This is a genomic window from Pseudoclavibacter sp. JSM 162008 (assembly GCF_041366455.1).
In the GTDB taxonomy this organism is placed as follows: domain Bacteria; phylum Actinomycetota; class Actinomycetes; order Actinomycetales; family Microbacteriaceae; genus Pseudoclavibacter.
Map to the genome: position 1 here is coordinate 226,609 of NZ_JBEWYX010000002.1, position 57,671 is coordinate 284,279.

46 protein-coding genes (2 of these 46 only partly in view) are annotated in these 57,671 nt (G+C 69.0%); 14 read left to right on the forward strand and 32 right to left on the reverse strand.

The features are described 5' to 3' along the window. Together ABVF28_RS02530 and ABVF28_RS02535 are read left to right on the forward strand one after the other, a co-directional pair. Positions 1-474 carry the 3' portion of a dihydrofolate reductase family protein gene (locus ABVF28_RS02530; protein ID WP_179557450.1) on the forward strand. The gene continues 117 nt to the left of window position 1, outside the view, so 474 of the gene's 591 nt are visible here — the last part of the coding sequence; its start codon lies off the left edge, out of view; the stop codon is at positions 472-474. 72 nt (positions 475-546) lie between these two features. After that, complete coding sequence (locus ABVF28_RS02535; RefSeq protein WP_371029367.1) at positions 547-834, forward strand: DUF2277 domain-containing protein; 288 nt, start codon at positions 547-549, stop codon at positions 832-834. 9 nt (positions 835-843) lie between these two features. Here ABVF28_RS02535 and dinB read toward each other — a convergent pair whose 3' ends face one another. Continuing rightward, complete coding sequence (dinB, locus tag ABVF28_RS02540) at positions 844-2,139, reverse strand: DNA polymerase IV (RefSeq protein ID WP_371029368.1); 1,296 nt, start codon at positions 2,137-2,139, stop codon at positions 844-846. Between the two features lie 82 nt (positions 2,140-2,221). Here dinB and ABVF28_RS02545 point away from each other — a divergent pair, with 82 nt between their 5' ends. Continuing rightward, the gene (locus tag ABVF28_RS02545) at positions 2,222-3,976 is read left to right on the forward strand and encodes a long-chain-fatty-acid--CoA ligase (RefSeq protein ID WP_371029369.1); all 1,755 of its coding nucleotides are present in this window, start codon (positions 2,222-2,224) and stop codon (positions 3,974-3,976) included. Positions 3,977-4,045: 69 nt separating this feature from the next. On the opposite strand, the gene ABVF28_RS02550 is transcribed toward ABVF28_RS02545, so the two are convergent. From ABVF28_RS02550 to mnmA, 8 genes are all read right to left on the reverse strand, one after another. Next, on the reverse strand, positions 4,046-5,458 hold the full coding sequence (locus ABVF28_RS02550) for a hypothetical protein (RefSeq protein WP_371029370.1): 1,413 nt from the start codon (positions 5,456-5,458) through the stop codon (positions 4,046-4,048). A gap of 108 nt (positions 5,459-5,566) precedes the next feature. Next, a complete protein-coding gene (gatB, locus tag ABVF28_RS02555) occupies positions 5,567-7,081 on the reverse strand; it encodes an Asp-tRNA(Asn)/Glu-tRNA(Gln) amidotransferase subunit GatB (RefSeq protein WP_371029371.1) in 1,515 nt (504 codons plus the stop codon). Next, positions 7,081-8,607, reverse strand: a complete 1,527-nt coding sequence (gatA, locus tag ABVF28_RS02560; protein WP_104311368.1) for an Asp-tRNA(Asn)/Glu-tRNA(Gln) amidotransferase subunit GatA — start codon at positions 8,605-8,607, stop codon at positions 7,081-7,083. Before gatA ends, gatB begins: the two co-directional genes overlap by 1 nt. Next, entirely contained in the window at positions 8,604-8,903 is a 300-nt protein-coding gene (gene gatC / locus ABVF28_RS02565) for an Asp-tRNA(Asn)/Glu-tRNA(Gln) amidotransferase subunit GatC (protein WP_104311367.1), read from the reverse strand. Before gatC ends, gatA begins: the two co-directional genes overlap by 4 nt. Positions 8,904-8,978: 75 nt before the next feature. After that, a complete protein-coding gene (locus tag ABVF28_RS02570; protein WP_371029372.1) occupies positions 8,979-11,186 on the reverse strand; it encodes a DUF6882 domain-containing protein in 2,208 nt (735 codons plus the stop codon). Positions 11,187-11,304: 118 nt separating this feature from the next. Next, a complete protein-coding gene (gene ligA / locus ABVF28_RS02575; RefSeq protein WP_371029373.1) occupies positions 11,305-13,683 on the reverse strand; it encodes an NAD-dependent DNA ligase LigA in 2,379 nt (792 codons plus the stop codon). Next, positions 13,680-14,156, reverse strand: coding sequence for a hypothetical protein (locus tag ABVF28_RS02580; RefSeq protein ID WP_371029374.1), 477 nt, complete (start codon positions 14,154-14,156; stop codon positions 13,680-13,682). Before ABVF28_RS02580 ends, ligA begins: the two co-directional genes overlap by 4 nt. Further along, positions 14,153-15,331: a tRNA 2-thiouridine(34) synthase MnmA gene (gene mnmA, locus ABVF28_RS02585; RefSeq protein ID WP_371029411.1), complete on the reverse strand. Its 1,179-nt coding sequence runs from the start codon at positions 15,329-15,331 to the stop codon at positions 14,153-14,155. Before mnmA ends, ABVF28_RS02580 begins: the two co-directional genes overlap by 4 nt. A gap of 129 nt (positions 15,332-15,460) precedes the next feature. On the opposite strand from mnmA, the gene ABVF28_RS02590 reads away from it, so the two are divergent. After that, on the forward strand, positions 15,461-16,312 hold the full coding sequence (locus tag ABVF28_RS02590; RefSeq protein WP_371029375.1) for a DUF2690 domain-containing protein: 852 nt from the start codon (positions 15,461-15,463) through the stop codon (positions 16,310-16,312). A 31-nt stretch (positions 16,313-16,343) separates the two neighbouring features. On the opposite strand, the gene ABVF28_RS02595 is transcribed toward ABVF28_RS02590, so the two are convergent. Both ABVF28_RS02595 and ABVF28_RS02600 read right to left on the reverse strand, forming a co-directional pair. Next, positions 16,344-17,978 carry an MDR family MFS transporter gene (locus tag ABVF28_RS02595; RefSeq protein ID WP_371029376.1) on the reverse strand — a complete coding sequence of 545 codons (1,635 nt, stop codon included), beginning with the start codon at positions 17,976-17,978 and terminating at the stop codon, positions 16,344-16,346. After that, complete coding sequence (locus ABVF28_RS02600; RefSeq protein WP_371029377.1) at positions 17,975-18,589, reverse strand: TetR family transcriptional regulator; 615 nt, start codon at positions 18,587-18,589, stop codon at positions 17,975-17,977. The genes ABVF28_RS02595 and ABVF28_RS02600 overlap by 4 nt, the downstream gene beginning before the upstream one ends. Positions 18,590-18,665: 76 nt before the next feature. On the opposite strand from ABVF28_RS02600, the gene ABVF28_RS02605 reads away from it, so the two are divergent. Continuing rightward, the gene (locus ABVF28_RS02605; RefSeq protein ID WP_371029378.1) at positions 18,666-19,934 is read left to right on the forward strand and encodes an MFS transporter; all 1,269 of its coding nucleotides are present in this window, start codon (positions 18,666-18,668) and stop codon (positions 19,932-19,934) included. A 25-nt stretch (positions 19,935-19,959) separates the two neighbouring features. Here the strand turns inward: ABVF28_RS02605 and ABVF28_RS02610 are convergent, their stop codons facing one another. Together ABVF28_RS02610 and ABVF28_RS02615 are read right to left on the reverse strand one after the other, a co-directional pair. Beyond that, positions 19,960-21,831, reverse strand: coding sequence for an ABC transporter ATP-binding protein (locus ABVF28_RS02610; RefSeq protein ID WP_371029412.1), 1,872 nt, complete (start codon positions 21,829-21,831; stop codon positions 19,960-19,962). An 86-nt stretch (positions 21,832-21,917) separates the two neighbouring features. Next, positions 21,918-23,129: a cysteine desulfurase family protein gene (locus ABVF28_RS02615; protein WP_371029379.1), complete on the reverse strand. Its 1,212-nt coding sequence runs from the start codon at positions 23,127-23,129 to the stop codon at positions 21,918-21,920. 137 nt (positions 23,130-23,266) lie between these two features. Between ABVF28_RS02615 and glgX the strand changes: the two genes are divergently transcribed. From glgX to glgB, 3 genes are all read left to right on the forward strand, one after another. Then, positions 23,267-25,399 (forward strand): glycogen debranching protein GlgX, encoded by a 2,133-nt coding sequence (gene glgX / locus ABVF28_RS02620; protein WP_258068055.1) that lies wholly within the window; start codon positions 23,267-23,269, stop codon positions 25,397-25,399. Between the two features lie 366 nt (positions 25,400-25,765). After that, the gene (locus ABVF28_RS02625) at positions 25,766-27,760 is read left to right on the forward strand and encodes an alpha-1,4-glucan--maltose-1-phosphate maltosyltransferase (RefSeq protein WP_179557603.1); all 1,995 of its coding nucleotides are present in this window, start codon (positions 25,766-25,768) and stop codon (positions 27,758-27,760) included. A gap of 57 nt (positions 27,761-27,817) precedes the next feature. After that, complete coding sequence (glgB, locus tag ABVF28_RS02630; protein WP_371029380.1) at positions 27,818-30,022, forward strand: 1,4-alpha-glucan branching protein GlgB; 2,205 nt, start codon at positions 27,818-27,820, stop codon at positions 30,020-30,022. A 77-nt stretch (positions 30,023-30,099) separates the two neighbouring features. Here glgB and ABVF28_RS02635 read toward each other — a convergent pair whose 3' ends face one another. Both ABVF28_RS02635 and ABVF28_RS02640 read right to left on the reverse strand, forming a co-directional pair. After that, on the reverse strand, positions 30,100-31,080 hold the full coding sequence (locus tag ABVF28_RS02635) for a tetratricopeptide repeat protein (protein ID WP_371029381.1): 981 nt from the start codon (positions 31,078-31,080) through the stop codon (positions 30,100-30,102). Next, positions 31,073-33,478: a hypothetical protein gene (locus ABVF28_RS02640; RefSeq protein WP_371029382.1), complete on the reverse strand. Its 2,406-nt coding sequence runs from the start codon at positions 33,476-33,478 to the stop codon at positions 31,073-31,075. Before ABVF28_RS02640 ends, ABVF28_RS02635 begins: the two co-directional genes overlap by 8 nt. Before the next feature lie 333 nt (positions 33,479-33,811). Between ABVF28_RS02640 and ABVF28_RS02645 the strand changes: the two genes are divergently transcribed. The 3 genes from ABVF28_RS02645 to ABVF28_RS02655 all read left to right on the forward strand — a co-directional run bounded on the left by ABVF28_RS02645 (position 33,812) and on the right by ABVF28_RS02655 (position 37,499). Next, positions 33,812-35,281 (forward strand): DivIVA domain-containing protein, encoded by a 1,470-nt coding sequence (locus ABVF28_RS02645; RefSeq protein ID WP_371029383.1) that lies wholly within the window; start codon positions 33,812-33,814, stop codon positions 35,279-35,281. Between the two features lie 85 nt (positions 35,282-35,366). Continuing rightward, complete coding sequence (locus tag ABVF28_RS02650; protein WP_104311352.1) at positions 35,367-36,413, forward strand: AI-2E family transporter; 1,047 nt, start codon at positions 35,367-35,369, stop codon at positions 36,411-36,413. A 63-nt stretch (positions 36,414-36,476) separates the two neighbouring features. Beyond that, positions 36,477-37,499, forward strand: a complete 1,023-nt coding sequence (locus tag ABVF28_RS02655) for a putative zinc-binding metallopeptidase (protein WP_371029384.1) — start codon at positions 36,477-36,479, stop codon at positions 37,497-37,499. On the opposite strand, the gene ABVF28_RS02660 is transcribed toward ABVF28_RS02655, so the two are convergent. The 11 genes from ABVF28_RS02660 to rpsB form a co-directional block, all read right to left on the reverse strand. After that, complete coding sequence (locus tag ABVF28_RS02660; protein WP_371029413.1) at positions 37,471-38,205, reverse strand: alpha/beta hydrolase; 735 nt, start codon at positions 38,203-38,205, stop codon at positions 37,471-37,473. The two genes, ABVF28_RS02655 and ABVF28_RS02660, sit on opposite strands and share 29 nt — an antisense overlap. 20 nt (positions 38,206-38,225) lie before the next feature. Next, a complete protein-coding gene (locus ABVF28_RS02665) occupies positions 38,226-38,582 on the reverse strand; it encodes a hypothetical protein (protein WP_371029385.1) in 357 nt (118 codons plus the stop codon). A gap of 104 nt (positions 38,583-38,686) precedes the next feature. After that, positions 38,687-39,445 (reverse strand): lytic transglycosylase domain-containing protein, encoded by a 759-nt coding sequence (locus ABVF28_RS02670; RefSeq protein WP_371029386.1) that lies wholly within the window; start codon positions 39,443-39,445, stop codon positions 38,687-38,689. Between the two features lie 139 nt (positions 39,446-39,584). Continuing rightward, positions 39,585-40,238 (reverse strand): transglycosylase family protein, encoded by a 654-nt coding sequence (locus tag ABVF28_RS02675; protein ID WP_371029387.1) that lies wholly within the window; start codon positions 40,236-40,238, stop codon positions 39,585-39,587. Positions 40,239-40,319: 81 nt separating this feature from the next. Beyond that, positions 40,320-40,928: a hypothetical protein gene (locus ABVF28_RS02680; protein WP_371029388.1), complete on the reverse strand. Its 609-nt coding sequence runs from the start codon at positions 40,926-40,928 to the stop codon at positions 40,320-40,322. A gap of 94 nt (positions 40,929-41,022) precedes the next feature. Next, entirely contained in the window at positions 41,023-41,583 is a 561-nt protein-coding gene (locus ABVF28_RS02685; RefSeq protein ID WP_244296327.1) for a DivIVA domain-containing protein, read from the reverse strand. Positions 41,584-41,638: 55 nt separating this feature from the next. Continuing rightward, the gene (locus tag ABVF28_RS02690; protein WP_371029389.1) at positions 41,639-42,670 is read right to left on the reverse strand and encodes a phosphatidate cytidylyltransferase; all 1,032 of its coding nucleotides are present in this window, start codon (positions 42,668-42,670) and stop codon (positions 41,639-41,641) included. Between the two features lie 159 nt (positions 42,671-42,829). Beyond that, positions 42,830-43,384, reverse strand: coding sequence for a ribosome recycling factor (gene frr, locus ABVF28_RS02695; RefSeq protein ID WP_104253187.1), 555 nt, complete (start codon positions 43,382-43,384; stop codon positions 42,830-42,832). A gap of 122 nt (positions 43,385-43,506) precedes the next feature. After that, a complete protein-coding gene (gene pyrH, locus ABVF28_RS02700) occupies positions 43,507-44,232 on the reverse strand; it encodes a UMP kinase (protein ID WP_104253188.1) in 726 nt (241 codons plus the stop codon). 151 nt (positions 44,233-44,383) lie between these two features. Further along, entirely contained in the window at positions 44,384-45,214 is an 831-nt protein-coding gene (gene tsf, locus ABVF28_RS02705; protein WP_371029390.1) for a translation elongation factor Ts, read from the reverse strand. Between the two features lie 27 nt (positions 45,215-45,241). Next, positions 45,242-46,132 carry a 30S ribosomal protein S2 gene (gene rpsB / locus ABVF28_RS02710; RefSeq protein WP_371029391.1) on the reverse strand — a complete coding sequence of 297 codons (891 nt, stop codon included), beginning with the start codon at positions 46,130-46,132 and terminating at the stop codon, positions 45,242-45,244. Positions 46,133-46,441: 309 nt separating this feature from the next. Here rpsB and ABVF28_RS02715 point away from each other — a divergent pair, with 309 nt between their 5' ends. Continuing rightward, complete coding sequence (locus ABVF28_RS02715) at positions 46,442-46,984, forward strand: murein hydrolase activator EnvC (RefSeq protein WP_371029392.1); 543 nt, start codon at positions 46,442-46,444, stop codon at positions 46,982-46,984. A gap of 154 nt (positions 46,985-47,138) precedes the next feature. Continuing rightward, complete coding sequence (locus ABVF28_RS02720; protein WP_371029393.1) at positions 47,139-48,569, forward strand: hypothetical protein; 1,431 nt, start codon at positions 47,139-47,141, stop codon at positions 48,567-48,569. 436 nt (positions 48,570-49,005) lie between these two features. On the opposite strand, the gene ABVF28_RS02725 is transcribed toward ABVF28_RS02720, so the two are convergent. Then, complete coding sequence (locus ABVF28_RS02725) at positions 49,006-49,911, reverse strand: tyrosine recombinase XerC (RefSeq protein WP_371029394.1); 906 nt, start codon at positions 49,909-49,911, stop codon at positions 49,006-49,008. A 52-nt stretch (positions 49,912-49,963) separates the two neighbouring features. Continuing rightward, positions 49,964-52,105 carry an MMPL family transporter gene (locus ABVF28_RS02730; protein ID WP_371029395.1) on the reverse strand — a complete coding sequence of 714 codons (2,142 nt, stop codon included), beginning with the start codon at positions 52,103-52,105 and terminating at the stop codon, positions 49,964-49,966. A gap of 65 nt (positions 52,106-52,170) precedes the next feature. On the opposite strand from ABVF28_RS02730, the gene ABVF28_RS02735 reads away from it, so the two are divergent. After that, complete coding sequence (locus ABVF28_RS02735) at positions 52,171-52,641, forward strand: MarR family winged helix-turn-helix transcriptional regulator (protein ID WP_179557426.1); 471 nt, start codon at positions 52,171-52,173, stop codon at positions 52,639-52,641. A 41-nt stretch (positions 52,642-52,682) separates the two neighbouring features. Here the strand turns inward: ABVF28_RS02735 and dprA are convergent, their stop codons facing one another. From dprA to ABVF28_RS02755, 4 genes are all read right to left on the reverse strand, one after another. Further along, a complete protein-coding gene (gene dprA, locus ABVF28_RS02740; RefSeq protein ID WP_371029396.1) occupies positions 52,683-54,005 on the reverse strand; it encodes a DNA-processing protein DprA in 1,323 nt (440 codons plus the stop codon). A gap of 6 nt (positions 54,006-54,011) precedes the next feature. Next, complete coding sequence (locus ABVF28_RS02745; protein WP_371029397.1) at positions 54,012-55,655, reverse strand: YifB family Mg chelatase-like AAA ATPase; 1,644 nt, start codon at positions 55,653-55,655, stop codon at positions 54,012-54,014. Next, on the reverse strand, positions 55,652-56,011 hold the full coding sequence (locus ABVF28_RS02750) for a YraN family protein (protein ID WP_371029398.1): 360 nt from the start codon (positions 56,009-56,011) through the stop codon (positions 55,652-55,654). The genes ABVF28_RS02745 and ABVF28_RS02750 overlap by 4 nt, the downstream gene beginning before the upstream one ends. Before the next feature lie 225 nt (positions 56,012-56,236). After that, positions 56,237-57,671, reverse strand: the 3' portion of a protein-coding gene (locus tag ABVF28_RS02755; protein WP_371029399.1) for a RecQ family ATP-dependent DNA helicase. Its footprint extends 665 nt past the window's final position; 1,435 of the gene's 2,100 nt are visible here — the last part of the coding sequence; the start codon falls outside the window, past its right edge — the gene reads right to left on this strand; its stop codon occupies positions 56,237-56,239.

Sequence of the window (57,671 nt, forward strand, 5' to 3'; positions counted from 1 at the left end):
AGCGGCGTCCTGAAGGTCTCACAGGCGTCCTACGACTACACCCGCCCGTACTGGGACGAGATCGGCGTGACGATCGCCGGCCGACACGTCTTCGACGTGACGGACGGCTGGGACGGGACCCCGCCGAGCGGCATCGACCACGTGGTCGTCGTGTCCCACCGGCCCCCGCCAGAGGGGTGGAACACGGAACTGCCGTTCCATTTCGTCGAGGGTGTCGAGGCCGCCGTCGCCCGAGCCAAGGAGCTCGCGGGTGACCGGACCGTCGAGGTGGCCGCCGGCGACGTGGGCGGGCAGGCGCTCGCCGCCGGCCTTGTCGACGAGGTGCGGATGGATGTGGTCCCCGTGGTCTTCGGCGCAGGCAAGCGCTTCTTCGGGGAGACCGACGCCCAGCACCTGCTTGAGGACCCCGACGTCGTGCTGCCGGGCACCAGGGTGCTTCACCTCCGCTACCGCGTGCGCCGCCCAGCGAGCTAGGTCTCGTCTGCGGCGAGCACGCGAAGCCGGGTTCGCTTGTCGCTTCCAGAGCGTCGGCGTACCCTGACCCGCATGTGCAGAAACATCACCGAGCTCCGCGGGCTCGAACCGGCCGCGAACGACACCGAGATCGAGGCCGCCGCACGCCAGTACGTGCGCAAGGTCTCCGGAATCACGCATCCCACAGACCGCACCCGTGACGCCTTCGAGCGTGCGGTGCGCGAGATCGCGCACATCACCGAGCATCTCCTCGAGGACCTGCCCGAGCGACGCCAGCCGCCGAAGACCGTCCCACCGTTGCGGCGCCCAGAAGTGCAGGCGCGAATCGCCGCCCGCGAAGCCGCGAAGACCGCCTCCTAGACGCACACCTCAGTGCTGGTCCTGGGCCTCGTCCTGCGTGCGGTTCGCGCGCTCGCTGAGTCCGACGGTGCCGTCGCTTCGCTCACCCCGACCGAGCAGCGAGGCCGGGCGCAGCGCGAACTTCCCGAAGCGGGCAACAGCCTGGTCGACGGCTCGTTCCGCCGCCTCCCAATCGTCGTCCTCCTCGGCTCCGAAGAGCGACAGCTGGCCTGAGGTCCCCGCCTCCACGAGGCGCTCGGCCCGCACTCCGATGAGGCGCACAGGCCGCGGCGGCACGAGGGCTGCGCGCAGCATCTCGCGCGCCTCGAGATACAGCGAATGCCCGACGTCGCTCGGCTCCGCGAGCGTGTGCGAACGCGTGATGGTGGAGAAGTCGGACCAGCGAAGCTTGATGCCGACCTGACGAGCCTGCAGGCCCGCACGGCGCAGCCGAGTGGCCACCGCATCCGCCTGCGCTCGTACCTCACGCTCGAGGAAGACGAAGTCGGCCACGTCCTCGAAGAACGTCTGCTCGTGACTGATCGACTTCTCCCGGTGGGCCTCCTCCACGCCGCGCTCGTCCCTGCCCCACGCAAGGGCGCTGAGCTTCGCCGCCCCAGCCTTGCCGACTGCCCGCTCGAGCACCGGCACCGGCGTGTGAGCCAGGTCGAAGACCGTGTGGATGCCGATGCCACGCAGCTTCGCCTCACTCTTCTCCCCGACACCCCAGAGGGCCCCGACGGGCAGGTGGTGCAGGAACGGAATGGTCTCCTCATGCGGGATCACGAGCATGCCGTTCGGCTTGCACTTGCCGGAGGCGAGCTTCGCGACGAACTTCGTGGAGGCGGCGCCGACGGAGCACGTGAGCCCTGTCTGCGCCTTGACCCGTTCCCGCAGTCGCGCTGCGATCTCGCCGGGCGTGCCGAACAGCAGGCTCGCGCCAGACACGTCGAGGAACGCCTCGTCGATCGACAGAGGCTCGACGAGGGGCGTGAACTCGCGGAAGATCTCCATGACCTGCTGCGACGCCTCACGGTACTTATGCATGCTGCCCGGCAGCACGACGGCCTCGGGGCACCGCGCGATGGCCTGGTGCATCGGCATGGCGCTTCGCACTCCCCGCGCCCTGGCCTCGTAGCTCGCGCTCGAGACGACACCCCGCTCGCGCGTGCCACCGACGATCACCGGCTTGCCGATGAGGTCGGGCCGCTCGAGGAGCTCGACCGCGACGAAGAAGGCGTCCATGTCGACATGGAGGATGCTCGCGGACGCGTCGCGGTCGGACGCCGCACCCGTCTGCCGCACACCCATGTCTTTCCTGGTCATGCATCCATTGTGCGATGTCCCACCGACATCCGCAGGACGCACCGGACATCTCACCGACGCTCTGCGCGAATAGACTCTGCGCATGCAGCTCAACGAGTCTCGCGCCTGGACCGCCTTCTACGCCCCCGGGACCCCGAAGGACATCGAAGTCCCGAACGGGTCGCTCCCCGACATGCTGTCGGAGATCGCCGAGCGGTTCCCCGACAAGCCCGCGATCGAGTTCTTCGGCGCGCAGACCACCTTCGCGGAGCTGCAGGACCAGGTGCTGCGGTTCGCGCAGGGGCTGCGGCGTATCGGCGTCAAGCGGGGCGACCGGGTGGCGCTGATCATGCCGAACGCGCCGCAGCACGTGGTCGCGTTCTATGCGGTGCTCCGCCTCGGAGCGGTTGTCGTCGAGCACAACCCGCTCTACACGCGTGACGAGCTGCGCACGCAGTTCGAAGACCACGGTGCCGAGATCGTCATCGCCTGGGACAAGGCCGCGCCGACGGTGCAGTCGCTCCCCCACAGCCTCGGCATCCGCCACGTCATCGCGGTCGATGTGACGAAGGGCATGCCGCTCAAGACGCAGCTGCTGCTCCGCCTGCCCATCGCGAAAGCCCGCGAGTCCCGCGCCAAGCTCAGCGCGAAGGCGCCGGGCACCGTCCCCTTCGAGAAGCTCGCGAAGCAGCAGCCACTCCACGCGAGCATCCCGACCCCGGGCCCGGAAGACCTCGCGAGCCTGCAGTACACGAGCGGCACGACGGGCAACCCCAAGGGAGCGATGCTCACCCACCGCAACCTGTGGTCGAACGCCCGCCAGGGCGCCGCCTGGATGCCGGAGTTCACGGCGGGCAACGAGACGATCTACGGCGTGCTGCCCATGTTCCACGCGTTCGGCGTGCTGCTCTCCGTCATCTACTCCGTGAGTGTCGGCGCGAAGGCGGTGCTCTTCCCGACGTTCGACCCCGAGCTGGTCATCGCAGCGTCGAAGAAGTCGCCGGCGACCTTCATCCCCGCCGTGCCGCCCATGTACGACCGGCTCGCGCGCGTCGCGAAGGAGGGCAAGCTCGACCTCTCCGGCGTCATCTACGCCATCTCGGGCGCCATGACGCTGAACGACGCCATCGTGCACCGCTGGGAGGCCGTCGCGGGTGGCCAGCTCGTCGAAGGGTACGGACTCACCGAGACGTCGCCCGTCGCGCTCGGCAATCCGTTCACCGACAAACGGAAGACGGGAACGATCGGCATCCCGTTCCCGTCGACCTTCATCAAGGTCACCGACCCGAGCGACCCGAGCAGGGAGGTCGAACTCGGCGAAGTCGGCGAGCTGCTCATCAAGGGCCCGCAGACCTTCCAGGGCTATTGGAACCGCCCCGAGGAGACGGCGGAGGTGCTCATCGACGGCGGCTGGGTGCGTTCGGGCGACCTCGTCGTGCAGGATGCGGACGGTTTCGTGACGGTAGTGGACCGCAAGAAGGAGCTCATCATCACGGGCGGCTTCAACGTGTCGCCCTCCGAGGTCGAGCGCGTTGTCACCGAGGTGCCAGGCGTCGCCGAGGTCGCCGTCGTCGGCATCAGGCGAGGTGGTGGCGCCGAGGTCGTCACCGCCGTCGTCGTGCTCGATGAGGGGGCACGCTTCGACGAGGCTGCAACGCGCGCCTTCGTCCGCGAGCGACTCTCCGAGCACAAGGTGCCGCGGTCGTACGTCGTCTGGGAGGAGCTCCCGAAATCGCTCATCGGGAAGGTGCTGCGCAAGAAGGTTCGGGACGCGCTGCAGCAGAACCGCAACGCGACAGCGGCAGCCGCAGCGGGAGACGACGAAGAGACTGGCGGGGCGCGCCCCGGCGCCGAATAGGCCGAAGCGCGAGCGAGCCCGCCCCTGCAGCGCAGGGGCGGGCTCGCGGCGTCTCGGTCAGCGACTCATTCAGCTGCCGGCGACGTACTCCTCGCCAGCCGGAGTGAGGCGGGTGCCCGTCGGTCCCTCGAGGTCGACGAGGCCGGCCCTGGCCGCCTGACGCACCGAGGCGGCGACGTTCACCGGCACTCGCCACGTCATGCGCTCGAACTCGGCCGTGATCCTCGCCGCGGTGACCTCGGCCTCATCGCCGATGATCGAGGCGATGGCGAGTGCGATGCGCTGCCCGTTGTTCGTCGGCTTCAGCTCTTCTGCGAGCTCTTCGAGACTCCGGGCTCGTGATCTTGCGGCGCGGGACCTGGCCGCTGCGCTGCCTCGCGAACCGGCCCTCGTGCGGGATGCGATCGGGGCGGTGCCCGTGCGTTCGTCCGTGGCCGTCTCCGACGACATCTGGGAAGTCGAAGCACGCCCCTGGCCTGCGCGGGCTCGCGTTGAGGCGCGGACGGTGCTGCGGGGGCTGCGCACCTGGTCTCCATTCGAGCCAGAGCCAGAGGACGACGCTCTCTTGTTGGGCGGCGTCGAGGCGGGCGAAGGCCCGTCGACCGTCTCGGCGCTGTTGATCCCGGAAGGGCGGCGCCCACGGCCCGCACGCACCGAGCGGGCGGACTCCACGCCTCTGACCGCAGACTCGTCGTCACGCGCTTCCGCGGCGACGGGCGCGCCACCCTCCGCCGTTCTCGGCGCTGCCGTGCGGATGTCGATGGGGCCGAGGTCGGCGGCGTCGACGCCGTGCTCGACGACCGCGGTCACGTAGCTGTCGAAGACCGCACGATGCACCGCCGTCTCGTGCTGTTCGACGAGCGCGACGATCCCGGGCATGGCCCTGATGAGTCGAGCGAACCCGTGGGCGTCGTCGCCCTCATCGGTGAGGAGCGCCGCATCGCGCAGGATGTGCGTCCGTTCGCCCGCGCCCGACTTGCGGCCCTTCGTCGCACCGACCTTCGGAGCAGGCTCGACCAGCCCGGAGTCCTCGGCCCGGACCGTCTCAGCCTTGGACTTCTTGTCGCCCTTCGGTTTCTTCTTCTCCTTGGACTTCTTCTCGTCCTTGGACTTCTTCTTGCCCGTGGACTTCTTCTCGTCCGTGGACTTCTTCTCGTCCGTGGACTTCGTCTTGTCCTGAGATGTCTTCTCGTCGCTGAGCTTCTTGCTGTCCTTGGACTTCTTGCTGTCCTTGAGCTTCTTGCTGTCCTTGGACTTCTTCTTGTCCTCGGACTTCGTCTTGTCCGTCGGGTCCTTCAGCGTCGCCGGATCCGCGACGACGATCGGTTCGAGCGTCGTCACGAGCGATGACGTGCCAGCTGAGGCCGGTCGCTGCACCGACTTCGGCGGCTGCACACGCTCTTTCTTGACCTTCGCCCGAGGGCCGCCCTGCGTGGCATCTGGTCGTTCGACCCGAGCCTTCTTGCCAGTCTTCTTGCCCATGAGATTCACTGCTCCGTTCACCGAGGCCCTGTGGCTCTGACGCTATCGCCAGAGCCACAGGGGCGCCTAGGTCCTGCCCGACAATTCCCCGGTGTACGAGTTCGAGCTCTAGGAGCTCTGGGCGCGCTCGAGAACGAGCTCTCGCACGCGCGCGGCGTCTGCCTTGCCCCGCATCGCCTTCATCACGGCGCCGATGACCGCACCTGCCGCCTGCACCTTGCCGTCGCGGATCTTCGCGAGGACGTCAGGCTGCTGCGCAAGTGCCGCGTCGATGGCCTCGATGAGAGGCCCGTCATCGCTGACGACGGCGAGTCCGCGCGATTCGACGACCTCTGCGGGAGATCCCTCACCCGCGAGCACTCCCTCGAGCACGTCGCGCGCGAGTCGGTCGTTGACCGTGCCTGCCGTGATCAGACCGTCGAGCTCGGCGATCTGCCGCGGGGTCGCGAGGTCCGTGGCCTGCACTCCGCGGTCGTTGGCGATGCGCGAGAGCTCGCCCATCCACCACTTCTTGGCGCCAGCGACCGTCGCGCCAGCCGCGACGGTCGCATCGACGACCTCGAGAAGCCCCGCGTTGGCGATGTCCTGGAACTCCTGGTCGGCGAAGCCCCACTCCGCCTTGAGGCGGCGGCGGCGGGCGACGGGCGCCTCGGGAAGCGTCGCGCGAAGCTCCTCGACGAGCTCACGGCTGGGGCGCAGCGGCATGAGGTCGGGCTCAGGGAAGTATCGGTAGTCGTCGGCGTCGGACTTCGGACGACCGGATGAGGTGCGTCCCGTGTCCTCGTGCCAGTGCCGGGTCTCCTGCGTGATGCTCCCGCCAGCCGCGAGGAGCGCAGCCTGGCGCTGGATCTCGTACCGGACTGCGCGCTCGATCGACCTGAACGAGTTGACGTTCTTCGTCTCCGTGCGCGTGCCGAGCTTCTCCTCGCCCCGCGGGCGGAGCGAGACATTGGCGTCGCAGCGGAGGTTGCCACGCTCCATGCGAGCCTCGGAGACGCCGAGCGCGCGGACGATGTCGCGGATCGTCGAGACGTACGCCGCCGCGAGCTGCGGCGTCTGCGCCTCACCGCCGAAGATGGGCCGGGTCACGATCTCGACGAGTGGCACACCGGCGCGGTTGTAGTCGACCAGCGAGTACTCGGCGCCCTGGATGCGGCCGGTCGACCCTCCGACGTGCGTGAGCTTGCCCGCGTCTTCTTCCATGTGGGCGCGCTCGATCGGAACGTGGAAGACGGTGCCGTCCTCCAGCTCGACCTCGACCTCGCCGTCGAAGGCGATGGGGTCGTCATACTGCGAGATCTGATAGTTCTTCGGGTTGTCGGGGTAGAAGTAGTTCTTCCGCGCGAAGCCCGAGACCTCGGCGATCTCGCAGTTGAGGGCGAGCCCGAGCGCGATCGAGTAGCGCACAGCCTGCTCGTTGACTACGGGCAGCGTCCCGGGAAGGCCGAGGTCGACCGGCCCGATGTTGGTGTTCGGCTCGCCGCCCACCTCGTTCCCCGAGTGGTTCGGGGTGTCGGAGAACATCTTGGTCTTGGTGCCGAGCTCGACGTGCACCTCGAGACCGATGACGGGCTCGTAGAGTTCGAGCGCGCGGTCGTAGTCCATCAGCTCTGGCTTGGCCATCAGCGTGCACCTGCCTTCAGCTGGGGCGCCTGCGCGAGCAGGGGTCCGCCCCATCGGTCTTCGAGAGTCTGTTCGAGCGCCGCAGCCACGGTGTAGAGGCGTGCGTCGTCGCGGGCGGCCGCCATGAACTGGATGCCGACCGGCAGCCCGTTCTCGGGCGCGAGTCCGCCGGGCACGGAGATGCCGGGGACGCCAGCGAGGTTGGCGGGGATGGTCGTGAGGTCGGCGAGGTACATGGCCGTCGGGTCCTCTGCCTTCTCGCCGAGCTTGTAGGCCGTGGTCGGCGACGTGGGCGCGGCGAGCACGTCGACACCGGCGAAGGCGGCGGCGAAGTCCTGCTGCACGAGCGTGCGCACCTTCTGGGCCGACCCGTAGAAGGCGTCGTAGTAGCCGGCCGAGAGCGCGTAGGTCCCGAGGAGGATGCGGCGCTTGGCCTCGTCACCGAAGCCCTTGCTTCGCGTCGCCGACATGACCTTCTCGACGGTTGTGGCGGAGGCGTCCGTGACCCGCAGCCCGAAGCGCACGGAGTCGTAGCGAGCGAGATTGCTCGATGCTTCCGCGGGCATGATCAGGTAGTACGCGGCGACGGCGTACTCGAAGTGCGGCGTCTCGATCCACGAGACGACCGCACCGCGTTCCTCGAGCGCGGCAAGCGCCTCCTGGAAGCGCTGGGTGACCCCGGGTTCGAAGCCCGCCCCGTCGGCGATCTGCTTGGGCACACCGATACGGAGTCCGCGAACGGAGTCCTCGTTGCGGCCCGCAAGAGCTGCGTCGGTGAAGGACGGCCACTCCCCCGTGAGCGAGGTGGAGTCGCGGCGGTCGTGGCCCGCGAGCACGTCGTGGAGGGCGGCCGTGTCGAGCACGTTGCGTGCTGCCGGCCCGATCTGGTCGAGCGAGGATCCGAGCGCGAGCGCCCCATAGCGGCTGACGCCGCCGTAGGTGGGCTTCATGCCCACGGTGCCCGTGACGGATGCAGGCTGACGGATGGATCCACCGGTGTCGGTTCCGAGAGCGAGCGGCGCCTCGTAGGCGGCGACGGCAGCGGCGGAGCCTCCACCTGAACCGCCGGGAATGCGCTCGAGGTCCCACGGGTTGTGCGTGGCACCGTAGGCGGAGTGCTCGGTGGAAGAGCCCATCGCGAACTCGTCGAGGTTGGTCTTGCCGATGATGACGAGGTCGTTGTCGCGGAGGCGCTCGACGACGGTCGCGTCGTACGGCGGCACCCAGCCCTCGAGGATGCGGGAGCCGGCGGTCGTCGGCGTGCCCTTCGTGGCGATGTTGTCCTTGACGGCGACGGGGACGCCAGCCAGCGGAGCGAGCTTCTCGCCGGCCTGCCGCTTCGCGTCGACACGTCCCGCGGCGGCAAGCGAGGCGTCGGCATCGACGTGGAGGAACGCGTGGACGTCACCGTCGACAGCCTCGATGCGCTCGAGGTGTGCGGTGGTCGCTTCGATGGAGCTGATGGTGCCGGCCGCGATCGCCGCCGCCAGGTCGGTCGCGCTCAGGCGCGTGATGTCGGCGGTCACTGCTCTTCTCCCAGGATCGCGGTGACACGGAATCGTGTCCCGTCGCTGTCCGGCGCTCCTGCGAGCGCAGCATCGCGGTCGAGCGGTTCGCCGACCTCGTCTGCACGTGTCACGTTGTGCATGGCGATCGGATGCGTCGTCACGTCCACGTCGGGGGTCGCCACCTCCTGCACTTTCTGGATCAGGTGCTGGATTTCGATGAGTTCGCCGGTGACGCGCTCGATCTCGCCGTCTGCGAGGTCGATGCGTGCGAGCTGAGCGAGGTGCTCAACGTCGGCGGCAGTGATGTCGGTCATTCGTCTCCGATAGTGCGTCGGCCAGGGCTGGACAAGTCTAGGCCGCGCCCAGGGCGCGGCCGTGCTCGCTGCTGACTACTGGCGTGGTGGCTGCTGCTGGGGTGGCCAGGGCGGCTGGCCGTTGCCAGGCCAGCGTGGATCGTACCCGGGCTGGCCCGGCTGAGGGTGCTGCCCCTGGTTCGGCCCCTGCTGCGGAGCCTGGCCGGCATACGGACCCTGCCCCTGTGGAGCCTGGCCGGGATACGGACCCTGCCCCTGTGGGTTCTGTCCATACGGTGGCTGGCCCTGTGGCGCCTGACCGTATGGTGGCTGGCGGTTCCAGGCGCCGTCCTGCGGAGGTTGCTGCGGCGCGCGCGACGGCGGGAACTGCTGCGGCTGCCCCTGGCGCCTCGGGTCGAAGCCTCCGAGCTGCGCTGGGTACTGGTTGCCGGGATGCTGGCTGCCGGGAGCCTGCTGCTGGCCAGGTTGCCACTGCGGCGGCTGGCCCTGGTTCTGCTGAGCGCGCCCCTGCTCGTTCCCGTACGCCGGCGGCTGTACCTGCGGGCGCTGCCAGGAGCCACCCGGCTGGGATTGGCCCTGCCACGGCTGACCCTGGGGGCCCGGGTTCCCGGGCTGGCCGGGCTGCCCCGTGTGCGGGAACTGCTGCTGGGGAGGCTGCTGCCACCCGGCTTGCGGCGGCTGGCCGTGATTTCCGCCCTGCCCCTGCTGGGGATACTGCTGGCCCGGATGTCCCACGGCGCTCGGCTGGCCGTACGCGCTCGGCTGGCCGTAGGCGCTCGGCTGGCCAGGCTGCATGGGCTGCATGGGCTGCATGGGCTGCTGGTTGGGTTGGCCGAAGTGATTCGGCTGGCCTGGCTGCGTGGGCTGGCCGTGCTGCCCCTGCTGCGGAGGACGCCCGAAGGGAGCTGACGGGCCTGCTTGCGAGGGCGGGACAGGGTTTCCGGCCTGGGCACCCTGGGGCGGGTTCGCGAGGTGCGGCGGAAGGAAGCCCTGTGCTGCGCCCTCACCTGGCGCAGGTGCTGGAACGGGAGGGGGGCCGCCGACAGGTGGGGCGACGGCCGATGGCGGGGTCCGTTCCCAGCGGGGCGAAGCGTCGAACGGCTGCCAGGGGGCACCGGGAGCCGCGGCCTGAGACTGAGCCGTTCCTGATGCCGGTGGAAGCCCCGCGGACGGGGGCGCAGCGGTCTCTGCTCGCCGCTCTGCGCGCTGCGGCGATTCGACGTACGGGGCCGATGCGGGTACGACAGGCGGAGGTGGTGTCGGGAGCCCAGCGGGCGGTACGACAGGAACAGGCGCAGGCTGCGCCTCCGTGGTCTGCAGCTCGTGCAACGGAGCCGGAGGTGCATCGCTCGGTGCGTGATCGAGTTTCACCCCCGGTTCCGGAGTCGGCGTGTGCTCGATCTGCGGCGTGTGATCAGCCGTCGGCTCCTGGTCCGGAACAACCTCGGTGGCCGGTTGCTCTTCGGGCGACACCTGAGCTGTTTCGGCCGACGGAGCGACGTCAGACGTGCGCTCGGGCGCCACCTCGGGCACGCTGCCCGACGTGCTCTCGGACAGGCTGCCCGATGTGCTGTCCGGCACGCTGTCCGGCACGACCTCGGGCTCGCTGCTGTCGGCGGTCGCCTCCGGGGTCACGCGAGCGACCAGGATCCGCTGCGCGTCGTCGAGGGTGATCTCGACGCTGCCGGCACTCGTGGAGAGCTCGTAACTGGACGCGCCCGTGCGGCTGAGCTGCGACTCGCTGCGTGCCGCATACGCGTGGAGGGCACGCACGTGGTCGCCCAGGACCCCGGCATCCAGTGCATCCAGGATGGCGCGCGTCGCTCGCTCGGCGGTCGTCGCCGTGTCTGGCCCCGCTTGCACCATGAGGTGCACCTGCACGCCGGGCGCGGCCTCGAGGACGACGCTGTCGCGCGATCGTGTGAGGGCCTTCGCTGCGAGGACCAGCAGGAGCGGCGCGGCCTCGTCGGTCTTCACCACGGAGGACGACAGCTGCTCCGGCCCGCCATCGAGCACAAACGAACGCACCCGTCCGGCGAGCGCGATGGCCTGTTCCGGGAAGTTGTTGACGTTGTTCCAACCCCACATCCACGTGCCCGCACTCTGGGCGACGCTGCCGATGAGCTGGACCGGGAGCACCGTCGGGCTCGGCTGGGTCTGGTACGTGATCGACGGAGCAGTCAAATCGACATCCCATCCGGCGTCGCCGAGCCGCTCCGTGAGCTGCGCGTGCGCGTCGAAGTGGAGGATGGCGGCGTCGTCCGCCAGATCTTGCAAGCTCACGCTGAGCATGGTTCCCCGTTCCTCCGCGGCGAGCCGATGCCACGGCCTGCACACTGTAGCCGAGCGACCGGGCCGCAGCCTCGGAGTCCGCTCCTGGTCGTCGGACCCTGCGGGTCCCTCATTCTGCTTCTGCTCGCAGGTGCTCCACTGCGCTCGGCCCGCCCTCGAGCAGCAGGCGGAAGCCGTCGGCATCGAGGATCGGGATGCCGAGCTCCTCCGCCTTCGTCAGCTTCGAGCCGGCACCGGGGCCCGCCGCCACGAAGTCCGTCTTCTTGGAAACGCTCCCCGCGGCCTTCCCGCCCGCCGCGATGATCGCCTCCTTCGCGCCGTCGCGCGTGAACCCCTCGAGGGTTCCGGTCGCGACGACGCTCAGGCCGGAGAGCGGACCATCCGCGCTCGTCATCGCGCCGGGTCCGGGGTGGTTCGGAGTCGCGAAGCGAACACCCGCCGCCCGCCAGGCGTCGATGATCTCCCGGTGCCAGTCTTCCGCGAGCCACTCGACGATCGCGTCGGCGATCGTCGGCCCCACGCCTTCAACCTGTGCCAGCTCCTCGGCGGGCGCCGCCTCGATAGCGTCGAGCGAACCGAACCAGTCAGCCACCGCGCGGGCAGCGACAGGACCGACGTGGCGGATGTTCAGCGACACGAGCTGACGCCACAGGTCTTTGGTCTTGGCGACTTCGAGCTGCTCGAGGAGCGTCGTCGCCTGCTTCGACGGCTCCACGAGCCGGAAGTCCTTCTTGATGCCGGCCTTGCGTCGCTCCGCCGGCGTCATGTCCTCAGAGCCTGGCGGGTACACCAGAGAGACCTTCTGGAACGGGGCGCGTCGCACGAGCTCGCCCGTCTCCTCGTCGGTCTTGGGCTCACCGGTCTCGGAGTCGCGGACGACGACCTCGATGGGCACGATCTCCTCGAGCGTGAGCGCGAAGAGCCGCGCCTCGGTCTCGAGTGGTGGCTGCTCTGGCACGGTCGGCTGGGTCAGCGCGGCAGCGGTGACCTCGCCGAGCGCATCCACATCGAGTCCTCCGCGCGAGCCGATGTGCTCGACGCGACCACGAACCTGGGCGGGGCACGACCGGGCGTTCGGGCAGCGCAGATCGACGTCGCCCTCCTTCATGGGCCGAAGCGGCGTGCCGCATTCCGGGCAGTCGGCCGGCATCACGAAGTCGCGCACGTCGTCGCCGCGCAGCTCGAGCACCGGGCCGAGCACCTCGGGGATCACATCTCCCGCCTTGCGCAGCACGACGGTGTCGCCGATCTTCACGCCCTTGACGCGAACCACATCCTGGTTGTGGAGAGTGGCCATGCGCACCACGCTGCCCGCGACCTTGACGGGCGCCATGATCGCGAACGGCGTCACTCGCCCGGTGCGGCCGACGCTGGCCGCGATGTCGAGGAGCTTCGTGTGCACTTCTTCGGGAGGGTACTTGAAGGCGATGGCCCAGCGTGGGGCGCGGCTCGTCATGCCGAGCTCGTCGTGCAGGTCGAGCTCGTCCACCTTCACGACAATGCCGTCGAGCTCGTGCTCGACGGAGTGGCGTTCCGCGCCGTAGTGCTCGACGAACTCCACGACGTCGTCGACGGACGCGGCGACCTTCGCGTACGGGGTGACGGGCAGGCCCCAGCTCGCCAGCAGCTCGTAGACCTGGCTCTGCGACTCGACGGGCGGCGACGGCCAGGCACCGATGCCGTGCACGTACATCTGCAACGAGTGGAGCCGCAGCTCGCCGGCCTCTCGCTCGAGCCCGCTCTTCTTCTCGAGCTGCTGCCGCAGCCCGCCGCTCGCCGCGTTGCGCGGGTTGGCGAAGTCCGGGAATCGCTTGGTCGCTCGTGCCAGCTCGGCGTCCTCGTCGAACTCGCCTCGCGTCGCCTCCGAGCGCGCTTCCCACCTGGCCCGGTACTCCTCGACGGCGCGGGGCCGCAGCGAAGCCTGGAACTCGTTGAGCTCCCTGAACGCGGCGACGGGGATGAACACCTCGCCGCGCACCTCGACGATCGGCGGATGCCCCTCGCCCGCGAGCGCGGCCGGGATGCCGTCGATCTGCAGGGCGTTCTGGGTCACCTCCTCGCCCGTGCGGCCGTCGCCACGGGTCGCCGCGGTCACGAGCTTGCCGTGCTCGTAGCGCAGCGCAATCGCGAGCCCGTCGATCTTCAGCTCGGTGAGCCATTCGATGTGTCGGCCCGCGGACGCCTCCGTCTTGGCGCACCACTCGCGCAGCTCGTCGACCGAGAAGACGTTGTCGAGCGAGAGCATGCGCTCAGCGTGCTCGATGGGCCGCAGGCCGTCCGCGACGCCGCCACCGACGGTCTGCGTCGGCGAGTCCTGCGACTGCAGCTCGGGATGCTCACGCTCGAGCTGGTCCAGCTCACGGACAAGGCCGTCGTACTCGGCGTCGGAGACGAGCTGCGCGTCGCGCTCGTAGTAGGCCGCCTGGTAGCCGGAGACGAGTTCCCGCAGCTCCTCGGCGCGGACTCGCGCGTCGTCGAACGTCGTCATGCCGACGCCCCGGAACGCGAGTTGAGCGTCGCCATCGCCGCTTTGCGGCTCACATTCAGCAGCCATTCGTTCTTGGCGGCCAGACGTTTCGTCGCGCGCTTCTCGCTCGTCGTCTCGAGGTAGCTCTGCACGATGCCCACCACCGCGATCAGCCCGGCGAACACCGCGAAGACGATCTGCCAGGTCGGCTCGAGCTGCATGAGGAAGTTCGAGGCGAGGAACACGGTGCCGCCGATGAGGAACCAGAGCACCAGGGCGAGGATCCAGTCCCTCGCGCCGAACTTCCGAGCCCCGAGGGTGCAGCGCTTGGCGAGCTGCAGCGCGGGAGCTGCGAAGTGCGCGTCGTAGTCAGCGCGCCACCGATCGGGGTCGGACAGGTTCCTGTACTGCGCCGCCCAGTGCTCGGCACGGTCGGTGAGCAGATCCATCGCCTCGCCGTCCTTGAGCGGGCCACCCTCGGTCTTCTTGCTCATGCCGCCTCCTGCTCATCTGCGCTGCCTGTCTCGGCAGAACCCGCCGCTGTCTCACCGGTCTGCACGGCGCTCACTGTGCGATCGATCGTGAACTGGCCGAGCACGCGCGTGCCGACGTAGACGACTGCCGTCTGGCCCGGCGCGACGCCGACGAGGGGCTCATCCACGCTGACACTCCACTCGACGCCAGGGATGGTCGCGTCGTCGCGGGTACTCTCAGCGCTGGCGTGAATCCGCGCGGTTGCGGGCACCGGGTCGGCGTGTGCACGGATCTGCACGTCGCAGCGGAACTCGCCGTCGGTCTCCGACTTCGCGGCCCCCGTCCAGCTCATCCGCTGGCCCGCGATCTCGGCGATCCTCAGCGCTTCCTTCGGCCCGACAACGACCTCGTTGGTCTTCGGACGGATCTCGAGCACGAACCGAGGCTTGCCGTCGGGAGCTGGCACCCCGAGGCGGAGCCCCTTGCGCTGACCGACCGTGTAGGCCGTCGCACCGTCGTGCTCGCCGAGCGTCGTGCCTGCACTGTCGACCACCTGGCCAGTCGCGGTGCCGATGCGATCGCCGAGCCAGCCCCTGGTGTCGCCATCCGGGATGAAGCAGATGTCGTGCGAGTCGGGCTTCTGCGCGACGCTGATGCCGCGCTCGGCCGCTTCAGCTCGGATCAGGTCCTTCGACGGGGTGTCTCCGAGCGGGAAGTAGCAGTGCTCCAGCTGCTGCTGCGTGAGCACGCCGAGCACGTACGACTGGTCCTTGGCCCAGGCGCTCGCCCGGTGCAGCTCGACCAGCCCGTCCGTCCCCGTCTCCAGCGTCGCGTAGTGGCCCGTGCAGACGGCGTCGAACCCGAGGTCGATGGCCTTCTCGAGCAGAGCCGCGAACTTGATCTTCTCGTTGCAGCGCATGCAGGGGTTCGGCGTGCGACCCGCGCTGTACTCGGCGATGAAGTCGTCGACCACGTCGAGCTTGAACCGCTCGGAGAAGTCCCAGACGTAGAACGGGATGCCGAGGAGGTCGGCGGCGCGGCGCGCATCCATCGAGTCCTCGATGGTGCAGCACCCGCGCGAACCTGTGCGGAGGGTGCCGGGCATTCGGGAGAGCGCGAGGTGCACGCCGATCACTTCGTGCCCTGCCTCGACGGCTCGGGCTGCTGCGACGGCGGAATCGACCCCGCCGCTCATGGCGGCTAGAACTTTCACCGGATAAGTGTACGTCGGGCCTCCGACAACCCCTCTGGGGAGATGCGTGGCTCTGGTAATTTGACCATGTCCATCGCCAACGAGCGAAGATGCTCACGAGGGAGGCAGCGCGTGAGCGACATCCGAGATTCCCCCGCCCGGTTCGCGTCCGATCTCCAATCGCTTCGCGAAGAGGCCGGCAGGCCCACCATCATGCGGCTCGCGGAGACGGCCGGGATCTCGAAGAGCGTGGTCGGAGACGCCCTTGGCGGTCAGCGACTGCCGACGGCGAAGACCGTGGAGCGTCTGGTCACGGCGCTGGGCGCCGATCCGGCCCCCTGGCTCGAGCGTCGCAGCGAGCTCGTCTTACCGCCGAGCGTCCAGGTCGTGCCCGTGGCCCCCGAGCAGACGGCGGGCGGACCCACGCTCGTGGGGTCAGGCACCACGGATGGGAGCGCGGACGCACCGTCGCCTGGTCCTGAGGCGCCGGCGCCCCTGCCGCCTCCCATCACGAAGCGCAGACTGCTGACCACGGCAGCAGCAGCCGCCCTCGTGTCCGCAGCCGTGACAAGCGGGATCTGGTTCGGCGTCGGCCAGCTGCAGACTGCGGATGACCCGTACGCGGGGATCTCCGACGGACTGGACCCCATGCAGACGGTCTGCCGTGACGACGCGGTGGTCGCAGCCAGCGAGATGCGGACGCGCGAGACGCAGGTGCAGCTGATGTACTCGACGAGCTGCAAGGCCGTCTGGGGCCGGGTCACGAGGTACGACGGAGCGGCGGCGGGAAACGAGCTCACGATGTCGGTGTACCCCGCCGTCGACCGCGACTCGGAGCGCGGCCAGTCGGTCTCGGCCTACGACGTGCAGTCCGTGTACACGACGCTCGGCATCAGCCCTCAGACCAGCGAGCGCTGGTGCGGGCTCGCGACGATGACGGCGGACGGGCAGACGATCGACCTCGGGTCGGAGCTCTGCATCTAGCGAGGCACCGAGAGCCCGGCCCGGAGCCGATTCAGCCGACGTGCGTCGCCGAGGTGGTCGTCGCCGGCTCCTTGCCAGTCGCCAGTGGCTTCTCCTTGAGGAACGACAGGGCGACGATGGAGATGACCGTCAGCGGCACGAGCGCGAGGAAGATCGGGATGAGCGCCTCGTTGTACGAGCCCACGATGATGGCGCGCAGCTGGTCGGGCAGCTGCGCGATCGCAGCGGGCGTGAACGAGCTCGCGCCGTCTTCGGGCGCGGCACCGGCTGGCAGCCGGTCCGCCACCATCTGCGTCAGGCGAGCGGCGAAGACGGAGCCGACGACCGCGGAGCCCAGGGTCGCGCCGACCTGCCGGAAGTAGTTGTTGGCGGCGGTCGCTGTTCCCACGATCCTCGCCGGGAACGAGTTCTGCACGATGAGGGTGAGCAGCTGCATGCTGCCGCCCAGACCGACGCCCATGATGCCGAGAGCGACGCAGATCATCCACACGGGGCTGTCGACGGTGACGAACGACAGCACGACGAGGCCCACGCCGAGCACGGCGGCGCCCGCGATCGGCACCCACTTGTACCGACCCGTGCGCGACACGTACTGCCCGCTCAGGATGGAGGTGATGAGCAACGCGCCCATCATGGGGGTCATGAGCAGACCGGACACGGTCGGACCGGAGCCCGTCACCATCTGCAGGTACGTGGGCATGTAGCCGAGCGTGCCGAACATGATGACGCCGGTTGCGAGGCTGGCGATCGTGGTCAGGATGAAGTTGCGGTCCTTGAACATGCCGAGCGGCATGATCGGGTTCGCGGAGCTGCGCTCGACGAAGACGAAGCCGACAGCGGAGACCACCGCGAGCGCGGCGAGCAGCAGGATCGTCGGCGAGGTCCACTCGTACTGCGACCCGCCCCACGTGCCGACGAGGACAAGCGCGGTCGTCGCGAGTGAGATGAGCGCCATGCCGCCGACGTCGATGCGCGTGCGCTCCTGGGCGGGGCGCTTCGGCAGCCGGAGCAGGAAGACGGTCGCGAGGAGCGCGAGCGCGCCGAGGGGCAGGTTGATCCAGAACACCCAGCGCCATCCAGGGCCCTCGGTGAACCAGCCGCCGAGCAGTGGGCCGGCGACGGACGAGAATGCGAACACCGCGCCCATGACGCCCATGTACTTGCCGCGTTCACGAGCCGGGACGACGTCCGCGATGGCCGCCTGAGAGAGGATCATGAGGCCGCCGCCACCGAGTCCCTGCACGATGCGCGCGCCGATGAGCAGCTCGATGGAGGGGGCCAGGCCGCCCAGCACGGAACCCGCGATGAAGAGGCCGATCGCGATGAGCAGCAGCGGCTTGCGGCCGAAGAGGTCGGAGAGGTTCCCGTAGACCGGCATCATGACCGTCGAGGCCAGGATGAAGGAGGTCACGACCCAGCTCATGTGCTCGACACCGTGCAGCTCGCCGACGATGGTCGGCATGGCGCTCGAGAGCACCGTGTTGTTGAGCGAGGCCATGAGCATCGTGACCATGAGCCCCAGGAAGAGCGGCACGATGCTGCGTCGGTGCGCACCGGCTGCGCCCGCCCCCGTCGTGGCAGGCCGCGCCTCTGCACTGGTTCGGGCTTCTGCGCCGGGGGCGGCGTCGACGCGAACCGGCGAATCGATGCTGGGGGGAGTCGTCATAGGGCTTCTGAGATCGCTTTCCGGAAGATGTCGATGGAGTGGTTGATGGCGGCTTCCCGGTCGGCCAGGACGCCTTGGGGGTCGTTCCTGCTCGTGAAGCGCAGGATGGTCGCGGCGAGCGAGAGGAGTGCCTTCGCGGACTCGATGCCGTCCGGGAGGGACTCCGTGGAACTGTCGCCGCCCTGCTCGGTCAGGATCGAGAGGACGATGTCCTCTGCCGCGCTGATGTGGCGCCTGAGCCGCTCCTCGAGCACGGGGTGCTGGTCGGCGAGCGTGCGTCGGCGGGGGAAGTCGTCGTGGTCGGGAATGGCGGAGTCGAGGACGGCGAGCATGAGTCGCATGGTGCGACCGAAGGAGTCGCTCACGCCTTCCCGGAAGTCGTCGAGTGCGCCTTCTGGGAGCGTGGGCGCCTGCATGCCGAGCACCGCGTCCTCTTTGCTCGGGAAGTAGTTGAAGAAGGTCCTGCGCGAGACGCCTGCGCGCTCGCTGATGGCGTCGATCGTCGTCTCGTCGAGGCCGCGCTCGATCGTCAGGTCGGCGGCGGCGTCGTGGATGGCATGCCAGCAGTCGATGCGGTTGCGTTCGCGGAGGGAGAGAGCTGGGTTCGACACCCCTCAACAATATGCATGAGTGCAAACTTTCACAAGTGCAAGATTCCTGAGGACCTGCTGAGTACAGTTGCACCTCGTGTCGACTCTCCCCTCCCAGACGCCAGCGGGCGCCGCCCGGTCACCATGGTTCTGGACCGCCATCGCCGTCCTCGCACTCGTGCTGCTCGCTCTGAACCTGCGAACCGCCGTCACCAATGCGTCGTCGATCTTCGACCTCATCTCGGTGGACCTCCCACTCGAGGGGGCGACGACCGGCGTGCTGACGATGCTGCCCCCGGTCGCCTTCGCGATCGCGGGCCTCATCACTCCGTGGCTCCTGCGACGGGTCCGCCTCGAGCTGCTCATCGTCATCGCGCTCGCCGCGATCATCGCCGGGCACCTCCTCCGCGGAGCCGCTCCGAACCTGCCGACGCTGCTCGGCGGCAGCGGCATCGCCCTGCTCGGCATGGGAATCGGCAACATCCTCCTGCCACCGGTGGTCGTCACCTACTTCCGGTCCCGCATCCCAGTCATGACCTCGACCTACGCGATCGTCGTGGCGCTCGGCACGATGCTGCCGCCCCTCGTCGCGGCCCCCGTCGCCCTGGCCAGCGGATGGCGGACCTCGGTGTCCATGTGGGCGATCGTCGCGGCTTCCGCCGCCGTGCCGTGGGTCGTGCTCCTCGTGCGCGCACAGGTTCGTGCGGCCCGCGGTCACGTCGCCCCGACGACCGGGGCCGTGACGCTGCCCGACGGCACGCGCGCCAAGCCGGCCAGGTCCATCTGGCGCTCGAAGCGGGCCTGGGCGCTCGCGACGACCTTCGCCATCTCTTCGATGAACGCCTACTGCTGCTTCGGGTGGCTGCCCACGATCCTGCAGGAGCGGGCAGGCGCCGACACTGTCGCGGCGGCCGGCTACCTCTCGCTGTTCGCCGCCATAGGCATCCCGCTCTCCCTCGCCACGCCGCTCGTCATCAAGCACCTCGGGACGACGTGGCCGCTCATCACCGCGGCTGCCGGCTTCGCGTTCGGCTACTCCGGCCTCATCTTCGCGCCGACCGCGGCCCCTGTCCTCTGGGTCGTGCTCATCGGCTTCGGGCAGCTCCTCTTCCCGATCTGCCTCACGCTCATCGGCCTCCGTGCGGCTGGCCAGCGGGGCTCGGCGATCCTCAGCGGGTTCGTCCAGCTCGTCGGGTACGCCCTCGCGGCGCTCGCCCCGCTCACGGTCGGAGTGCTCGCGACGGCAACCGGCAACTGGTCGATCTCGCTGGGGCTCCTGGCCGTTCTCACGCTCGGCGTCATCCCGCTCGCCCCGGCGCTCGCCGGCACATGGAAGATCGAGGACGAGATCCAGCTGGCTCGCTAGACGAGCGCCTCCGCGTCAGCGCGACTCAGGTCTCGAGCTCAGGCTGGACATCGGTTCGCTGCTCCTCGTGGAGCGCCGCGTAGAGGCCTCCCCTCTCCATGAGCTCGGCGTGGTTCCCGCGCTCGACGATGCGGCCTTCGTCGATGACGCAGATGAGGTCGGCGTCTTTGACCGTCGAGAGGCGGTGCGCGATGGCCAGGACCGTGCGGCCCCGTGAGGCCTCGTCCAGGGCACGCTGCACGAACCGCTCCGACCGTGTGTCGAGCGCGCTCGTCGCCTCGTCGAGGACCAGCACCGCAGGGTCCTTGAGCAGGACCCTGGCGATGGCCACGCGCTGCTTCTCACCACCGGAGAGTCGGTAGCCTCGCTCCCCCACGAGGGTCTCGTAGCCGTCGGGGAACTTCGAGATCGTCTCGTGGATGTTGGCCTGCCTGCAGGCTTCCTCGATCTCGGCCTGGGTGGCGTCCGGCTTCGCGAAGCGCAGGTTCTCGGCGATGGATGCGTGGAACAGGTAGCTCTCCTGGCTCACGATGCCCGTGTTCGCGATGAGCGCGTCGTGGTCGAGGTCGCGCACGTCGGTGCCCGCGAAGCGCACGGCGCCGGACGAGACCTCGTAGAGCCGGGGCACGAGGTAGCCGATGGTCGTCTTCCCTGCGCCGCTCGGCCCGACGAACGCGACGAACTCCCCCTGGCGAACCGTGAAGGACACGTCGTCGAGCGTAGGGGCCGAGTCGACCTCCGTGTCCGGGTACCGGAACGAGACGTGCTCGAATTCGACCTCGCCGAGCTTCGACTCGTCGAGCGCGACGGGCGACGGCGACGGCGTGATGGCAGGCCTCATGTCGAGATACTCGAAGATGCGCGCGAACAGGGCCTTCGACGTCTGCACCTCGAGGCCGATGCGCATGAGCCCGATGAGCGGCATCGTGAGCCTGGTCTGCACCGTCGTGAACGCCACGATCGCGCCCGCCGTGAGATCGACGCCGCCGGTGATGAGATATGCGCCGACGATGTAGACAGCCGCGGGCACGAGGGAGAACACGATGGACACGAAGGCGAAGAACGTCTGCCCGCTCATCGTCTGCTTCACCTGCAGCCCGATCTGCCGGACGTTCTCCGCGCGGTACCGCTGCCCCTCCGCCTCCTCGCGTCCGAACGACTTCGCGAGCAGGATGCCGGAGACGCTCAGCGATTCCTGCGTGATCGCGGTCATCTCGGAGAGGGACTCCTGCGTCTTCGTCGCGATGCGGGCGCGCACCTGGCCGACCCTTCGCTGCGCCCAGACGAGGGCTGGCATGAGGACGAACGCGATGATGGTCAGCTGCCAGGAGAGCAGCGCCATGGCGACGACCGCCGCGAGGACGGTCACGATGTTGCCGACGACACTCGTGATCATCGACTGCAGCGTCGACGCCACTCCGCCGACGTCGTTCTGGAGGCGGGACTGGATGACCCCGGTCTTCGTGCGCGTGAAGAACGCGAGCTCCATGCGCTGCAGGTGATCGAAGAGGCGCACTCGCAGGTCGCCCATGACGGAATTGCCGACACTGGCGGTGAAGTAGGTCTGCACGACCCCGAGCGCACTCGAGGCGACCCAGAGCACCGCCATGAGACCGACGATCTTCCACAGCTCGCCGATGTTCGGCCCGGTGCCGCCCGGCGGGAAGAGGCCGACGTCGAACGCCTGCTCGGTCAGCAGCGGGGGCAGCACCGAGATAGCCGCGGTGATGAGCACCAGCACGAGCGCGATCGCGATCTTCCCTCGGTAGGGCGCGAACAGGCGAAGCACGCGCTGCCAGAGGTCGTCGATCTGCGGGGCCTGCTCGTTCGCGGCACGGATCACGGACTCGTCCCGAACACGGCCCCCGGCGGGCGGTCCGCCTCCTGCACCTCGCATCGTCATGGCGTCAGCGTAGGCGCATCCGCCGACACTTCGACACGTGTCGGGGCGGATGCGCTGCAGGCGCACACCGCGCCAGGACGCTACACGGTCCGGTCGGAGAACCCAGCCGTGCGCGCCTGCTCCACGATCCTCGGGAGGACGTCGAGGAGCGAGGCGATGTCATCGTCGCCGGTCGACGCGCCCAGGGTGAAGCGCAGTGCACTCAGCGCCGTTCGCTCGTCCAGACCCATGCCGAGCAGGACATGGGATGGCTCGGCGATGCCCGCCTGGCAGGCAGAGCCGGTGGAGACGGAGAACCCGGCCATGTCGAGGAGGAAGAGGAGGGAGTCACCCTGGCAGCCGTCGAACGTGACGTGCACGTTGCCAGGCACCCGTGCCCGCACCTCGTCGCCCGCATCGTGGAGCACGCCGTCGAGCGGAGCGCCGCGCAGCTCGGCTCCTGGGATCCTCGCGAGGCCGTCCGCCAGACGGCGCGCGAGGGCGTCCAGGCGGGCGCCCTCCGTGTCCATTCGCGACATCGCCGCGTCCGTCGCAGCTGCGAACGCGAGCGCGGCTGGCACGTCCTGGGTGCCAGAGCGCACGCCCCGCTGCTGCCCGCCCCCGTGGATGAGCGCCTCGACGGTGTGGGCGCGCGCGAGCGCAAGCGCGCCCATGGCCACCGGCCCGCCGATCTTGTGCGCCGAGACGCTGAGCGCGGCGACGTCGAGATCCCGCAGCGAGACCGGGATGTGCCCGAAGGCGGCGACGGCGTCGACGTGCACTGGGATCCCGTGCTCGGCCGCCAGCGCGGCGAGCGAGCGGACCGGCTGCACGGAGCCGACCTCGTTGTTGGCGAGGATGACCGTGATGAGCGCCACTTCGTTCGCGTGCTCCCGAATCCGCTGCTCGGCGACCTCGAGGTCGACGACGCCGGCCTCGTCGACCGGCAGCCAGTCGACGACGGCCCCCTCATGGGCGGCGAGCCATTCGACGGCGTCGACGGTCGCGTGGTGCTCGCCTCGAGGTGCCAGGACTCGGACACGAGCCGCGTCCTGCTGCCGCCTCGCCCAGTACAGGCCCTTGACGCCGAGGTTGATGGCCTCGGTGCCACCAGACGTCAGGACCACCTCGATCGGGTCAGCGCCGAGCGCCGCGGCAACGCGCTCCCGCGCCCCTTCGAGCAGCCGCTTCGCGGCCTGCCCGTGGCCATGAATCGACGACGGATTCCCCGTCAGGTCCAAGCCGGCAAGGAGCGCTTCCCGCGCCTCGCGGACCATCGGGGTCGTCGCGGCGTGGTCGAGGTAAACGGCCATTACACTCCCCGCCCTGCCCTGGATACGGGCACTCTCGACATAGACTTGCGCGATCCGTGCGCACCAGAGCGCGCACGCACACGGTCCGTGCAGCCGCCATGCGGCGCCGACCATTCAATTCGAACAGTTTAGGCCTCATGCTCGACTCACAGACCCGCTCCGACCTCGGCGTCACCCACCATCAGGGGATCGCGCGCCTCCGCGTGTTCTCGGCGCACGCATCCGCGATGACCCTCTGCCTCATCGATGCCGACGGCACCGTCACACGAACTGTCGACATGGCCAGCATGCCGGGCGGCATCTGGCAGGCCGAATGCGCCGAGCTCGTGAACGGCCAGCGCTACGCGGTGCGCGCAGACGGGCCGACGACCGGCACCAGCGCCTTCGACAAGCACCGGCTGCTTGTCGAGCCGTACGCCAGGCAGGTCTCGAATGTCGGCACCGTCGCCGTGCCCATCTGGACGGCGCAGGTCGTCGAGTCGGAGCCGTTCGACTGGGGAACCGTGCGCGCGCCCCTGCTGCCGCTGCGCGACGTCGTCGTCTACGAGGCGCACGTCAAGGGGTTCACGCAGCTCGCCCCGCACATGCCGGAGCACCTCCGCGGCAGCTACGCGGGCCTCGCGCACGAGGACACGATCGCCTACCTGCAGTCCGTCGGCATCACGGCCGTCGAGCTGCTGCCCGTCCACGCGTTCGCCTCCGAGTCGTTCCTGCGACGCCAGGGGATGGCGAACTACTGGGGCTACAACACGCTCGGCTTCTTCGCCCCGCACGCCGACTACGCCTCCCCAGGCGCCCGCGCCGCCGGCCCGCACGCCATCGCCCGCGAGTTCAAGGGCATGGTGAAGCACTTGCACGCCGCCGGCATCGAGGTCTACCTCGACGTCGTCTACAACCACACGTCCGAAGGCGGCCGCGGCGACGAGACGTCCATGTTCCGGGGCCTCGACAACGCCACCTACTACCGCCACGACATGCACGGCAACCCCGTCGACCAGACCGGATGCGGCAACTCCCTCGACACGTCCGAGGCCATCGTGCGCGAGCTCATCATCGACTCGCTCCGCTACTGGGTCGAGGAGTTCCGCATCGACGGCTTCCGCTTCGACCTCGCGGCGACGCTCGGACGCAACGCGCACCACGCCTTCGAACGCCACCACCCGCTGCTCGAAGCCATCGTCAGCGACGAGCGCCTCTCGGACACCAAGCTCATCGCCGAGCCGTGGGACGTCGGCATGGGCGGCTGGCAGACGGGCAACTTCCCGGAAGACTGGTCGGAGTGGAACGACAGCTTCCGCGACCACGCCCGCTCATTCTGGGTGCGCGACATCGCCGAGGCGCGCAGCTCCGGCGTCCATCCCGAGGGTGCGGGCGCCTTCAGCACGTCGCTCGCCGGCTCGTCCAACATGTTCAGCGACGAGCGGGGGCCGCTGGCCTCGGTGAACTTCGTCACCGCGCACGACGGCTTCACCCTGCGTGATCTCGTCTCCTACAACGTCAAGCACAACCTGCAGAACGCGGAACTCGGTCGCGACGGCACCGGCGACAACCGCTCGTGGAACTTCGGAGTGGAGGGGCCGAGCGACAGCAGCAGCATCGAGACGCTGCGCCGCCGCTCGATGCGCAACCTCCTGAGCACGGTCCTCTTGAGCGCGGGTGTCCCCATGCTCACGGCCGGCGACGAGGTCGCGAGGTCGCAGAAGGGGAACAACAATCCCTACAACCAGGACTCGCCGCTCACCTGGTTCTCCTGGGACCTCAGCGAGATCCAGCTCGCTCAGCTCGCGCACACGAGACGACTCATCGAGCTGCGGGGGAAGCACCAGGTGCTGCGCCCGAGCAGCTTCAACCACGGGCACGCGCTGAGCGAGCACGGGACGAGGCGACGGTGGTTCGACGCGCTCGGCAACCCCATGGGCGACGGCTCCTGGCAGGGGCCCGGCGGCCGCACCCTGCAGGTGCTGCTCGACGCCTACATCCCCGAGGCAGACGCCGACTTCACGGGTGACGCGGTGCTCGTCGACGGCGAGCGGATGCTCGTCGACCGGCTTCTCCTCGTCATCCACGGCAGCGAGGACGACGCGGCGCTGCGGGCACCCGCCGTCGACCAGGTCACGGGCTACCGTCTGCTCTGGGATTCGACGCACGAGCACCCAGATGAGGCGCTTAGCTCGAGCCGCGTGCTCGTACCAGGACAGCTCACCGGCCTCGCGGGGCCCTCGGTGCAGGTGTACGCGGTGGATGTGGAGCACGCGCACCACCACATCTGATCGGACACCGTGCGGGACGTCGTTCACATTCCGTGACACGCGGACAGCCCCGTTGAGGGTGGGTGTTGGTAGCGTTCGGTTGTGGCAACGACACCAGCGTCAGAAGACCAGATTCCACCGAGCCGCCCGCGTCGGGCGACCGCCAAGCGAGTGAGCGCCTCGCCGAAGGCAGCTCCGGCTCCAGAGGCGACACCGGCGACGAGCGAGTCAGCCCCGGCGACCAGCCAGCCAGCGCCGGTCGTGCAGGCTCCAGCCAAGGTGACGCGCGCGCGCAAGCCGAAGGCGTCGGCGGCGAAGCCCGCGGCCGCAGCCGCCGTTGCGACGGCGCTCCCGTCGACGGGCGACCAGTTCCCCGGCTCCGGGTACGTGCCAGCGATCGGGCGCATCCCGATCCTCGACCTGCAGCCGCAGCTCGTCGACAACCTCTTCCCCACGAAGGGATACGTCGGGGACGTCGTCCCGTTCTCCTGCGTCTCCTTCCGCGAGGGGCACGACATCATCGGCGTCGAGCTCGTGCTGACCGCACCTGGCGCACAGCCGGAGCGCATCCGCATGCAGCCTGGCCCGAAGGGCACCGACTCCTGGCTTGCCGAGGCCCAGGTCACGGTGGCGGGCACCCACGAGTGGTGGATAGAGGCCTGGAACGACGACTTCGCGACCTGGCAGCACAACGCGGAGATCAAGATCCCAGCCGGCATCGACGTCGATGTGATGCTCGAGCTCGGTGCGCAGGTCGTCGACCGCGCTGCCACCAACCCCGAGCTCACCAGCCATCAGAGCGCCGTGCTGCGGGATGCGGCGACCGCGTCGCGCTTCACGTCGCGTTCCGCGTCCTTCCGTCTCGCGTCCCTCCTCGCCGACGACGTGCTCGAGGTCATCGAGGCGCACCCCGTGCGCTCCCTCGTGACGAGCTCCGCCAAGCGCAGCATCCAGGTCGACCGCGCCCTCGCCGGGAACGCGGCCTGGTACGAGTTCTTCCCGCGCTCGGAAGGGGCGACGCAGGCGGCGGACGGCAGCTGGACCTCCGGCACCTTCCGAACCGCAGCCGAGCGGGTCCCCGCAGTCGCGGCCATGAACTTCGATGTGCTCTACGTGCCCCCGATCCACCCGATCGGCCGCACCAATCGCAAGGGCCCCAATAACTCGCTCACGACAGAACCCGGCGACCCCGGCTCGCCGTGGGCCATCGGTGCCGCAGAGGGCGGGCACCGCGACATCCACCCCGACCTCGGCACGGTCGAGGACTTCCGCTACTTCGTCAGCGAGATCGAGAAGAACGGCATGGAGCTCGCCCTCGACCTCGCGCTGCAGGCCACGCCTGACCACCCCTGGGTCGCCGAGCACCCGGACTGGTTCACGCAGCTGCCGGACGGCAGCATCGCCTACGCAGAGAACCCGCCCAAGAAGTACCAGGACATCTACCCGATCAACTTCGACGGAGACCGCAACGGCCTCTACGCCGAGGTCCTCGAGACGGTCGAGTACTGGATCGAGCTCGGGGTCAAGATCTTCCGCGTCGACAACCCGCACACGAAGCCGCTGCAGTTCTGGGAGTGGCTCATCCACGAGGTGAACGCCAAGCACCCGGAGGTCATCTTCCTGGCCGAGGCATTCACCCGCCCCGCCATCATGCACGCGCTCGCGAAGGCCGGATTCCAGCAGTCGTACACCTACTTCACCTGGCGCAACACGAAGCAGGAGCTCGAGGAGTACCTCACCGAGGTCTCGAAGGAGTCGAGCGACTTCCTTCGCCCGAACTTCTTCGTCAACACTCCGGACATCCTCACCGAGTACCTGCAGCAGGGCGGGCGGAACGCAGCCAAGATCCGCGCCATCGTCGCCGCCACCTCCTCGCCGCTGTGGGGCGTCTACGCCGGGTTCGAGCTCGCCGAGAACGTGGCACGTCCGGGCTCGGAAGAGAACATCGACAACGAGAAGTACGAGTACAAGCAGCGCGACTGGGCCGCCCAGGAGGCGAGCGGCTACTCGCTCGCCCCGCTCCTGACGAAGCTCAACGAGCTGCGGCGCGCCAACCCGGCACTGCAGCAGCTGCGAAACTTCGAAGTGCAGTTCAGCGACAACGAGAACGTGCTCGTCTTCTCCAAGCACCTGCCGGCCGAGTACTCCCCAGACGGCGTCTCCAACACGGTCATCGTCGCGGTGAACCTCAATCACTCCGGCATCGAGGAGGCGACGGTCTACATCGACCAGACCAAGTTCGGCTTCGCCGCCGACACGGAATTCGGCGTGGAAGACCTCCTCAGCGGGCACGAGTGGATCTGGGGCGGCGCGAACTACGTGCGCCTCGACCCCTCCACCCTCCCCGCGCACATCCTGCGCGTCAGGCACTCGGCACTCTGACCCGTCGTTCGGCCGCGCCGCGAGGCGCGGCCGAACGATCTCGAGAACGGAAACACCATGACCGACGAACTCCAGCCAGCGGCCCCAGTGACGACCAGCATTCCCGACGGTGAGCTGCGCGCAGTCGCCGACGGCACGCACTCGGGACCGCACGCGATCCTCGGGCAGCACCTGCAGGGAGACGGGCGCACGGTCATCCGTGCGCGACGCCCCCTCGCCGAGCGTGTGACAGCGATCCTCACCTCGAGCGGCGAACGGGTCGGGCTGCACCACCTCGCCCACGGCATCTGGCAGGGCGCACACGAGCACGGCCTCGACGACTATCAGCTCGAGACGGTCTACACGGACGGCGTCCCCCACACGGTCGACGACCCGTACCGGTTCCTCCCCGTCGTCGGTGAGGTCGACCAGTTCCTCTTCGGCGAGGGCCGCCACGAGCGGCTCTGGCACGTGTTCGGTGCCCACCACCGCGAGCACTGGGGCACCCACGCACCGGTGTCTGGCACCTCGTTCGTCGTGTGGGCACCGCACGCCCAGGCAGTTCGGGTCATCGGCTCCTTCAACGGCTGGGACGGCCGAGCGCACGCGATGCGACGCCTCGATGCCCTCGGCATCTGGGAGCTCTTCGTGCCGGGCGTCTCGCCGCACGAGACCTACAAGTTCCAGATCCGCACCGCGTCAGGCGAATGGGTGGAGAAGGCAGACCCGCTCGCGCTGCACGCCGAGCAGCCGCCGCAGACCGCATCCGTCATCGCGACCCCCAGCACGTACGAGTGGGGCGACGACGACTGGATGAGCGCGCGGGCGCAGAAGGACCCGCACACGGGCCCCATGACCACGTATGAGCTCCACGCGATGTCCTGGCGGCCGGGCCTCGGGTACCGGGAGCTCGCCGACCAGCTCGTCGAGTACCTCGATGGCCTCGAGTTCACGCACGTCGAGTTCATGCCGCTCGCCGAGCACCCCTTCGGCGGCTCGTGGGGCTACCAGGTCACCGGCTACTACGCGCCCACGTCGCGCCTCGGCTCGCCAGACGACCTGCGGTACCTCATCGACCGGCTGCACCAGGCCGGCTACGGCGTCATCATGGACTGGGTGCCCGGGCACTTCCCCAAGGACAGCTTCGGCCTCGCGGAGTTCGACGGGCAGGCGCTCTACGAGCACGCCGACCCGCGCCTGGGCGAGCAGCTGGACTGGGGCACCAAGGTGTTCAACTTCGGCGACTCCCAGGTGCGCAACTTCCTCGTCGCCAACGCGCTCTACTGGCTCGAGGAGTTCCACATCGACGGTCTCCGGGTCGACGCCGTGGCCTCGATCCTGTACCTCGACTACTCGCGCGAGGAGTGGGTGCCGAACATCCACGGCGGACGCGAGAACCTCGAGGCCATCGCCTTCCTCCAGGAGGTCAACGCCACCGCCTACAAGCTGTACCCGGGCATCGCGATGATCGCGGAGGAGTCGACGAGCTGGGCCGGGGTGACCAAGCCGACCGAGTGGGGCGGCCTGGGCTTCGGGCTCAAGTGGAACATGGGCTGGATGAACGACAGCCTCCGCTACGTGGAGCGCGACCCGATCTACCGTTCGCACCATCAAGGCGACCTGACCTTCTCGTTCGTGTACGCCTGGAGCGAGCGGTTCCTGCTCCCCATCAGCCACGACGAGGTCGTCCACGGCAAGGGCTCCCTGTACTCCAAGATGCCGGGTGACGAATGGCAGAAGCTCGCGGGCACGCGGCTCTTCCTCGCCTACCAGTGGGGACACCCGGGCAAGCAGCTCCTCTTCATGGGCCAGGAGTTCGCTCAGCAGACGGAGTGGAGCGAGTCCCGCGGCCTCGACTGGTGGCAGCTGGACAACCCGGGCCACGCCGGTGTGCAGCGGCTCGTGGGCGACCTCAACCGGCTCGCGAAGAACGAAGGCGCGCTGTGGCAGCGCGACGACGACCCTTCCGGGATGGTGTGGTTGAGCGGTGACGACGCGGCCAACAGCGTGCTCGCATTCGCTCGCCGTGGCCACGATGGCACCCCCGACGTCGCGATGGTCTTCAACTTCTCCAACCAGGTCATCAGCGGCTACCGTCTCGGCCTGCCGCACGCCGGCCGCTGGTCCGAGGTGCTCAACACCGACGCCGAGACCTACGCGGGATCGGGTGCAGGCAACTACGGCTCCGTCACGACCGAGGAGACCCCGTCGCACGGGTTCGCGCAGTCGGCGGCCGTCACCGTGCCGCCGCTCGCCGCGGTCTGGTTCAAGTACGAGGGCTGATCGGCCCGCACGCAGCAACGACGAGGCCCGGATACGATCTGATCGCATCCGGGCCTCGTCGTCGTCGCACCGCGACGTCAGAACAGCAGGTTCGTGAGCCTTGCACGTGCCGCGCCGACGCGCGGGTCGGCGACACCGACGACCAGGAACAGGTCGAGGAGGCGTTCGCGAACGGCCGTCTTCCCCTCGGCGTCGAGCTTCGGGAACAGCGTGAGGAGGCGATCGAAGGCGTCGTCGATGTGCCCACCCGACAGGTCGAGGTCGGCGACGTCCAGCTGCGCGTCGAGGTCGTCGGGCGCGGCTGCAGCGCGCTGCCGGATCTCCTCGAGCGTCTTGCCCTGGAGGCGCACGAGGAGCTGAACCTGCGCGAGACCAGCTCGAGCCTCGTCGTCGGCGGGGCGCTCAGCGAGAGCGCGCTCGTAGGCGTCCACGGCGGCCGCGTAGTCGCCGCGCTCGAGCGCCTCGAAGGCCTCCGCGTGCAACGGCGGCAACGGCGGGGCGGCAGGCTCCTGCGCCTCCGCGTCGTCCTCGGGCGTCCCATCCACGGCGACATGGCCGGTCAAGCCCTGCTGGGCTGCGACCTGCAGGATCTCGCCGACGATCTGGGTGATCTGCTCCTCAGGCGGGTTGCCGGAGAACAGCTGCAGGGGCCGACCGCCGATGATGGCGATGACCTGCGGCTGCTGACCGAGCTGCGGGTGAGCATCCAGGTCGACGCGCACGAGCACGACCCGACCCTCAGCCCCGCGGACGATGTTGGCGAGAACCGGCGAGAGCGCCTGCGCGTCGCTGGACCATGCCGCGTGCATCTCGACGATGACGGGCAGGAACTGTGAGAGCTGCATGAACTGCTCGAGCGTCTGCTCATCGGCGTCGACCACGACATCCGGCAGGGTCGCAACGGGCTCCCCGGCCGCAGGTGCGGCCGCCTGGCCTGGTGCCCCGCCTGCCGGGGCTTGCGGGGCCTGGCCGGCCGGGGTGCTCGCGCGCTGCACGAGCGAGGAGAGATCGACTGCTCCGTAGAGACTTGCTGGGTTGAGCGGTGGGGTTTCAGCCATAGGTAACCTCGTTCGCGTTGAGCTGGCGTGCGCCGGTCATGGTGTTGGCGAAGCCGAGCAGTTGGATTGCGCCGCCTGTCGCTTCAGACGGCACGTAGAACATGAGCTGGTTCGTGTAGAGGGTCTCGAATCCCAGCGACGACGAGCTGGCGCCTGCGAGGGCCGCGGTGCGCCCCTGCACGCTGAGGGTCGCGAGCTGGGTACGCGCGCTCAGCTTCTCGACCTCCTCGATCGAGACGGCGACGATCGCCCCGCCGTCGAGCGTCTGCACGCCGAAGGGCGGGTCATCGGTCTGCCGCGTCTGGAACTCGATGCGTGCGGCGTTCGCGTCGATCTCGCCGGAGACCGCGGCCCGAGCCTCGGAGATCTGCGTGCGCAGCGAGTCGCCGTCGGGAGAGAACAACGCGGCGAACTGCGAGCCGTCGCCGTTGCTGATGACGTCCGCGTAGGCCCCGGCGAGCTCCTCCGGTGCGATGACGAGCGGCTGCTCGAGTCCGTCGATGCCTGGGGCGCCGATCTCGGCCGGAGCGGCTTCCGGCAGCGTGACATCGGGGGTGAGCTGCACGATGGAGGCGACCTTGTAGGTGTCGCGGGCGCTCGACTGCGTCAGCATGATCCCGAACGGTGCCGTCGGGGTCTCTCCCCCGGCTTCGCGAACCACGAAGATCGACTTCGGCCACGAATCTGACGCCTGCGGGACGGCGTAGACGACCTCGCCCGTGGGGAACGCGACGGGCCCCGGGAGGGCGTTGTCGGCCGCCTTCGCCTGGTACTCGGCTGCTCGCTCCTGGTAGGCGGCCTGCGTGAAGCGCGGCTTCAGCCCGTCCGGGTTGTTCGCAGCGTCGCCCTCCTGGGCGAGGCGCGCAGCGTCGTCGAGAATCTCGGTGAGCTGCTGCGAGTTGACGGCCGGGAGAGCTTCGCCCTCGGTGAGCAGCGCCTGGTCGATGGATGAGGTCGGGGTCGGAGTCGTCGGTGCGCTCGTGGATCCACCGAACTGCTCCGGCCAGAAGTCGGCCGAGCATCCGGTGAGTGCGATCGACCCGACGAGCAGCACCGGGATGAGCCTGAAGAGGCGCTTCGGGGCCTGGCTGCGGTCACGCCCGCGGGGCCGGCGCCACTGCTGGGGCTCTGCGGCCGGCGTGCCAGCTGCAGGGGCCTCAGGGCTCGGCCCGGACGCGTCACCCGATGGCGGCTCTCCGGCATCCGAGGAGTCGTCGTCGCGCTCGTCCCCGTCATCCTTCGTGGAGGGCTCGGGTCGGTCCTCGTCCGTCGGCGCAGCCGCGGGTGCCGGTTCGGCGTGGGCGTCGGGCTGGGCGAGCGGAGCTGCGTCGACAGTTTCAGCTTCAGGTTCGGAGGACGTGGATGGGGCGCTCCAGCTGAACGGGTCGTCGACGGCCGCTGGCGTTCCCTCGGCCGCAGGTGCGGCGGCAGGAACGGGCGCTTCTGCGCTCGGAGCCCGGAACGAGGGGAAGGCCGGTGCGTCTGTCTGCCGCGAGTGCTCATCCGCAGCCGCGGGAGGGGCCCATGCATGGCCAGGCTGCTCGTCTGGTGCGCCTGCGCGGGAGTTCACGTCCGCGGGCTCCGGCTGGGTGCCCTCGGAGAGCCTGACCGAGGCCGCGACCACGCCCTGCGATTGCTCGACCGGGTCCACATCCGCGGCATCGAGTCCGTCGTCGGCGCTGGGAGCCGAACGCCCGAACGCGAACGCCGGTGTCGTGGCGGCCTCCCCAACCGCGGGAGCATCCGTCGAGGCCTCCGGTTCGAGCACGTCGTGAGTCTGGCGCTGGGGCTTGGAGCGGCGGCGCATGCTCAACAGCGCCCAGAGCAGGAGACCGAGGGAGATCAGCAGGAGCACTCCACCGCCGAGCAGGAGCGGACCGGCCATGGGCGCGCGGCCGTCGAGCGGCCAGGAGATGGACACCTGGCTCGGCGCGGGCGACTCGCCGTCGGACTGGACGAGGAGCGCGAAGCCGACCGGCAGGGTCTGCTCCAGCTTGAGTTCACCATCACCCTCGTACTCCTGGAACCACAGGTCATTGCCGAGGATGTTCGGTGCCGTCGTCTCGTCAGCCGATGCCTCGCCCGGGGTGAAGACCAGCGCGCCGCTCGTGTCGTCGAGCGTGACGATCTCGTGCTGGGTCGTGCCGACCCAGCCAGCGATGTCAGCCTGACGACCGATCGCGACGCGGATGGGTCCGTCCCCGCTGATCGTGATGGACTGCGTCCCCGCGTGCTCGATGAGCGTGTCGCTCGGGATGACGAGCAACGGCGACTCCTGGGACACCGTTCCGGTCGCCACGACCGAGTCGGCAGCCCTCGCTTCCGTGACCTGCAGCCAGCCGACGACGAGCAGCGCCGCACTTCCGAGGAATGCGATCGCGGCTATGATGAATCTCACTGAGTGACTCCTTCTCGAGTGATTGCGCCGTGCATCGTTTGTGCGCTCGACGTGCTCCTCTCGCGAGGGTGCCGTCGTCGTCCATGAGGTTCATGGCGACTCTCGACCCCTCAATCTAACGCACCATGCCCGCACTTCCCCTGGAATACGCCGGTGTCGGCCGGGAAAAGTGCCAAAGTCGGGTCTCGCGGAGAGCGAACCCCGAACTTTTCACGCGGGTTCCCACCGCCCTTCTGTACCTCATCAGGCTGCGTCTCCCACCCGCCGTCTAGACTTCACGATGTGCGCACGCGGTGGTCGCGCACTCGCAACCTGACTCACGCGGAGGCGTTCTTGGCATTCGACGACATCAACTTCAATACAGCGATGCGCGGTTACAACCGCGAAGAGGTCGACGAGGTCATCAGGTCGCTGCGCACCCAGCTCGCCCAGGCCGGGAACCAGGATTCCGGCGCGAGCCGCGAGATCGCGGCCATGCGCACCCGGATCAAGCAGCTCGAGACGGAGCTCAACGAGGTCGGCAACCCCACCTACTCCGGGCTCGGCACGAAGCTCGCCGGCACGCTCGCGACGGCCGAGCAGCAGGCCCAGAAGCTCACCGCCGAAGCCCAGCGCGAAGCGGACAAGATCCTGAGCGAGGCCCACCGAAACGCTGCGCGCATCCACCAGGAGGCGAACGACTACGCAGAGCGCGTCACGCGGGAGGCCGATGTGCGGGCGTCTCGCGTCTTGAGCGACTCTCGCTCGGAAGCGGACAGCCTTCTCGAGAACGCCAAGCAGGAGGCCGACCTCACCCGCACCAACCAGGAGCGTGAGATCGAGACCGTCAAGGACCAGGTCACGACCGAGCTCCGTGAGCTGCGGCACTCCACCGACCTCGAGATCAGCGCGCTGCGCGCGTCCGTCGAGGAGGAGCTCGCGACCAAGCGCCAGGCTGTCGAGAACGAGATCGCCGAGTCCGCGGCTCGACTCTCCGAGCGCCAGCGCGAGATGGACAAGGTGCGAGCCGACTTCGAGCGCGAGGCCGCCGCTCGGCGCACCCAGATGGAGCACGAGCAGGAAGCCGCGCGGCAGCTCGCGAAGGGTGAGATCGATGCACTCCGCGAGGGTTCGGTGCGGGAGCTCAACGCGAAGCGCACGGAGCTCGATGTCGAGCTCTCCAAGCGCCGCAACGCGTTCGAGCAGCAGCTCGTCGCAGCTGGCCGGAAGGCGGAGGCGGCCGCGAAGAAGCTCATCGACGATGCCACCGAGCAGCTGGCCGATCTGAACCAGCGCAGCGAGCAGGTCCGACGCGAGGCGGGCAAGATCATGGCCGATGCACGCCGCCGAGCGCAGGAGACGCAGGACCAGGCGGAACGCAAGGCAGCCGATCTCCTCGAGACCAGCAACAAGCAGGCTCGCGAGCGCAACACCGAGGTGGAGCAGCACACGAAGAGCCTGCTCGACAATGCCGAGCAGCGCCTCTCCGAGCTCCGCGAGGAGCGCGACCAGGTGCAGAGCTACCTGGATCAGCTCAAGCGGGCGTTCTCGCGCACCGATTTCAGCCTGCCGGAGGCGGACGAGCAGATCACGAAGCGCCCGTCAGAGTCGGCGGATGAAACCCCGGCCTCGAGTGAAGACGCAGCCGGTGCGGAGGCTCACGCGTTCGCCCTGTCCAGCGGCGGAGCGCAGTCGGAGCCGAACGAAGCCGATGCGTCGACGGACGAGCCCACCAAGCAAGAGGATCCGGTTGCCGCCAAGTCCGGCGGCCAGAACCGTGGACAGAACGCCGGCCAGAAGCGTGGCGCACCCCGCCAGCGCTGACCCGCGCGGCGCGAGCTGAGGCGGCACCGCGCGTCTAGAATCGGATCCCGGTCTCCGGCCGGGATCCGATCAGGGGGAACACCGCATGCGCATCGAGAATCCGTTCAGGCTCGGCTTCATCGCCACGATCGGCGTCCTCGTAGCGCTGGTACTCGGCGGGATGATCGCCTCACTGAGCACGATCCTCACGTACATCGGTGCCGCGCTGTTCCTCGCGCTCGGCTTCGAGCCGATCATCGCCTTCCTCGAGCGCCACCGGTGGCCGAGATGGGCCGCGATCATCTCATCCCTCGGCGGCGCCGCGATCGCACTGGGGCTCGTCGTCTGGGCACTCATACCGAGCATCTCGACGCAGGTCGAGCAGCTCTCGGTCCGCTACTCGTCCATCGTGAACGACCTCGCCGGCTCCAACGTCATCGAGTGGGTCGACGAGCGCTTCCCTGACCTGCAGGCGCAGGAGTTCGTCACCGACGCGCTCGAATGGCTGCGCAACAACCTCGCCACCATCGGCGGCGGCGTGCTCGAGGTCGGCTTCGGGATCGTGAACGCCTTCTTCGGCGTGCTCATCGTCTTCATCCTCATGCTCTACTTCGTCTCGAGCATGAACAGCATCAAGCGTGGCTTCTACCAGCTGCTTCCCGCCTCCCGCCGAGCACGCACGGCCGAGCTGACCGAGCAGATCACCGCGTCCGTCGGAAAGTTCGTGCTCGGTCAGCTGGCGCTGGGCCTCGCGAACGGCATCCTCTCCTTCACGTTTCTGTCGATCATCGGCGCTTCGATGCCCGCCGTGTTCGCGGTCATCGCGTTCCTCGGCTCCCTCATCCCGCTCGTCGGCACGCTCTCGGCGTCGATCATCATCGTGCTGCTCCAGTTGGCGCTCCTGCCGGTCGACAGCAGCGTCTGGTGGATGGCGGCCATCTACTACGTCGTCTACATGCAGGTCGAGGCCTACCTCATCAGCCCGCGCATCATGAGCTCAGCCGTGCAGGTCCCCGGCGCGATCGTGGTCATCGCCGCGCTCACGGGCGGCACACTCCTCGGCCTCCTCGGCGCCCTCGTGGCCATCCCCATCGCCGCCGCGATCCTCCTCATCGTCAAACAGGTCTGGATCCCCGCGCAGAACGAGCGATAGCTCCGTCGGCGAGTTCGAGAGCTCGTCGCGGCAACGGCTCCTCGTGGCCCTATGATTCGAGGCGTGCTGAGCATCAAGTGCCCCCGTTGCGCGTCGCTCGTGATGCTCGAGTCGCTCGCGTGCGCCGCCTGCGCGACGCCGCTCGCGTTCCACGACGAGACCCAGGCCTTCGTCGACGTGAGTGGCGGTGTCGTGCTCGTCGACGGCAGGCTCTGGCGGTCCTGCGGCAACCGGGACTGGAAGTGCAACTGGCTCGTGGAAGACGGCATCGCCACGTCGTCGTGCCTGTCGTGCCGCCTCGTGCGCAAGCGCCCCGCATTCGACGACACGCTTGCGCTCGAGAAGCTTGCCGAAGCGGATGCGGACCGGCGGCGACTCGCGCAGTGCCTGCACCTCCGGCTGCCCATCGAGAGCTACGCGGACCACGACGGCGGCCTCGGCTTCGACCTGCTCTCGAGCCGGAGCTCGGGTCAGCGCGTCACGATCGGGCACGCGAACGGCATCATCACGATCGACCTGGCCGAGACGCTGGATGCGCACCGTGAGGCACTCCGCGTGCGTCTCGGTGAGCCGTACCGGACGCTGCTGGGCCACTTCCGTCATGAGATCGGGCACTACTACCAGTCGATCCTGCTCGACGACGAGGTGCTGCTGTCCGAGTGCCGCGAGCTGTTCGGCGACGAGCGAGCGAGCTACCGTGAGGCGCTCGACCGCCACTACCGGCTGGGAGCCCCAGAGGGCTGGTCGACCTCGTACATCTCGGAGTACGCGACGATGCACCCCTGGGAGGACTTCGCGGAGACCTTCGCGCACTACCTGCACATCCTCGGCTCGCTGTGGACGGCGGCCGCGTCGAACGTGCACCTGCAGCCGTCGACGACGCCCCTCATCGACTACACGGAGGAGCCCATCGAGCGGGTGCTCGCCGACTGGCACGAGGTGTCGCTCCTGCTCAACCGCTTCAGCCGGGCGATGGGTCAGAACGACCTGTACCCGTTCGTGCTGAACGCTCCAACCGAGGTCAAGCTCGGCTTCATGCACCGCATCGTGACGCGCATCACTCGCCGGGCGTCCACGACGAGCTGAGCGGAAGGGCAGCAGGGTTCGTGCGCCGCACGATCTCCGTCAGCACGCGCTTCGTGTGCTTCTCCCCCACCCAGAGGTGCCGACCTTCGTCGACGGGCACCAGCTCCAAGTTGGGAAGGTGCGCGATGCGCTCCGCCGCCTCATCTGGCTTGAGGAAGTCGTCATGTTCTGGGACGACGAGCACGACTGGGATGGTCGCATCCGCCCAGCGGTCCAGCTCGTCCTGGCTCGTGCGGCGCAGGGGCGGGGAGAGCAGGATGAGCCCTTGGACATCGGGGTGCTCGTGCCCGTGCTTGAGCGCCAGCTCGGTGCCGAAGGACCAGCCGACGAGCCACGGGTTCGGCAGCCCTCGCTCGCGGACGAACGCCATCGCCGCCTCCACGTCAGCACGCTCCGTCTCGCCATCGCCGAACTCCCCGTCGCTCGTGCCGCGAGGCGACGTGGTGCCGCGCGTGTTGAAGCGGAGCACGGCGAGGTCGGCCTGGGCGGGGAGTCGAAGGGACGCCTTGCGGAGCACGTGCGAGTCCATGAACCCGCCGGCGGTGGGCAGCGGATGCAGGGTGACCAGTGTGGCGACGGGCTCCCGCTCGAGTGGCAGTGCCAGCTCGCCGACCAGCGTGAGGCCGTCGCTCGTGCGCAGCTCGATCTCCTCGCGGCGTGCGGGAAGCTCCGTGCCGCTCTTGATCTCGACCGTCGTGGCTTCCATAGGGGTCTTCGGTGCTTCAGTCACGCCATCCTCCAACAGTGGTTGTGCCAGTGACGCCGGGCCGCCAGCGCATGCTCGTCGCCCAGGATGCCCTCGGCGCGCCAGACGACGACGTGCGCGACGCCGGCCTCGACAGGATTCGGGCATCCGGGGCAGACGTAGTCCTTGACGGCTCGCACCGCGGAGATCGGCTGCACGGTGTACGGGACACCCCGACGCACCTCGGTTCGCCGCCATCCGTCGCGCAGGCGCTCGAGCTCGTCGGCTGCTCCTGTGGCGCGATCCGCGGCAGCCTGCTGGCGCTTCGCTGCCCGGCCGCCCCTCGCTCGGGACGAGGATTCCCCGCCTTGGCGGCGGGAGCGGTTCGAGCGGGGCATGCCGACCATTCTAGGAAGTCCGCCCGCACCGGACCGACAGACAACGCCGCGTGACCCGGAGGTCACGCGGCGTCGTCTGCTGTGCGCGCGGAGCGCCAGGCGTCTCAGTACCAGTTGTTGGCTTCCGAATGCGCCCAGGCGCCGCACGGGGTGCCGTAGCGGCCCTTGATGTAGTCGATGCCCCAGCGGATCTGCGTCGCGGGGTTGGTGCGCCAGTCGGATCCGTGGGTGGCCATCTTGCTGCCAGGCAGTGACTGCGGGATGCCGTAGGCGCCGGATGACGGGTCCTCAGCGGCGGCGTTCCAGCCGGACTCGCGCTGCCACAGCTTCTCGAGGCACGCGAACTCGCCGGTCCCCCAGCCCATCGACGCGACGATGTCGGCGGCGACGGCCTTCGAAGTGCCGGGATCCGGAGCCACGTAGTCGGGACTGCTGTACGAAGACGACGAGGAGGAGGATGACGACGACGAGGAGCTGGACTCCTCTTCCGTTGGCGTCGGGGTGGGAGTCGGTGTAGGCGTCGGCGTGGTCACGACGATGCCGGCCAGGTCGTTGCTGCGCGGTTCAGCGCTCGGGGCTGCGGCGCCCTCGTCAGCAACTGCTTCTTCGCCCTGAGCCTCGACTGCGGAGACGAGGCTGACCTGATACCCCTGGGCACCCGCCGCGGTGAGATCCGCGACGCTCGGCGCGATCGCCAGCGCCGGTGACGCGCCTCCGGCGACGCCAGCCTGCAGGACGGCGGTGAGCGCCAGCGCGCCAACTGCGGTGCTGGCTGCGATGGGGACGATGATCTTCGCCCGTGAGCGTCGTGCGGCTGTCGGACGCGCTGCTCGCGTCGAGCCGGTTCGCTGCAACGTGGTCATTGATCTCCCGGGGTTGGAACTAGGGACTCACCGAGGATAACGGAATGGTTACGGAATGGCAACGAAAGCGACGGCAGCCGCCCGGTCACTCTCGCCCGAGATGCACCAAGGCAGCAGCCTTGGGATGCCTGAGAACGGCCTAGTAGCAGCTCCACTGACCCCAGCCGGCCTTGGCTTGCAGCATCTTCGCGCGCATCGTCTGCTCTTCGACGGAGGCCTCAGATGGGAGGCCTGTCCCGCCAACGGACTGCCAGGTCGGGATCGAGAACTGGTAGAGACCGTAGTAGCCGGCTGGGTTCACCGCGGCCGGGTTGCCGCCGGACTCGCACTGGGCGATGCGGGCAAGCGTCGCATCCACGCTCGGGTCGGAAGAGACGTTGGCCTCTTCATACGAGCTGCCGCCGGACGAGCTGGTGTTCGGCGACGGCGCCTTGGGTGCAGGAGCTGGCTCCGGCTCCGGCTCCGGCGTGGGGGTCGGTGTCGGCGTGGTCACGACGATGCTCGCGATGTCGCTTGTGCGGGCGTCGGAGGCCTGCGCCTCATCGACTGCGGAGACAAGACTCACGGCGTATCCCTGTGCGCCAGCCACGGTGAGCTCGTCGACGGATGCAACGGAGAGCACCCCGCTCTCGCCATCGTTCTGAGCGCCAAGCTGCACCGTCGCGGTCACGGCGAGGGCCGCGATCGCGAGCCCAGCCAGGGTCGGCACGACAACACGAGCGCCGATGCGACGGCGGAGACCGGCGGGTCGAGAGGCCCGGGTTGAGCCGGTGCGGATATCTGTCGTGGTCATGCGGGTACTCCCAGGTGGTTCGCGTGTGCGCGGTCTTCAACTGCGGCGGTGCTCCGGCCAAGCCGAGCGGCGCCCCAGGACTCAGTAGGAGCCGTTGTGCTGGTTCCAGGCTGCGCAGGGGGTGCCCCACGCTCGGTCGATGTAGTCCATCCCCCACTTGATCTGCGTGATCGGGTTCGTCTTCCAGTCGGCACCCATGGTGGCGAGCTTCTCAGCGGGCCAGGACTGTGGGATGCCGTAGGCACCGGATTCGGTGTTCTCGGCCAGGTAGTTCCAGCCGGATTCCTTCATCCAGAGCTTGTCGAGGCAGGACATTTGGTCGGGGCCCCAGCCGTACTGGGACTTGACCATCTCCTCGGTGATCTTCTTGAGCGACGCGGGATCCGTCGGCACGACGTCGATGCTGACGCCCGAGCCCCGGTCGTCGATGGTGCCCCCCTGGGATGCCTCGCCTGAGACAGCCAGGACCGCGTACGCCTGGGCCTGCTCCTGCGAGAGCTCCTGCAGGTTCGGGCCGATGGAGGCATCCGCCGAGGCGGTGGCTCCGGCACCCGTGAGCGTCGTCACCGCGATGGCCCCTACTGCGACGACGCCGAGGGCCGCGGACCCGAAGATCGCGGCGCGGCGCTTCGCGCGTTGCTGACGGCGCTGGCGCGCACGCTCTCCGCGCGTTGCAGTGGCTTCCGGCATGGAGCTCCATCCGACGGGTCAAGGGGACCCGGCAATCGTTACGGGAAGGTCACGATTTGACAACGCTCAGGCCAACTGAAGGTGCGAGGGGGTCCTAACGAATCGCCAGCATGACGTCGATGACGGCATCGATGAGGAGGTCGACCTGCGTCTCCTTGTAGCCGTGGCGCTTCGGAGTGAATGCCACTCCCCTGACCTCGCGCAACGACATCGCCGTGCCACCACGCAGGAAGTCGGCGAGCCGACCAGAGAACTCGTCGACCTCCTTGACGTCGTACCCACGCTGCAGAACGGAGACGCGGTCGAAGCGCTCACCATCCTCACGGCGGAGTCGCGCCAGCACCGCGCGGGCCGTCGTCTTGGTCTCGCGGAGGAAGACCTCGCGGCCAACACGCTCAATGTGCTCATCACGCTCGCGAATGGCGACCGCGTCTTCGAGGCGCTCGAGCGCCGCATCCACGTGCGGAGCGGAATACCCGCCCTTGCGCATCGTGAACGCCGTGTGGCGGATGCTGCTCGTGGACAGGCGCTTGCCCTGCGTGCCGTTGTCGAAGTTGTCGTAGCGCTGCCGAGCGACGCGGAATGCACGGTCGACCTCTTCGGCGTCGTAGCCGAGGGTGCCACGAGGTGCCAGAGGGAATGAAGTGCTGCTCACGCCGACCATTCTGCCGCATCGTGAGCGAACATGGCGCAGGCTCCCCGGCGAGGCACTACCAGAGCGTCGAGTCGGCGCTCCAGAAATAGAGGGCGAACGCCATGGCACCCGAGGGCAGGATCGAGTCGATGCGGTCGAAGAACCCACCGTGACCCGGCAGCCAGGAGCTCATGTCCTTGATCTTCAGGTCGCGCTTGATCATCGACTCCGTGAGATCTCCGGCTGTCGCGGTGATCAGCAGCAGCGGGCCCATGATGAGGCCGAACCACCATTGCTGGTCGAGCAGGAACAGGCTCACGAGGATGCCGACGACCACGGACGTCAGCGCCGCACCCGCGAACCCCTCCCAGGTCTTCCCGGGGCTGATCTTCGGCGCGAGCTTGTGCTTGCCGAAGTTGAGCCCGAAGACGTACGCGCCGACGTCGACCGCCACGACGATGATGAGGAAGCCGAGCACCCACCATTGGCCGTCTTCCTGAGCTGTCAGGAGCACCGTGAACGAGCCCAGGTACGAGACGTAGATGAGGATCAGCGCCGCGGCGAGGAAATCACCCCAGACCGCTTTCCGGGGCGGGCGGTCCTTGGAGACGGAGGCTTCGACGAGCCGCCACACGGTGACGACGAACACGCCGACCAGCAGCGCGATCCATTGCCCGACGACCTCGAGGAAGTAGGCGGCGGGGATGATGGCGACCGCCGCGGCCACGAGCGGGATGCGCGGCACGTCACGTCCTGCTCCGCGCATCGCGCTCGCCAGCTCGATCGTCGCGAAAACGACCATGGCGATCGCGAACGGGATGAAGAGCTCTTTGACGAAGATCAGGCTCGACAGCAGCAGCGCGCCGAGCACCACCCCGAACAGCACGGCGAAGGCCAGGTTGCGCCCGCTGCGGGCGTTGATCGCGTCATTGCGCGCGCGCAGCTTGTCGCGTTGCTCTCGCACCTGCGTGCGCGCGTTCTGGGCCCTCGACTCCAGGTCGTGGAGGATGTTCGCGCCGGTGTCACCGAGCCGGGACTGGGAGCGGAGCGGCGCAAGCGGCGGGGCCAGCTCGCCGTCAGAGAGGGTGGGGAGCTCACGAGATGCCATCGGGTCCCCGACGACGGGCTCCGCATTACCCTCACCGGCCGCCGGACCGAAGGCGCTTGACGTGTCATGCGCTTCGGGCTCCGTCGCCGAGTCCCGGACCTCCGGGTCCGGACGTTCGCCGGGGTCCACCCCGTCACTCCCAGTCGTCGACACGAGTGATTAGACCTCGAGGAGCTCGGCTTCCTTGTGCTTGGAAGCCTCGTCGATGCGGTCGATGTGCGCCTTCGTGAACGTCTCGAGTTCCTTCTCGCCGCGAGTGATGTCGTCTTCGCCGACCTCATCCTTGAGAGCTTCGAGGTCGGTCTTCGCCTTGCGACGGATGTTGCGGACAGCGACGCGAGCTTCCTCCGCCTTCGTCTGCACCAGCTTCACGTACTCCTTGCGACGGTCCGCCGTGAGCTCCGGCATGACGACGCGGATGAGGTTGCCGTCGTTGCTCGGCGTCACGCCGAGGTTCGGGCGGGAGACGATCGCCTTCTCGATCTCCTTCAGCGCCGACTTGTCGTAGGGCGTGATGACCAGCACACGGGCCTCGGGCACCGCGATGGACGCGAGCTGCTCGAGCGGCGTGGCCGTTCCGTAGTAGTCGACGGGGATCTTCGTGAAGAGCTGCGGGTTCGCACGCCCCGTCCGCACCGTGGAGAAGTCTTCCTTCGCGTGGTCGACAGCCTTCGCCATCTTGTCTTTGGTCTCGGTGAGCACGTCGTTGATCACGGGGTGTCCTTTCCAGGGCGTTCTGCATCATCCTACCGAGGTGGCGGGATGCGCACGCTACGCGCGAGGGCGCGGCGCGCTGACGAAATTGTCGCGGGGTGACGGTGTCTGGCGGGCGGCGACTAGTCGAGGCTCGACGTGACGAGCGTTCCGATGTCCTCGCCCAGGATCGCGCGGGCGATGTTGCCCTCGGGGCTCATGCCGAACACTCGCATGTCCATGCCGTTGTCCATGCAGAGGCTGAAGGCCGTGGAGTCGACGACCTTGAGGCCGCGCTGGAGCGCATCCTGGTAGGTGACCGAGTGGAGGAGCTCCGCGGTCTCGTCGCGTCGCGGGTCGGCGGTGTAGACGCCGTCGACGCCGTTCTTCGCAACCAGCACCACGTCTGCGCCGACCTCCAGGGCGCGCTGAGCGGCAACCGTGTCGGTGGAGAAGTACGGAAGGCCCGCACCCGCACCGAAGATGACGACGCGGCCCTTCTCCATGTGGCGCTTCGAGCGCAGCGGGATGTACGGTTCTGCGACCTGGCGCATCTCGATCGCCGACTGGACGCGGGCCGGGGTTCCTGCCTGCTCGATGAAGTCCTGCAGCGCGAGGGCGTTCATGACGGTGCCGAGCATGCCCATGTAGTCAGCTCGTGCGCGGTCCATGCCGGCGTTGGCGAGCTGAGCTCCGCGGAAGAAGTTCCCGCCGCCGACGACGATGGCGACTTCCACGTCGCGTGCGGCAGCGGCGATCTCCTTGGAGATGCTCGTGAGCACCTCGGGATCAACACCCATCTTGCCTGCACCGAACGCTTCGCCAGAGAGCTTGAGGAGAACGCGTCTGCGCGGGGCCTGTGGTGACATGTGTGCTCCTTGTGGGGGTCGCTGATCGTCCACGAGCCTACCTTGTGCCGAGCGGGCGCACGTCTCAGGCGGGCGCCTCCGCCGGTGGCCGGAGACGCGAAACGGGGCCGGATGCTGCTGCATCCGGCCCCGAATTCGGGAACGTCTGGCGTTACGCGCCGACGCGAATGCGACCGAAGTCGAGGACGTTGACGTTTGCGGCGTCAGCGATCTTCTTCACGGTCTGCTTGTTGTCGCGAGCGTAGTCCTGCTCGAGGAGCACGATCTGCTTGAAGAAACCGGTCAGGCGACCTTCGATGATCTTCGGAAGAGCAGCCTCAGGCTTGCCCTCGCTCCGCGAGATCTCCTCGACGATGACCCGCTCCTTGTCGATTGCCTCGGCAGGAACGTCCTCACGAGTGAGGTACTGCGGGTCGAACATCGCGATGTGCTGAGCGATGCCGCGAGCCGTAGCCGCGTCGTCGCCCTCGTACGCCACGACGACGCCGACCTGCGGTGGCAGGTCCTGCGAGGTGCGGTGCAGGTAGATCTCGAAGTTGGCTCCCTTGAGGAGAGCCACCTTGCGGAGCTCCATCTTCTCGCCGAGGATCGCAGCGACGCCGTCGATGGTCTCCTTGACGGTCGTCCCGTCGACGGGGGCGGCGAGCGCCTCCTCGAGGGTCGACGCGCCAGCGGCGGCCACAGCATCGAGCACCTTCTCGGAGAGGGCGATGAACTTGTCGCCCTTCGCCACGAAGTCGGTCTCGGTTGCGAGCTCGATGAGCGTCGCGGTGCCGTTTCCGTTGTCCTTCGCGGCGACGAGGCCTTCACTGGTGGAGCGGTCAGCGCGCTTCGCGTTGCCCTTCGCACCCTTGAGGCGGAGGATCTCGACGGCCTTTTCCTTGTCGCCGTCGGCCTCTTCGAGCGCCTTCTTCGTGTCGACCATGCCAGTACCGAGCTGCTCGCGCAGCTCCTTGACATCAGCGAGGGTGAAGTTAGCCATGTGTGGGGTTCTCCCTAGTGCTTGAAGTTACTTGGACTCTTCGACGGCTTCGACAGCCTCGACCGCTTCAGCGGCCTCGGTTGCCTCTGCGGGCTCAGCTGCTGCCTCGGCCTCAGCGGCTTCGGCAGGTGCCTCGACGGCGGCCTCAGCGGCAGGAGCGTCGCCCTGGAGCAGGTCGCTCTCCCACTCGGCGAGCGGCTCGACCTCAGTCTGACCCTCGGTCGGCTTCTGGTGGCGCTGGATCAGGCCCTCAGCTGCGGCGTCAGCGATGATTCGCGTGAGCAGTGCAACGGAGCGGATGGCGTCGTCGTTGCCCGGGATCGGGTAGTTGACGTCGTCCGGGTCGCAGTTCGTGTCGAGGATCGCGATGACGGGGATGCCGAGCTTCTTGGCCTCGTCGATCGCGAGGTGCTCCTTCTTGGTGTCGACAACCCAGAGCGCCGAAGGCGTCTTCGAGAGGTTGCGGATACCACCGAGCGACTTCTCGAGCTTGTCACGCTCGCGACGCTGGATGAGGAGTTCCTTCTTGGTGAAGCCGCGGGTCGTGTCGTCGAAGTCGACGAGGTCGAGCTCCTTGAGACGGTTGAGGCGCTTCTGGACGGTGCCGAAGTTGGTGAGGAGGCCACCGAGCCAGCGCTGGTTCACGTAGGGCTGGCCCACGCGCGTCGCCTGCTCGGAGATCGATTCCTGTGCCTGCTTCTTCGTGCCGACGAAGAGGATGGTGCCGCCGTGGGCGACCGTCTCCTTGACGAAGTCGAATGCAGCATCGATGTAGCCCAGCGACTGCTGGAGGTCGATGATGTAGATGCCGCTGCGCTCGGTGAAGATGAAGCGCTTCATCTTCGGGTTCCAGCGACGGGTCTGGTGCCCGAAGTGGACGCCGCTGTCGAGCAGCTGGCGAATGGTGACGACTGCCATGGTCGTTCTCCCTTGTGGAATGCGCATTGCTGCGCGCGGTTGTTCTCTGCGACCGGCGGCCGCACAGCCTGGTACCCAACGCGCATCCGCTCTCACACCGCAATGCGAGAGACCGATGGATGCACGCCTCGATGGGCACGCGAAGTCAGCCCGCTGGGCGGGCTGCTGGGCACAGTCTACACACGCGGAGTGTCGCGCGGAACAGCGGGGCACGCTCGACTCCGTTGTTCCCGCGCCTGGGGACAGGTGTCGTCCACAGGCAGCTGACCTCACCCGTCGAGCTGCTTCGTGGGCAAGCACGATGACTGCATGCACCGCCCATCGCCGCTCCGACAGATCACCACCCGCAGGGCCCGGATCCTCCGAGTGCTGTTCATCACGGTGCTCATCGGCAGCACGAACCTGATGACGGCACCGCACGTCTCGGCCGAGCCGGGCGGGTGGCTGTGGCCCGTCGAGGCCTCACCCCAGGTCACGCGCCCGTTTGCACTCGACACCCCGTATGGCCCCGGTCACCGCGGCATCGACATCGCCGCCAAACCCGGGAGCGAGGTCGGCGCCCCGGCGGCAGGGGTCGTCAGGTTCAGCGGCTTCGTCGTCGACCGCCCGGTGCTCTCGATCCAGCATGCCGATGGAGCGCTGACGAGCTACGAGCCGGTCGTCTCCGACCTCCACCCGGGGGCTCCGGTCCTGGCCGGGCAGCGCATCGGCACGCTCAGTCCCGATCACCGACATACGCCGGAGGGCGCACTGCACGTGGGGCTGCGCCAGGAGGGCGCATACCTCGACCCCGCGCCGTACTTCGACGCCCTCCGTCCGAGGGCCGCAGTCCTGCTCCCCCTCTACCGGTGAACAGCCGGTGACCACACCATCTCCACCAGAAAGGCACCACATGTCTCTCCTTCCTCGACGCCGCTCACGAACCGCGGACGGCACTTCCCCAGGCCGACATCGAACTGCGCGCGGCCTCCTGGCCCGCCTGTCGCGAGCCGGAGCGGGAATCGCCATGCTCGCGATGGCCGCGACCTTCCTCCTCTTCTCCGGGGCGCAGTCCGCAAGCGCGGCGGGCTACGGCCCGGGCTTCGACGACGCTCAGAACGGCGGGCAGGGGCGGATCGGCGCCTACAGCTTCGAGGGACGCAACGTGTACTGCCTGCAGCCGTGGCTCCCACGCCCGCTTGACGAGACCACGAAAGGTGATGTGGTGGACGGCCAGCAGTTCCAGATGAACGATGACAGCACCGCGCGGGTGAACTGGGCGATCTCCACGCACGGGCAATCCGCTGACCCCGTCGTGACGAGCGCCGTCGCGATGTTCGTCTGGTCGCTCGCCGCCCCGGACAGCTACGCCAGCCACGGGACGAGCGGAGACGAGCACTACCTCGGACGAGTACCCGCGGACCGGAGGGGCGAGGTCAGCAGCACGCTCGCGACCATCCGTGAGGGGGCGACGAAGGTCGGAGCGCGAGTACTCGCGAACCACTCGGGGAGCCTGCAGTTCACCACCGACGCCGCCGATGCCAAGAAGGGCACCGTCACGCTGTCATCAGACCTCTCGGGCGCCACCGGCACGGTGGTGCTCTCAGGCGCGACCTTCGCGTCCACGGCAACCGACACCGCGACGCTCACCGTCGGGGAAGCATCACCGATCGTGGTCGCGCCCGCCGGCTTCGAGCGGGGCCCCGTCACGGTCAGCGCGACGGCGAAGGTCACCGCGCCGTCGGAACCATGGGCCGCGAAGATCCTGCTGCTCCACACCCCGGGCGCGCAGCTGCTCGGGAGCAGCGGAGGCACGGTCCCCGGCGAGTTCACCGTAGTGGGCCAGGACCGCGTGCCCCGAGTGCCGACGCCTGCCCCGACACCGACAGCGACAGCGACAGCGACAGCGACAGCCTCGCCGACCCCGACCCCGACCCCGACGCGCACGGCCGCTCCCCCGCGCATCCCGAGCCCAACGCCGTCCGTGACGGCACCACCCACGCAGGCTCCGACGCAGGCACCGACCACGACGCCGACGCCGACCCCCATCCCAACAGCTGCGCCGAGCATCACACCGACGCCCAGCAGCAGTCCGATCATGACGCCACCGCCCGCCTCGTCCGCTCCGTCGACGACAACGCCGACGGCGACGGCGACGGCGAAGCCGCCAGCACCCGACACGCAGACCCCAGCACCCAGCACGACGCCCGCACCTCAGACCACCACAGACGCGCACACACCGCCGAGCACACCCGTCGCGGCGACCGTTGGCCCAAGCACTTCGCAGAGCCCGACAGCGAGTGCAACATCGACATCGACATCGACGGCAGTACCGCCGAACACCCCTTCCACGTCCACGTCCACGCCGGCGGCACAGCGGGCACGGCGGTTGCAGGACCGACAACGCCGACGAGCCCCCAGCCGGAGGCACTCGCCCAGACCGGGGCAACGGCCGTGAGCTGGCCGCTCCTCCTCGGCGGTGGTGCACTTGTCATCGGCGCGCTCGCCCTGGCCTGGGGATTCCTGAGCCGACGACGCCAGGCCTGACACCCCTCACGAGCACTGCCGAACGGACGCGCCCGAAGACCCCAGCCCACGCCAGCCAAGCGAGCAGACCGCGGACCCAGCCCGGGAAGGGAGGCGCCACACCCAGAATGAGAGACACACCCGCGCATGCGCGCCGCGACGGACGACCCCAGCCGTCGCGGCTCCGCGCATGCCCCCCTCGCCCTCTCGAACACCAGAACCTGCGGACGCGAACGTCAGCCGCAGATGCAGACGCAGACGCGGACACGGATGCGAACGCAGACGAAGGCGCCAGACGACTGCCCCTGACACGGACGCGAACGCGAACGCGATCATCGTCTGAGCACGCGCGGCACCGGTCCGGCCGTTCAGGCTCGTGGATGCGCCTGCACGTACGACGCCCTCAGCCGATCGGCCGAGACGTGCGTGTAGATCTGCGTCGTCCCGAGATCAGAGTGACCGAGGATCTCCTGCACGGCCCGCAGGTCGGCTCCCCCGTCAAGCAGATGTGTCGCCGCCGTGTGTCGGAACGTGTGCGGGCCAGACGGCCCCCCGCCGGGCGCGGCCCCGAGCACCTCCCGGGAGAGGGCGTACACCGTGCGAGCATCCATTCGCCCACCGCGCACACCCAAGAACAGGGCCCCGCCAGACTGAGGCTGCTCCAGCAACGGTCGACCAGACGAGAGCCACCCATCGATCGCCTTCGCGGCGTGAGCGCCGAAGGGGACAACACGCTCCTTGTCCCCCTTGCCGACGACCCTGACGACCCGCCGACCGAGATCGACGGCGCCGACGTCCAGCGAACAGCACTCCGAGACGCGGATGCCGGACGCGTAGAGCAGCTCGATGATCGCGAGGTCACGCACCTCAACAGGGTCACCGCTCGACGCGCGATCCGCGAGCGCATCGAGGATGCCCCGCATCCCCTCTGCCGACACCACCCGAGGCAGAGTCGAGCCAGCCTTCGGGCTCTTCAGGCGACGAGCAGAGTCCGCACCGCGGCCCGTCTCCTCGAGCCACGACGTGAACCCCCGGAACGAGGCCGCCATCCGAGCAAGGCTCGACGCAGCCTTGCCCGCCTGCGTCTGCTGCCACAACACGTCGCGGAAGACCTCCAACGTGAGGCCGTCCAAGGCATCCACACGCTGGTGCTCGCACGAGTCGAGCAGCAGACTCAGATCGCTGGCATACGCCTGGACCGTCCGAGGGGACAACCCGCGCTCGGCGCGCAGCGAACGCAGGTACGTGTCGACCGCATGCGAGAGCTCCTGCATGGCGACCATCGTAGGTCGCCACCCGGAGAGCTGGCGGCGACCCGGACAACTCCTACGGCTTGGCGTGCGCCGGTTCGGACGGGCTGGATCCCTCATGCACCGATGCATCCCGCGCCGAAGCGGCGTGCGCCGGTTTCGAGTGAGCCGGGTGCCTGCCGCCGAGGGCCCCCTTGCTCGGCCACCAGAAGCGGTCCCCCGTCAGGAACGCAAGCGCGGGCACGATCACCGTGCGCACCAGCAGGGTGTCCAGCAGGACACCGACGCAGACGATGATGCCGATCTGGGTGAGCGTGATGAGCGGCAGCACACCGAGCGCGGCGAAGACCGCGGCCAGCAGGATCCCGGCGCTCGTGATCACCCCGCCCGTCGCAGACAGGGAGCGGATCATTCCATCCCTCGTGCCGTGCTTCGCGGCCTCCTCGCGTGCCCTCGTCACGAGGAAGATGTTGTAGTCGACACCGAGGGCGACGAGGAACAGGAAGCTGAACAGCAGCACGGACGTGTCGAGGGCCGGGAAGCCGAAGACGTTGGTGAACAGGAGCCAGCTCGCCCCAACTGAGGCGAAGAACGAGCCGACGACGGTCAGCAGGAGCAGAATCGGCGCCACCAGAGAGCGCAGCAGCAGCAGGAGCACGACGAAGACGACGGCGAGGATCAACGGGAACAGCAGGAGCTGGTCGCGGTCCTGGGCGGCCTGCTCGTCAAGCGCCTGCGCGTCGAGCCCTCCCACGATGGCCCCCGCCCCGTCGACCTGTGACAGCTCGGCGCGCAACCGTTCAACCGTGGCGAGCGCTTCCTCGGTCTCCGCAGGAGACGAGAGGCCGACGTCGATGCGCGTCAGAGTTCCATTGGTATCGCCCACCGCCGCCGACGCGACGCCCTCGATCTCCGAAGCTCGCTGAGCCACCGCCTCCGCCTGGTCAGCCTGCGAGACGACGATCGCGGGGGCGCCGGCCAGGTCGGGGAAGTGGTCGTTGAGCAGCTCCTGACCGACAACCGCCTCCGGTGTCGACGTGAAGCGCTCCGTCTGCGCGAGGCCGACCTTGATGCTCGGCGCGATGGCCGCGAGCGCGATGAGCACGACGATTCCTGCTCCAGCCACGATGGCCGGACGCTTCGAGACGCCCGTGCCGAGCTTGAACCAGAATCCCTTGCCGTGCTGGTCGTCGCCGACTCGAGGCACCACCGGCCAGAAGATCCCTCGGGGGAACAGCACGAGCGTCGCTGGCAGGAGCGCGAGCGCGAAGGCCATCGCCACGACCACTCCGATGGCGCAGGCCAGGCCGAGCACGACGTTGCCGCCGAGCGAGGCGAAGAGCAGCGTCGCCAGGCTCAGCGCGACAGTGCCACCGCTGGCGATGATGGCGGGACCGGCTCCGCGAAGCGCCGTTGCCATGGCCTCGCGCCGGTCTTCCGAGACGCGGAGCTCGTCGCGGTACCTGGCGATGAGAAGGAGGGCGTAGTTCGTGCCAGCGCCGAAGACGAGCACCGACAGGATGCCCTTGATCGATGCATCCATCGTCAGATCGAAGGCGCCAACGATGCGGGTCGAGACGATCCCCGCGACGCCATCGGCGAGACCGACGACGGAGAGCGGGATGAGCCAGAGCACCGGGCTGCGGTAGGTGACGATGAGGAGGAAGGCCACGACGAGCACGGTGACGGTGAGCAGCGTGAAGTTGGCGCCCTCGAAGACGGCTGCGATGTCGACGGCGAAGCCCTCGGGCCCGGTCATGACCGGGACCAGACCATCTGGGAGTCCGTCTGCCGCTGCGGCGCGGAGCGCTTCGGCCCGCGCGGACTGCGCTTCCACGTCGCTCGTGGCGTCCAGGGGCACCGTGAGGATCATGGCCTCGCCGTCTTCGGCCGGGAAGGCGGGCGGCAGAGCCTCGACTCCGGCCGCTTCGGCGATGCCGGGGCTGGCCGCGGCGACGGCGGCGAGGTCGTCGGACGTGAGCGCTTCGCCCTCACGATGGAACACGAACAGCGCGGCCGAGCTGTCCTCGGTCTCGAAGGATGCGAGCGCCTCCTCCACCTTCGCCGACTCGGCGGATGCGGGCAGGTCACCCGCCGGTGCCACGTCTCCGCTCTCGCCCGAGCCCCAGAAGAACGCGAGGCCGCTGAGGGCGACGAAGACGACGATGACGATCGCACCACTCGCCTTGCCGGTGATGAATCGGATGATCCCGCCCATGGTCGAACCGCCTAAATCCACTAGTAATCAATTTGCTTAGCTAACTTAGCGCTAGGATGGATGTCATGCAATCCGGGGATGAGCGGGGTCGCGTGTTTCCGCGCGTCCATGAGTCGACGGCGCTGCTGCGCGAGATCCTCACGATCTCGGACGAGTACGAGGTGGTCGTCGCGAAGGAACTCGACGTGAATCACACCGATCTGGTCGCCATGCAGCACCTCATCTCGTCGGGTCATCTCACGCCGTCCGACATAGCTCGGAGGCTGGGCATCACGACTGCCGCGGTGACCGTCGTGGTCGATCGGCTCGTGAAGGCGGGGCATGTGCGCCGGGAGCCGAACCCGAGCGACCGTCGCGGTGTGCTCGTCGTGCCGGACGAGGGGTCGACGGCGAAGGCTCGCGGCCTGCTCGCGCCGATGATCATGGACATCGACTCGGTTGCCCAGGAGTTCGATGAAGGCGAGCGCGAGGTCATCGTCCGCTACCTGCAGGGCGTCGTGTCGAGCTACCGCGAGCACCTGCAGCCGCCGCGCTGACCACGACTGCCCGGGGGCCGGGGGCATCCGACGCCCCGTCATCACCTCGTGTTCGGCGCTTTCACCCATCCGGCGGGCGTCTCGCGAGCGAGCTGATGCATCTCGAGCTCGGCGAGCCCCGCGGCGGTCTCGGCTGTGGTGAGCCCGGCCGAAGAGCCGACGGCGTCGATGCGCTGCGGTCTTGCGACTCGCAGTGCGTCTTTCGCGCGAACGGCGTTGGAGGAGAGTCGCTCGCTGACGTCCGCGACTGAGCCGCGCTCCCCTGGCCACGAAGCGCCGTCCGGCAGCGCCAGCTCAGGTGTCTGGCTCTGTCCGAGCATCTCGACGATGTCGTCGACGGAGGTGATGAGCGTCGCGTCCGTTTCTCGGAGCAGACGATGGCAGCCCACGGATGCCGCGCTCGTGACGGGGCCGGGCACCGCACCGAGTGGTCGTCCGAGTGTGAGCGTGTGGGCGGCCGTGTTGGCGGCACCAGAGCGACGGCCCGCCTCGACCACGACCGTGCCGGAGGCGAGGGCGCTGATGATCCGGTTGCGTTGGAGGAACCTCCACCGGGTGGGCGCCTGGCCGACCGGCAGCTCCGAGACCAGCGCACCCTGCGCGATGATGCGCTCGAGCAGCGCACGGTTGCCCTGCGGGTAGAGCCGATCCGGGCCGCCCGCCAGCACCGCGACCGTCGTGGCGTCTTCCGCGAGCGCGACGCGGTGAGCGACTGCGTCGATGCCGTACGCCCCGCCGGAGACGAGCGCGTAGCCGCGGTTCGCGAGCCCGCTCGCGAGCCGCACGGTGACTTCTTCGCCGTACGTGGTCGAGGCTCGGGCTCCGACGAGGGCCACTGAGGGGGCGAGCTCTCGAAGGGTGTCGACGGAGCCGCGCACCCAGAGCGCGCACGGGGCATGCGGTCCGAGGTCATCGAGCTGCGTCGGCCACTCCGGGTCGCCCGGAAGCACGGCCAGCACCCCGAGTTTCGCGGAGTTTCGCAAGATGGCCAAGGTCCGGTGGATATCGAGGCGATCTCGCCATCGCTCGAGGGCGGAGGCGAGGTCGGCGAGTGGGATCCCCGCCCCGGATCCGCGCTCCCTGGCACGCTGCAGCAGCGCACCCGAGGTGACGGCGTCGAGAGCCGCGACTGGCCCGAGCGCTCCGAGGAGGAGCCCCGCAGTGGCGTCGCCTGGTTCGACGGTGCACGACCAGGCGAGCTGCGCGATGCGGGCTCGCACCTCGTCGTCCCCCGTCGCGTCGGTGCCAGGCCTGCTCACCCCCGAGAGCGCCGCGCGCATCTGGTCGACGTCGGGCCGACCGTGACGGGTCGCTTCCGCAGCTGCGGAGGACTGGTGGGTGCCTGGTTCGAACGGTGTGTGCACGGCGAGCTACCCCAATCTGATTCGGTAGGAGAGTGCCTCCTGGACGTGCTGGAGTTCGGGGCGAGGCACCCCGGCGAGGTCCGCGATCGTCCAGGCGACCCGGAGCACACGGTCGTGCCCGCGCATGGTGACCTGCCCGCGCTCGAGCGCAACCGCGAGCGGCGCGTACGCCTCTCGCGTGGGACGGTTGGCGGGAGTTCGGAGCCATCGTGAGATGACTCGGGCGTTGAGGCTCCAGGGCGTGGCTGCCAGGCGTTGGCGTGCGCGCTCCCTGGCCAGGCGGACCATCTCCCCCGCATCGGCGGTGCTGGTGGTGGATCGTGCGCCAGAGCTGCCGGGTTCTTCGAGCTGCGCCTCGTGGTCGACGAGTCGGGCGCGGGCCGCGGAGACCCGCTCGACGCGCAGCTGGAGGTCGATCCGGTCGAGCAGCGGACCGGAGAGGCGAGCGAGGTAGCGTCGAGGTGCGGATGCGTCGCAGCGGCAATCGGCGTCTGGGTCGCCGTGGTTGCCGCAGGGGCAGGGGTTCGCGGCCAGCACGAGCTGCATCTCGGCAGGGTATGCGGCCCTCCCCTGCGCACGATGGATCTCGATGACGCCGTTCTCGAGTGGCTGCCGCATCGAATCGAGCGTGTGGCGCGAGAACTCCGGCGCCTCGTCGAGGAAGAGCACTCCGCCCGTCGCGAGGGAGATGGCGCCTGGGCGGATCATGCCGCTGCCGCCTCCGAGCAGCGCGACCGTCGAAGCCGTGTGGTGCGGTGCTTCGAACGGCGGCCGGCGGTCGAGGCGCGCAGAGAGCGGAATGCCGCGGAGCGAGCGAACCGCGGCAAGCGTGACGGCCGCCTCAGGTTCGAGATCCGGCAGGATGCCCGGCAGTCGCTCCGCCAGCATGGTCTTGCCTGCGCCTGGTGGCCCGAGCATCAGCAGGTGGTGGCCGCCGGCTGCGGCGATGACGAGGGTGCGCACGGCCGCTTCGTTGCCGACGACGTCGGAGAGGTCGAGCGCCGTGTCCTGCTCGTGCTGCTGCAGGTGCTGGTGCGGGCGGGCGCTGTCACCTGGCTGCTCTTCCCGTGCGGTGGACCTGGCTGCGGGGCTGGAGGGATACGCCAGCTCCTCCGTGAGGTCGTCGGCGTCCGCGCCGTAGTGCAGCGCTACGGCCCGGAGCGAGGCGACGGCGACCACGCGGATGTCCTCGACGAGCTCCGCCTCGGCTTTCGAGTCTGCCGGCACGACCACGGTGTCGAACCCCGCGGCCCTGGCGGCGGCGACGGCCGGCAGGACGCCGACGACCGCCCTGACCTGCCCCGTCAACGAGAGTTCCCCGATGTGCACGGCCCTGGTCGGCGATTCTGCCGAGATGATGCCCGCCGCGGCCAGGAACGAGACGGCGATCGCGAGGTCGAACCCGGCGCCGTGCTTTCGAAGCGATGCCGGGTACATGTTCGTGATGACTCGGCTGGCCGGCAACGGGCATCCCGAGCTCTGCAACGCGGCCCGGACTCGCTCGCGCGCTTCCCCGAGTGAGGTGTCGGGCAGCCCGACGAGCTTGAAGAACGGCAGGCCGGGGCTGATCTGCGTCTCGACCTCGACAAGCTCGCCACCGAGCCCCTCGAGCGCGATCGCCACCGAGTGGCCGACCGTGCCCTGCGTCACGCGCCGACCCCAGCAACGTGCTCCACGTTGGGCGCTCGGTCGCGCGGTGCGACCACCGCGATCACGTCGAGGCGCATCGCGCCGCGCTCCTCGGGATGCGCGAGCATCCAGAGCCCCGCGAGTCGCCGCATTCGCGCGAGCTTCACGGGCGTGATCGCCTCGAGCGGATGCCCCGCCGCGGTCGAACGCCTCGCCTTCACCTCCGTGAAGACGATGTACCCGCCCTGCCGCGACACGATGTCGATCTCGCCCTCCCGACAGCGCCAGTTCCGCTCCACCACGTCGTGGCCGTGCTCCTCCAGGTACGCGGTCGCGAGATTCTCTCCGAGCCGCCCCAGTTGATCCTTGGCACGCATCCGCACCACCTCCCTTGCCGGGAGTCTGACCCGCCACGAGCCACCGTCCGACGACGAGGAGGGACGCTGTGGACAACCGCCTGCCCACAGTCGCGACGTCAGCAGAGTGCCGGCATGAGCGCATGACCGACGTGCGCGGGACCGCGAGAGCCCCCACCTCGCGCCGGCAGCGGTCGAGCATGAGCGAGCCCAGGTGTCATCTGCCCCTGGGCACCGCTTCCACCGCTAGCCCTTCTGCGCGAGCGCCAGCGGCAGCACGGCGCTCGCCCCGGCGAGAAGAAGCTCGCGCGCGCACACCGTCATCGTCCAGCCGCTGTCGACGAAGTCATCGATGAGGAGCACCGGACCCGCCGGGACCTCAAGCGAGCCTGCCGAGAACCGGCCCTCGACGTTCGAGAGCCGGAACGCGCTGTTCCCTCCAGGCTGACCGGCCGGCCCGCCGCGGACCAGGTCCAGGGAGCCGAGAAGCGGTAAACGGCCCGCCTCCGCGATGCCCTCGGCAAGCGACGCGCTCAACCTGGGCCTCGAGCGCGATGGGACGAAAGCAACGGCCTGCGGGCGCGCGTCCCACTTCCACTCGGAGAGGATGCGGATGCACGCCTGCAGGAGCGGCCCCGTCACGGTCGTCTCCGGACCGGCAGCAGCGAACAGCTCGCGCAGCGGCCCACCCCAGCCGAGGTCGCTGAGCCGCGCGAGCACACGCCCCTCGGCCGCCTGCTGCTCTTTCGGGATGCGCCCCTTGAGGTCGACGCCGAGGCTCGCCATGCCGCTCGGCCATTGGCGTCGCGGTGCGATGTCGGCGCCGACACGGTCGAGCGCGGCACCGGCCCGCGCCTGCACCGCCGCGTCTGTCGTCGAGTCGAACCAGATGCCCGCGCAGTTGTCGCAGCGCCCGCACGGGGCGGCAGTCGAGTCGTCGAGCTGTCGCTGCAGGAACTCCATGCGGCAGCCGTCGGTGCGCTCGTAGTCGATCATGGCCTGTGCCTCCGCGGACCGGGCCGCGGCGATGCGCGAGTAGCGGTCGCCGTCGTAGCTCCACGCCTGCCCGGTGGAGACCCAGCCGCCCTGCTCGCGCCGCACGGCGCCGTCGACATCGAGCACCTTCAGCAGCAGCTCGAGGCGCGACCGGCGGAGGTCGACCGCAGACTCGAGCGCGACCGTCGACCTGGGCGAACCTCCGAGCGCGCCGAGTACCGCCTGGGCGCGCTCCTCGTCTGGCATGGAGACCGTCGCGAAGTACTCCCAGATGGCACGGTCCTCCTCACCTGGCAGGAGCAGCACGTCGGCGGAGGCGCTTGATCGCCCGGCACGGCCCACCTGCTGGTAGTAGGCCACAGGTGACGACGGTGCGCCGAGGTGCACCACGAAACCCAGGTCGGGCTTGTCGAAGCCCATGCCGAGCGCACTCGTCGCGACGAGCGCCTTGACCTCGTTGCGCTTGAGCGCGCCCTCGAGGCGCTCGCGCTCGTCTGGGTCGGTCTTGCCCGTGTACGCGGGCGCGTGGATGCCCGCCTCGCGGAGCGCCGCTGATGTGTCTTCGGCGCCAGCCACGGTGAGGGTGTAGATGATGCCGGACCCCGGGAGCTCGTCGAGGTGCTGCAGCAGCCAGGCGAGTCGCTCACGGGCGTTGCCGAGCCGCAGCACGCCGAGGCGCAGGCTC

Coding starts and splice junctions, on each gene's coding strand:
- ABVF28_RS02615 (WP_371029379.1), bottom strand. CDS start 23,129: ATGGCCGTTTACCTCGACCACGCCGCGACGACCCCGATGGTCCGCGAG.
- ABVF28_RS02720 (WP_371029393.1), top strand. CDS start 47,139: ATGCTCGCGATGGCCGCGACCTTCCTCCTCTTCTCCGGGGCGCAGTCC.
- mnmA (WP_371029411.1), bottom strand. CDS start 15,331: ATGAGCGGCGGGGTCGATTCCGCCGTCGCAGCAGCCCGAGCCGTCGAG.
- dinB (WP_371029368.1), bottom strand. CDS start 2,139: ATGACCAGGAAAGACATGGGTGTGCGGCAGACGGGTGCGGCGTCCGAC.
- ABVF28_RS02680 (WP_371029388.1), bottom strand. CDS start 40,928: ATGCCGGAAGCCACTGCAACGCGCGGAGAGCGTGCGCGCCAGCGCCGT.
- pyrH (WP_104253188.1), bottom strand. CDS start 44,232: ATGTCACCACAGGCCCCGCGCAGACGCGTTCTCCTCAAGCTCTCTGGC.
- gatB (WP_371029371.1), bottom strand. CDS start 7,081: ATGGCCAAGCCAGAGCTGATGGACTACGACCGCGCGCTCGAACTCTAC.
- ABVF28_RS02725 (WP_371029394.1), bottom strand. CDS start 49,911: ATGCAGGAGCTCTCGCATGCGGTCGACACGTACCTGCGTTCGCTGCGC.
- ABVF28_RS02595 (WP_371029376.1), bottom strand. CDS start 17,978: ATGACGACTCCCCCCAGCATCGATTCGCCGGTTCGCGTCGACGCCGCC.
- ABVF28_RS02580 (WP_371029374.1), bottom strand. CDS start 14,156: ATGAGCAAGAAGACCGAGGGTGGCCCGCTCAAGGACGGCGAGGCGATG.
- ABVF28_RS02635 (WP_371029381.1), bottom strand. CDS start 31,080: ATGGCTGAAACCCCACCGCTCAACCCAGCAAGTCTCTACGGAGCAGTC.
- glgX (WP_258068055.1), top strand. CDS start 23,267: ATGCTCGACTCACAGACCCGCTCCGACCTCGGCGTCACCCACCATCAG.
- glgB (WP_371029380.1), top strand. CDS start 27,818: ATGACCGACGAACTCCAGCCAGCGGCCCCAGTGACGACCAGCATTCCC.
- gatC (WP_104311367.1), bottom strand. CDS start 8,903: ATGACCGACATCACTGCCGCCGACGTTGAGCACCTCGCTCAGCTCGCA.
- ABVF28_RS02690 (WP_371029389.1), bottom strand. CDS start 42,670: ATGGCATCTCGTGAGCTCCCCACCCTCTCTGACGGCGAGCTGGCCCCG.
- ABVF28_RS02730 (WP_371029395.1), bottom strand. CDS start 52,105: ATGGGCGGGATCATCCGATTCATCACCGGCAAGGCGAGTGGTGCGATC.
- ABVF28_RS02650 (WP_104311352.1), top strand. CDS start 35,367: ATGCGCATCGAGAATCCGTTCAGGCTCGGCTTCATCGCCACGATCGGC.
- ligA (WP_371029373.1), bottom strand. CDS start 13,683: ATGACGACGTTCGACGACGCGCGAGTCCGCGCCGAGGAGCTGCGGGAA.
- ABVF28_RS02545 (WP_371029369.1), top strand. CDS start 2,222: ATGCAGCTCAACGAGTCTCGCGCCTGGACCGCCTTCTACGCCCCCGGG.
- ABVF28_RS02675 (WP_371029387.1), bottom strand. CDS start 40,238: ATGACCACGACAGATATCCGCACCGGCTCAACCCGGGCCTCTCGACCC.
- rpsB (WP_371029391.1), bottom strand. CDS start 46,132: ATGGCAGTCGTCACCATTCGCCAGCTGCTCGACAGCGGCGTCCACTTC.
- ABVF28_RS02750 (WP_371029398.1), bottom strand. CDS start 56,011: ATGCGTGCCAAGGATCAACTGGGGCGGCTCGGAGAGAATCTCGCGACC.
- ABVF28_RS02670 (WP_371029386.1), bottom strand. CDS start 39,445: ATGACCACGTTGCAGCGAACCGGCTCGACGCGAGCAGCGCGTCCGACA.
- tsf (WP_371029390.1), bottom strand. CDS start 45,214: ATGGCTAACTTCACCCTCGCTGATGTCAAGGAGCTGCGCGAGCAGCTC.
- ABVF28_RS02550 (WP_371029370.1), bottom strand. CDS start 5,458: ATGGGCAAGAAGACTGGCAAGAAGGCTCGGGTCGAACGACCAGATGCC.
- ABVF28_RS02610 (WP_371029412.1), bottom strand. CDS start 21,831: ATGCGAGGTGCAGGAGGCGGACCGCCCGCCGGGGGCCGTGTTCGGGAC.
- ABVF28_RS02735 (WP_179557426.1), top strand. CDS start 52,171: ATGCAATCCGGGGATGAGCGGGGTCGCGTGTTTCCGCGCGTCCATGAG.
- ABVF28_RS02660 (WP_371029413.1), bottom strand. CDS start 38,205: ATGGAAGCCACGACGGTCGAGATCAAGAGCGGCACGGAGCTTCCCGCA.
- ABVF28_RS02715 (WP_371029392.1), top strand. CDS start 46,442: ATGCACCGCCCATCGCCGCTCCGACAGATCACCACCCGCAGGGCCCGG.
- ABVF28_RS02665 (WP_371029385.1), bottom strand. CDS start 38,582: ATGCCCCGCTCGAACCGCTCCCGCCGCCAAGGCGGGGAATCCTCGTCC.
- ABVF28_RS02535 (WP_371029367.1), top strand. CDS start 547: ATGTGCAGAAACATCACCGAGCTCCGCGGGCTCGAACCGGCCGCGAAC.